Source organism: Mycobacterium sp. NGS35, assembly GCF_059812855.1.
The window spans coordinates 169,275-225,121 of the sequence record NZ_JCALDL010000004.1 but is presented as its reverse complement, the minus strand read 5'-3'; the positions used below and the strand labels follow the sequence as shown (position 1 = coordinate 225,121).

Annotated in this window: 54 protein-coding genes and 2 pseudogenes (2 of these 56 cut by a window edge); 43 read left to right on the top strand and 13 right to left on the bottom strand. The window is 66.7% G+C overall.

The genetic code is table 11. From position 1 onward, the window contains the following. On the bottom strand, positions 1-538 hold the beginning of the coding sequence (locus tag AC5Y4C_RS10200; RefSeq protein WP_499962659.1) for an SMP-30/gluconolactonase/LRE family protein. It extends 1,061 nt beyond the left edge of the window; only the first 538 of its 1,599 coding nucleotides appear in the window; the start codon lies at positions 536-538; its stop codon lies beyond the left edge, outside the window. Between the two features lie 141 nt (positions 539-679). Here AC5Y4C_RS10200 and AC5Y4C_RS10195 point away from each other — a divergent pair, with 141 nt between their 5' ends. The 16 genes and pseudogenes from AC5Y4C_RS10195 to AC5Y4C_RS10120 all read left to right on the top strand — a co-directional run bounded on the left by AC5Y4C_RS10195 (position 680) and on the right by AC5Y4C_RS10120 (position 18,581). Beyond that, positions 680-1,525, top strand: a complete 846-nt coding sequence (locus AC5Y4C_RS10195; RefSeq protein WP_499962656.1) for an SDR family NAD(P)-dependent oxidoreductase — start codon at positions 680-682, stop codon at positions 1,523-1,525. A gap of 12 nt (positions 1,526-1,537) precedes the next feature. Next, on the top strand, positions 1,538-2,953 hold the full coding sequence (locus AC5Y4C_RS10190) for an aromatic ring-hydroxylating oxygenase subunit alpha (RefSeq protein WP_499962654.1): 1,416 nt from the start codon (positions 1,538-1,540) through the stop codon (positions 2,951-2,953). Then, entirely contained in the window at positions 2,950-4,800 is a 1,851-nt protein-coding gene (locus tag AC5Y4C_RS10185) for a flavin-containing monooxygenase (RefSeq protein ID WP_499962652.1), read from the top strand. Before AC5Y4C_RS10190 ends, AC5Y4C_RS10185 begins: the two co-directional genes overlap by 4 nt. Continuing rightward, positions 4,801-5,727 carry an SDR family NAD(P)-dependent oxidoreductase gene (locus AC5Y4C_RS10180; protein ID WP_499962650.1) on the top strand — a complete coding sequence of 309 codons (927 nt, stop codon included), beginning with the start codon at positions 4,801-4,803 and terminating at the stop codon, positions 5,725-5,727. Next, complete coding sequence (locus AC5Y4C_RS10175) at positions 5,720-6,901, top strand: CaiB/BaiF CoA transferase family protein (protein WP_499962648.1); 1,182 nt, start codon at positions 5,720-5,722, stop codon at positions 6,899-6,901. The genes AC5Y4C_RS10180 and AC5Y4C_RS10175 overlap by 8 nt, the downstream gene beginning before the upstream one ends. Positions 6,902-6,921: 20 nt before the next feature. After that, positions 6,922-8,058, top strand: a complete 1,137-nt coding sequence (locus AC5Y4C_RS10170) for an acyl-CoA dehydrogenase family protein (RefSeq protein ID WP_499962735.1) — start codon at positions 6,922-6,924, stop codon at positions 8,056-8,058. Next, positions 8,055-8,972 carry an acyl-CoA dehydrogenase family protein gene (locus AC5Y4C_RS10165; RefSeq protein WP_499962646.1) on the top strand — a complete coding sequence of 306 codons (918 nt, stop codon included), beginning with the start codon at positions 8,055-8,057 and terminating at the stop codon, positions 8,970-8,972. Before AC5Y4C_RS10170 ends, AC5Y4C_RS10165 begins: the two co-directional genes overlap by 4 nt. Further along, the gene (locus AC5Y4C_RS10160; protein WP_499962644.1) at positions 8,969-10,147 is read left to right on the top strand and encodes an acyl-CoA dehydrogenase family protein; all 1,179 of its coding nucleotides are present in this window, start codon (positions 8,969-8,971) and stop codon (positions 10,145-10,147) included. Before AC5Y4C_RS10165 ends, AC5Y4C_RS10160 begins: the two co-directional genes overlap by 4 nt. Next, on the top strand, positions 10,147-11,217 hold the full coding sequence (locus AC5Y4C_RS10155) for an acyl-CoA dehydrogenase family protein (RefSeq protein ID WP_499962642.1): 1,071 nt from the start codon (positions 10,147-10,149) through the stop codon (positions 11,215-11,217). The genes AC5Y4C_RS10160 and AC5Y4C_RS10155 overlap by 1 nt, the downstream gene beginning before the upstream one ends. Before the next feature lie 15 nt (positions 11,218-11,232). Further along, positions 11,233-12,939, top strand: coding sequence for a thiamine pyrophosphate-binding protein (locus AC5Y4C_RS10150; RefSeq protein WP_499962639.1), 1,707 nt, complete (start codon positions 11,233-11,235; stop codon positions 12,937-12,939). 16 nt (positions 12,940-12,955) lie between these two features. Beyond that, a complete protein-coding gene (locus AC5Y4C_RS10145) occupies positions 12,956-14,392 on the top strand; it encodes an aldehyde dehydrogenase family protein (RefSeq protein WP_499909185.1) in 1,437 nt (478 codons plus the stop codon). 36 nt (positions 14,393-14,428) lie between these two features. Continuing rightward, the gene (locus tag AC5Y4C_RS10140) at positions 14,429-15,349 is read left to right on the top strand and encodes an LLM class F420-dependent oxidoreductase (protein WP_499962637.1); all 921 of its coding nucleotides are present in this window, start codon (positions 14,429-14,431) and stop codon (positions 15,347-15,349) included. Further along, positions 15,349-16,158: an SDR family NAD(P)-dependent oxidoreductase gene (locus AC5Y4C_RS10135; protein ID WP_499962635.1), complete on the top strand. Its 810-nt coding sequence runs from the start codon at positions 15,349-15,351 to the stop codon at positions 16,156-16,158. The genes AC5Y4C_RS10140 and AC5Y4C_RS10135 overlap by 1 nt, the downstream gene beginning before the upstream one ends. A 45-nt stretch (positions 16,159-16,203) precedes the next feature. Next, positions 16,204-16,620, top strand: coding sequence for a Zn-ribbon domain-containing OB-fold protein (locus AC5Y4C_RS10130; protein WP_499909179.1), 417 nt, complete (start codon positions 16,204-16,206; stop codon positions 16,618-16,620). A 12-nt stretch (positions 16,621-16,632) separates the two neighbouring features. Next, a complete protein-coding gene (locus tag AC5Y4C_RS10125; protein WP_499962633.1) occupies positions 16,633-17,775 on the top strand; it encodes a thiolase family protein in 1,143 nt (380 codons plus the stop codon). A 90-nt stretch (positions 17,776-17,865) separates the two neighbouring features. Beyond that, positions 17,866-18,581 (top strand): annotated as a pseudogene (locus tag AC5Y4C_RS10120) (dienelactone hydrolase family protein). On the opposite strand, the gene AC5Y4C_RS10115 reads toward AC5Y4C_RS10120, so the two are convergent. Genes AC5Y4C_RS10115 through AC5Y4C_RS10100 form a run of 4 tightly spaced genes read right to left on the bottom strand, consistent with a single transcriptional unit; the run spans position 18,569 to position 22,615 of the window. Next, positions 18,569-20,476, bottom strand: a complete 1,908-nt coding sequence (locus AC5Y4C_RS10115) for an acetoacetate--CoA ligase (protein ID WP_499962631.1) — start codon at positions 20,474-20,476, stop codon at positions 18,569-18,571. The pseudogene AC5Y4C_RS10120 and the gene AC5Y4C_RS10115 sit on opposite strands and share 13 nt — an antisense overlap. Then, positions 20,473-21,279 carry an HpcH/HpaI aldolase/citrate lyase family protein gene (locus AC5Y4C_RS10110; protein WP_499962630.1) on the bottom strand — a complete coding sequence of 269 codons (807 nt, stop codon included), beginning with the start codon at positions 21,277-21,279 and terminating at the stop codon, positions 20,473-20,475. The genes AC5Y4C_RS10115 and AC5Y4C_RS10110 overlap by 4 nt, the downstream gene beginning before the upstream one ends. Then, entirely contained in the window at positions 21,276-21,764 is a 489-nt protein-coding gene (locus AC5Y4C_RS10105; RefSeq protein WP_499962628.1) for a MaoC family dehydratase, read from the bottom strand. The genes AC5Y4C_RS10110 and AC5Y4C_RS10105 overlap by 4 nt, the downstream gene beginning before the upstream one ends. Positions 21,765-21,784: 20 nt before the next feature. After that, entirely contained in the window at positions 21,785-22,615 is an 831-nt protein-coding gene (locus AC5Y4C_RS10100) for an SDR family oxidoreductase (protein WP_499962626.1), read from the bottom strand. 120 nt (positions 22,616-22,735) lie between these two features. Here AC5Y4C_RS10100 and AC5Y4C_RS10095 point away from each other — a divergent pair, with 120 nt between their 5' ends. The 4 genes from AC5Y4C_RS10095 (at position 22,736) to AC5Y4C_RS10080 (ending at position 26,826) form a co-directional block, all read left to right on the top strand. Next, the gene (locus AC5Y4C_RS10095) at positions 22,736-24,313 is read left to right on the top strand and encodes a methylmalonyl-CoA mutase family protein (protein ID WP_499962624.1); all 1,578 of its coding nucleotides are present in this window, start codon (positions 22,736-22,738) and stop codon (positions 24,311-24,313) included. Continuing rightward, positions 24,313-24,714 carry a cobalamin B12-binding domain-containing protein gene (locus tag AC5Y4C_RS10090; RefSeq protein WP_499962622.1) on the top strand — a complete coding sequence of 134 codons (402 nt, stop codon included), beginning with the start codon at positions 24,313-24,315 and terminating at the stop codon, positions 24,712-24,714. The genes AC5Y4C_RS10095 and AC5Y4C_RS10090 overlap by 1 nt, the downstream gene beginning before the upstream one ends. 103 nt (positions 24,715-24,817) lie before the next feature. Continuing rightward, the gene (locus AC5Y4C_RS10085; protein WP_499962620.1) at positions 24,818-25,777 is read left to right on the top strand and encodes an LLM class F420-dependent oxidoreductase; all 960 of its coding nucleotides are present in this window, start codon (positions 24,818-24,820) and stop codon (positions 25,775-25,777) included. Beyond that, the gene (locus tag AC5Y4C_RS10080; RefSeq protein ID WP_499909159.1) at positions 25,774-26,826 is read left to right on the top strand and encodes a CaiB/BaiF CoA transferase family protein; all 1,053 of its coding nucleotides are present in this window, start codon (positions 25,774-25,776) and stop codon (positions 26,824-26,826) included. The genes AC5Y4C_RS10085 and AC5Y4C_RS10080 overlap by 4 nt, the downstream gene beginning before the upstream one ends. On the opposite strand, the gene AC5Y4C_RS10075 is transcribed toward AC5Y4C_RS10080, so the two are convergent. Next, positions 26,817-27,818 carry a 2Fe-2S iron-sulfur cluster-binding protein gene (locus tag AC5Y4C_RS10075; protein ID WP_499962618.1) on the bottom strand — a complete coding sequence of 334 codons (1,002 nt, stop codon included), beginning with the start codon at positions 27,816-27,818 and terminating at the stop codon, positions 26,817-26,819. The genes AC5Y4C_RS10080 and AC5Y4C_RS10075 overlap by 10 nt on opposite strands. A gap of 71 nt (positions 27,819-27,889) precedes the next feature. Here AC5Y4C_RS10075 and AC5Y4C_RS10070 point away from each other — a divergent pair, with 71 nt between their 5' ends. From AC5Y4C_RS10070 to AC5Y4C_RS10055, 4 genes are read left to right on the top strand one after another with little or no spacing between them, the layout of a single operon-like run. Further along, positions 27,890-29,266: a class I adenylate-forming enzyme family protein gene (locus AC5Y4C_RS10070; protein ID WP_499962616.1), complete on the top strand. Its 1,377-nt coding sequence runs from the start codon at positions 27,890-27,892 to the stop codon at positions 29,264-29,266. Continuing rightward, positions 29,244-30,059, top strand: a complete 816-nt coding sequence (locus AC5Y4C_RS10065) for an acyl-CoA dehydrogenase family protein (RefSeq protein WP_499962614.1) — start codon at positions 29,244-29,246, stop codon at positions 30,057-30,059. Before AC5Y4C_RS10070 ends, AC5Y4C_RS10065 begins: the two co-directional genes overlap by 23 nt. Beyond that, positions 30,046-31,134, top strand: a complete 1,089-nt coding sequence (locus tag AC5Y4C_RS10060) for an acyl-CoA dehydrogenase family protein (protein WP_499909151.1) — start codon at positions 30,046-30,048, stop codon at positions 31,132-31,134. The genes AC5Y4C_RS10065 and AC5Y4C_RS10060 overlap by 14 nt, the downstream gene beginning before the upstream one ends. 1 nt (position 31,135) lies before the next feature. After that, a complete protein-coding gene (locus tag AC5Y4C_RS10055) occupies positions 31,136-31,903 on the top strand; it encodes an enoyl-CoA hydratase/isomerase family protein (protein ID WP_499962612.1) in 768 nt (255 codons plus the stop codon). A gap of 93 nt (positions 31,904-31,996) precedes the next feature. Here AC5Y4C_RS10055 and AC5Y4C_RS10050 read toward each other — a convergent pair whose 3' ends face one another. Next, the gene (locus AC5Y4C_RS10050; RefSeq protein WP_499962610.1) at positions 31,997-32,740 is read right to left on the bottom strand and encodes an SDR family NAD(P)-dependent oxidoreductase; all 744 of its coding nucleotides are present in this window, start codon (positions 32,738-32,740) and stop codon (positions 31,997-31,999) included. Then, complete coding sequence (locus AC5Y4C_RS10045; protein WP_499962608.1) at positions 32,737-33,501, bottom strand: SDR family NAD(P)-dependent oxidoreductase; 765 nt, start codon at positions 33,499-33,501, stop codon at positions 32,737-32,739. Before AC5Y4C_RS10045 ends, AC5Y4C_RS10050 begins: the two co-directional genes overlap by 4 nt. Before the next feature lie 77 nt (positions 33,502-33,578). On the opposite strand from AC5Y4C_RS10045, the gene AC5Y4C_RS10040 reads away from it, so the two are divergent. From AC5Y4C_RS10040 to AC5Y4C_RS10025, 4 genes and pseudogenes are all read left to right on the top strand, one after another. After that, on the top strand, positions 33,579-34,718 hold the full coding sequence (locus AC5Y4C_RS10040) for a thiolase family protein (RefSeq protein ID WP_499962606.1): 1,140 nt from the start codon (positions 33,579-33,581) through the stop codon (positions 34,716-34,718). Positions 34,719-34,744: 26 nt separating this feature from the next. Further along, a pseudogene (meaB, locus tag AC5Y4C_RS10035) lies at positions 34,745-35,539 on the top strand (methylmalonyl Co-A mutase-associated GTPase MeaB); the annotation flags it as partial. Between the two features lie 93 nt (positions 35,540-35,632). Further along, positions 35,633-37,180, top strand: a complete 1,548-nt coding sequence (locus AC5Y4C_RS10030) for an acyl-CoA synthetase (RefSeq protein ID WP_499962733.1) — start codon at positions 35,633-35,635, stop codon at positions 37,178-37,180. Positions 37,181-37,280: 100 nt separating this feature from the next. Then, positions 37,281-37,649, top strand: coding sequence for a hypothetical protein (locus AC5Y4C_RS10025; protein ID WP_499909140.1), 369 nt, complete (start codon positions 37,281-37,283; stop codon positions 37,647-37,649). 6 nt (positions 37,650-37,655) lie between these two features. Here AC5Y4C_RS10025 and AC5Y4C_RS10020 read toward each other — a convergent pair whose 3' ends face one another. Together AC5Y4C_RS10020 and AC5Y4C_RS10015 are read right to left on the bottom strand one after the other, a co-directional pair. Next, positions 37,656-38,108, bottom strand: a complete 453-nt coding sequence (locus tag AC5Y4C_RS10020) for a universal stress protein (RefSeq protein WP_499909138.1) — start codon at positions 38,106-38,108, stop codon at positions 37,656-37,658. A 71-nt stretch (positions 38,109-38,179) separates the two neighbouring features. Then, positions 38,180-38,770: a TetR/AcrR family transcriptional regulator gene (locus tag AC5Y4C_RS10015; protein WP_499962604.1), complete on the bottom strand. Its 591-nt coding sequence runs from the start codon at positions 38,768-38,770 to the stop codon at positions 38,180-38,182. A gap of 96 nt (positions 38,771-38,866) precedes the next feature. On the opposite strand from AC5Y4C_RS10015, the gene AC5Y4C_RS10010 reads away from it, so the two are divergent. Genes AC5Y4C_RS10010 through AC5Y4C_RS09995 form a run of 4 tightly spaced genes read left to right on the top strand, consistent with a single transcriptional unit; the run spans position 38,867 to position 41,256 of the window. Then, positions 38,867-39,613 (top strand): hypothetical protein, encoded by a 747-nt coding sequence (locus tag AC5Y4C_RS10010; protein ID WP_499962602.1) that lies wholly within the window; start codon positions 38,867-38,869, stop codon positions 39,611-39,613. Continuing rightward, complete coding sequence (locus AC5Y4C_RS10005) at positions 39,610-40,362, top strand: hypothetical protein (RefSeq protein WP_499909132.1); 753 nt, start codon at positions 39,610-39,612, stop codon at positions 40,360-40,362. Before AC5Y4C_RS10010 ends, AC5Y4C_RS10005 begins: the two co-directional genes overlap by 4 nt. A gap of 14 nt (positions 40,363-40,376) precedes the next feature. Beyond that, positions 40,377-40,979 (top strand): cytochrome c oxidase subunit 3 family protein, encoded by a 603-nt coding sequence (locus AC5Y4C_RS10000; protein WP_499962600.1) that lies wholly within the window; start codon positions 40,377-40,379, stop codon positions 40,977-40,979. Positions 40,980-40,983: 4 nt separating this feature from the next. Beyond that, positions 40,984-41,256, top strand: coding sequence for a cytochrome C oxidase subunit IV family protein (locus AC5Y4C_RS09995; RefSeq protein WP_499909128.1), 273 nt, complete (start codon positions 40,984-40,986; stop codon positions 41,254-41,256). Positions 41,257-41,351: 95 nt separating this feature from the next. Here AC5Y4C_RS09995 and AC5Y4C_RS09990 read toward each other — a convergent pair whose 3' ends face one another. Both AC5Y4C_RS09990 and AC5Y4C_RS09985 read right to left on the bottom strand, forming a co-directional pair. Then, on the bottom strand, positions 41,352-42,968 hold the full coding sequence (locus tag AC5Y4C_RS09990) for an FAD-dependent oxidoreductase (protein WP_499962599.1): 1,617 nt from the start codon (positions 42,966-42,968) through the stop codon (positions 41,352-41,354). A 26-nt stretch (positions 42,969-42,994) separates the two neighbouring features. After that, positions 42,995-43,699: an IclR family transcriptional regulator gene (locus AC5Y4C_RS09985; RefSeq protein ID WP_499962597.1), complete on the bottom strand. Its 705-nt coding sequence runs from the start codon at positions 43,697-43,699 to the stop codon at positions 42,995-42,997. A 116-nt stretch (positions 43,700-43,815) separates the two neighbouring features. On the opposite strand from AC5Y4C_RS09985, the gene AC5Y4C_RS09980 reads away from it, so the two are divergent. Genes AC5Y4C_RS09980 through AC5Y4C_RS09930 form a run of 11 tightly spaced genes read left to right on the top strand, consistent with a single transcriptional unit; the run spans position 43,816 to position 55,316 of the window. Beyond that, on the top strand, positions 43,816-44,682 hold the full coding sequence (locus AC5Y4C_RS09980; protein WP_499948728.1) for an alpha/beta fold hydrolase: 867 nt from the start codon (positions 43,816-43,818) through the stop codon (positions 44,680-44,682). Next, positions 44,679-46,367 carry a bifunctional 3-(3-hydroxy-phenyl)propionate/3-hydroxycinnamic acid hydroxylase gene (locus tag AC5Y4C_RS09975; RefSeq protein ID WP_499962594.1) on the top strand — a complete coding sequence of 563 codons (1,689 nt, stop codon included), beginning with the start codon at positions 44,679-44,681 and terminating at the stop codon, positions 46,365-46,367. Before AC5Y4C_RS09980 ends, AC5Y4C_RS09975 begins: the two co-directional genes overlap by 4 nt. Beyond that, positions 46,315-47,244: a 3-carboxyethylcatechol 2,3-dioxygenase gene (locus AC5Y4C_RS09970; protein WP_499962592.1), complete on the top strand. Its 930-nt coding sequence runs from the start codon at positions 46,315-46,317 to the stop codon at positions 47,242-47,244. Before AC5Y4C_RS09975 ends, AC5Y4C_RS09970 begins: the two co-directional genes overlap by 53 nt. Then, positions 47,237-49,015, top strand: coding sequence for an FAD-binding protein (locus tag AC5Y4C_RS09965; protein ID WP_499962590.1), 1,779 nt, complete (start codon positions 47,237-47,239; stop codon positions 49,013-49,015). Before AC5Y4C_RS09970 ends, AC5Y4C_RS09965 begins: the two co-directional genes overlap by 8 nt. A gap of 3 nt (positions 49,016-49,018) precedes the next feature. Next, entirely contained in the window at positions 49,019-50,371 is a 1,353-nt protein-coding gene (locus AC5Y4C_RS09960) for an LLM class flavin-dependent oxidoreductase (RefSeq protein WP_499962588.1), read from the top strand. A 17-nt stretch (positions 50,372-50,388) separates the two neighbouring features. Next, positions 50,389-51,204: a coniferyl-alcohol dehydrogenase gene (locus AC5Y4C_RS09955; protein ID WP_499962586.1), complete on the top strand. Its 816-nt coding sequence runs from the start codon at positions 50,389-50,391 to the stop codon at positions 51,202-51,204. Continuing rightward, entirely contained in the window at positions 51,204-52,193 is a 990-nt protein-coding gene (locus AC5Y4C_RS09950) for a cyclase family protein (protein WP_499909112.1), read from the top strand. The genes AC5Y4C_RS09955 and AC5Y4C_RS09950 overlap by 1 nt, the downstream gene beginning before the upstream one ends. A gap of 6 nt (positions 52,194-52,199) precedes the next feature. Further along, on the top strand, positions 52,200-52,814 hold the full coding sequence (locus tag AC5Y4C_RS09945) for an NADPH-dependent FMN reductase (protein ID WP_499909110.1): 615 nt from the start codon (positions 52,200-52,202) through the stop codon (positions 52,812-52,814). Between the two features lie 3 nt (positions 52,815-52,817). Next, positions 52,818-53,684, top strand: coding sequence for an alpha/beta fold hydrolase (locus AC5Y4C_RS09940; RefSeq protein WP_499962584.1), 867 nt, complete (start codon positions 52,818-52,820; stop codon positions 53,682-53,684). Beyond that, entirely contained in the window at positions 53,677-54,492 is an 816-nt protein-coding gene (locus AC5Y4C_RS09935) for an SDR family NAD(P)-dependent oxidoreductase (RefSeq protein ID WP_499962582.1), read from the top strand. Before AC5Y4C_RS09940 ends, AC5Y4C_RS09935 begins: the two co-directional genes overlap by 8 nt. Continuing rightward, positions 54,492-55,316, top strand: a complete 825-nt coding sequence (locus tag AC5Y4C_RS09930; protein WP_499909103.1) for an SDR family oxidoreductase — start codon at positions 54,492-54,494, stop codon at positions 55,314-55,316. Before AC5Y4C_RS09935 ends, AC5Y4C_RS09930 begins: the two co-directional genes overlap by 1 nt. 16 nt (positions 55,317-55,332) lie before the next feature. On the opposite strand, the gene AC5Y4C_RS09925 is transcribed toward AC5Y4C_RS09930, so the two are convergent. Continuing rightward, positions 55,333-55,847 carry the 3' portion of an enoyl-CoA hydratase/isomerase family protein gene (locus AC5Y4C_RS09925; protein WP_499962581.1) on the bottom strand. Its footprint extends 457 nt past the window's final position, so the window shows 515 of its 972 coding nt (coding positions 458-972); its start codon lies off the right edge, out of view; it ends in the stop codon at positions 55,333-55,335.

Here is a 55,847-nt window from a genome sequence, read left to right as displayed (position 1 = left end):
TCTCATTCGCGCCCATCACGGGGAAGTACAGCAGGCCGTCGGGCCCCACCTCCATGGCGTTGAGCAGCGGCATGTTCTCGACCAGCACACGCGGCTGGCCGCCGTCCAGATCGAGCTCGAGCAGCCGCCCGCCCTCACGGCATTCTCCGATGAACAGCCGGTCCCGGTACACGGTGATGCCGTTGGCCGACGGCAAGTCGTCGCGGAGGACCTTGGCGCGGCCGCGCGTGTCCAGCATGCTCACCCGGCCGTCCATCACCTCGGTGGCGTACAGATTCCCGCGCGAATCGAACGCGACGTCGTCGGGGGCGATGATGTCGCCACCCGTCGCGGTCACCGTATCCAGCGCTCCGGTCTCGAGGTCCAGCGCGCTGATCTGGCTTCCCGTCACCTGGGCGACGTAGACCCGGCCGTCGCGGCCGGTGCGCAGGCCGTTGGCACCGAACAGCCGGCTCGGCCCGGTCACCCGCTCCAGTCGCCAGCCCGGCGCCACATCCGGCGTCACGGCGACGGGGTAGCGGTTGCCATTCAGCGACATGGCATCTGACGCTATCAATTGCTTCTAGTCCAGACAATAGGCGCAGTAAGCATGTCAGACGACCTTGACGCCATCGTTGCCGCTGCGGAATAGTGTTCTGCAATATGCAGAGCACGATATGTTGTCCGGACAAATTGGTCGATGGCTGAGCTGCTGAGCCTCGCCGGCCGCATCGTGGTGGTGGCCGGCGCCGGCGGCGGTGGCATCGGGACGACCATCACGCGGATGGCCGCCCAGGCAGGCGCGACCGTGATCGCGGTGAGTCGGTCGAAAGACAATCTCGACGAGCACGTCGTCCCGCTGGCGCGTCAAGGACTCGCGGTGCTCCCGGTGTGCGCCGACGTGTCGACCGACGACGGCATCAACGCAGTACTCGAGCATGCATGCCGGGCCGAGGGCATTCTTTACGGACTGGTGAATGTGGCCGGCGGCGCTGCGCCGCAGACATGGATGCCGTCGACCAGGGTCACTCGCGAGGACTGGCGGCAACTGTTCACCGCCAACCTCGAGACTGCGTTCTTCATGAGTCGAGCCGTGGCCGCCGAATTGCGGGCGAATCGGCTTGGCGGATCCATCGTGTCGCTCTCGTCGATCAGCGGCATGAACACCGCGCCGTTTCACATCGCGTACGGAACAGCCAAGGCGGCGGTCGCGGCGATGACGCGCACCATGGCGGTCGAACTCGCCCTGGACGGCATCCGGGTCAACGCCGTGGCGCCCGGGGTGACCGAGACGGCGGCGTCACGCACCTATGTCGACGACGATCCGGAACGGGACCGTCGCGCGATCGCGATGGGTCGGCGTGGCCGGCCGGAGGAGCAGGCCGGCGTCATCTTGTTCTTACTGTCGGATTTGTCGAGCTACATCACGGGGCAGACCTTTCTCGTCGACGGCGGTCTGAGCCTGCGCTGGAGCCACCTCGGCGCCGACAACACCTCGCTCTTCTTGAAGGACGAGTCGTTCCGCAGCGCAATCAGTCGACCCTGAAAGGAGGCTGTGATGGCAGAACCCAATGGTCAAGCGGCAGAAGAACTGTCAGAGCCGATGACCATCGGCGTGGAGGCTTACATCTCAGAGGACTATGCCCGGGCCGAACGTGACAAGCTCTGGCGCAAGGTCTGGCTGCAAGTCGGCCGTGTCGAAGAACTTCCCGACGTGGGCAGCTATCTGACCTACGACATCCTCGACGATTCGATCATCGTCGTGCGAGTCGGGCCCGACGAATTCGCGGCACACCACAACGTCTGCATGCACCGGGGCCGGCGGCTAATCGACACTCCTGACGGCGCCAAGAATGCGGTCGGCCGCACCCGCAAGTCCTTTGTCTGCGGGTTCCACGGCTGGACTTACGGGCTCGACGGTGCCTGCACGTACATCCGCGAGCGCGACGACTGGAAAGGCGCGCTCACACCGCAGAACACGCACCTTGCAACGGTCCGGGTAGACACGTGGGGCGGATGGCTGTGGATCAACATGGATCCCGAGTGCGAGCCGCTGATGGATTACCTGTTCCCGGCCGCGAAGATCCTCGACCCGTTCGGCTTGGAGAACATGCGCTACAAGTGGCGCAAGTGGTTGTACTTCGACTGCAACTGGAAGGTCGCACTGGAGGCCTTCAACGAGACCTACCACGTCTACACCACCCATCCGGAATTCAACAGGTTCGGCGAATTCAAGGGCTGGGCCAAAGCGCAAGGCAAGCACAGCAACATCGGCTACGACGCGCCTGAGGATCTCGAGGAGACCAAGTCCAAGATCCGGTTGGGCACCGGTAAGGATCCGCGGGTGTCGACCGCCGAAATGCAGGTCTACACAATGGAAGAGACCAACGCCACCACCACGCAGACGCTGGTGAACGCCGCGCTGCGGCTGGTCGACGAGCTTCCGGAGGGCACCCCGGCCGACAAGGTGCTGGCGCATTGGCTGGATTCTGCCCGCCGCGACGACGAGGCCCGGGGGGTGTTCTGGCCGACGATCCCGCCGGATGTGCTGGGCCAGAGCGGGACAGCCTGGCAGATCTTCCCGAACTTCCAGATCGGCCAGGGCCTGACCAGTGCGCTGTGCTACAGCGCCCGACCGCATCCCAGCTACGACCCCAACAAGTGCATCTTCGAAGTGTCGGTGTTCGAGCTGTACCCCAAAGGGCAAGAGCCGCAGACGGAATGGGAGTACACCCCGGTGGGCGATCCGCGCTGGCGCTCGGTGCTGCCGCAGGACTTCTCGAACATGGCTGCGGTGCAACAAGGGATGAAATCCCTTGGCTTCCCGGGCACCATGCCCAATCCGTATCGCGAACGCAGCACCGTGAATCTGCACTATCAGCTGTCCAAATACATGGGGACCGGCGCACCACGCGAACTCGCTCAGGAGCCGCTTGCGTGGAAAGCGGACGGCGAAGGAGAAGCTCACACATGACAATGTTCGACACCTGCGGGCCCACCGAGACGCCCGACGACATCGACATCGAGGCGCTGCGGCAGAAATACCTTTACGAGCGCGACAAGCGGTTACGGCCGGAAGGCAGCAAGCAATACCTGGAGCTGAAGGGCGAGTTCGCCGACTTCTACGAAGTCGACCCGTACACGCCGGTGACGCCCCGCGACCCGATCAACGCGGACATCGAGGTCGCGGTGCTCGGCGGCGGGATCGCCGGCTTGCTCGCGGGCGCTTACCTGAAGAAGGCCGGCGTGGACGATGTGCACATCATCGAGATGGGCGGCGACTTCGGCGGTGTCTGGTATTGGAACCGCTTCCCCGGTATCCAATGCGACAACGACGCGTATTGCTACATCCCGATGCTCGAGGAGCTCGGCTTCATGCCGTCGAAGAAGTTCGCGGACGGCGCAGAGATCTTCCAGCACTGCCGCAACATCGGCAAACACTTCGGACTGTACGACGGAGCGATCTTCTCGACGCAGGTCTGCCAGATGCGTTGGCATGACTCGGCGAACCGCTGGCGGCTGAGTACCAACCGCGGTGACGACATCCGGGCACGCTTTGTCGTCATGACGCAGGGATCGTTCAACCGTCCGAAGCTGCCCGGCGTTCCCGGCATCACGGATTTCGAGGGGCACCAGTTCCACTCGGCTCGTTGGGATTACGAATACACCGGCGGCGACGCCAACGGCGGACTGCACAAACTGAACGACAAGCGGGTCGCGCTGGTCGGCACCGGGGCCACCGGTGTGCAGCTGGTTCCGCATCTGGGCCGGGATGCTCAGCACCTCTACGTGTTTCAGCGCACGCCGTCATCGGTGGACGTGCGAGCCAACACGCCGACCGATCCGCAGTGGGCGGCCTCCCTGCAACCGGGCTGGCAGGAGGAACGCAAGCGCAACTTCCACCGCTGGTCCCCGTTGGGCGAGGGCGCGGTGTTCGACGAGCCGGATCTGGTCTGCGACTTCTGGACTGAGTTGGGGCGCAACCTGACCGCGCGCATCGCTGCTTTCGAGGACCCCACGTCGCTGACGGTCGAGCAGATCATGGCCATCCGGGAGGAAGAGGACTACAAGGTCATGGAGCGCCTGCGGCGCCACGTCGAGGACGTCGTCGACGACCCGGTGACCGCCGAGGCGCTCAAGCCGTACTACCGCTTCATGTGTAAGCGGCCGTGCAGCAGCGACGAGTATCTGGCCACCTTCAACCGACCGAACGTGACGCTGGTCGACGTCTCGGATTGCAAAGGGGTCGAACGGGTGACCCAGAAAGGGCTCGTGGCCAACGGGATCGAGTACGAGGTCGACTGCATCATCTGGGCCAGCGGCTTCGAGATCACCACCGAGATCAGCCGGCGCTACGCCATTGACGCGATCGAGGGCCGCAACGGCCTGTCATTGTTCGACCACTGGCGCGACGGCTACAAGTCGCTGCACGGGATGACGAGTGTGGGCTTCCCGAATCAGTTCTTCACCGGTTTCATCCAGGGTGGCGTGTCAGGCAACACCACCGCGATGTTCGAGCAGCAGGCCGAGCACATCGCCTACATCATCTCCGAAGCAATTGCCCGCGGCGTGACAACGGTCGAGCCCAGCCAGGAGGCTCAGGACGATTGGGTCACGACGATTCGTGAACTCACGGTGGACATGTCGGAGTTTGCGGTGTCCTGTACGCCCGGCTACTACAACAACGAAGGAGGCGGCGGCGGAGAAGGCATCCGGTCTGCCATCGGTGAGCCGTATTCGCCCGGCTTCTATGCTTTCGGCGACCTGCTGAAGGCCTGGCGCGACATGGGCGATCTCGACGGCCTGGTTCTCGGAAACTAGATGCCAGAACACAGATTCGACGATCGCGTCGCCGTCGTCACCGGCGCCGGCCGGGGGCTGGGCCGGGCGTACGCGCTGCTGCTGGCCGCGCGCGGCGCGAAGGTGGTGGTCAACGACCCCGGAGTCAGCTTGTCCGGCAACGGGATCGACGACGGACCCGCCGCCGGGGTGGTATCCGAAATCGAAGCGGCCGGCGGTCGAGCCGTTGCAAGCACCGATTCGGTCGCCTCACCGGAGGGCGGTAAGGCGATCATCCAGACCGCCCTCGACCACTTCGGCCGCATCGACGTCGTGATCCACAATGCGGGCATCGTCCGGCGCGCCTCGCTGTGCGAAATGACGTACGAAGATTTCGACGCGGTCGTCGACGTCCACCTCAAAGGCGCGTTTCATGTTGTGCGGCCGGCGTTTCCGGTGATGTGCGGGTCCGGTTACGGGCGCATCGTGCTCACGTCGTCGATCGGTGGCCTGTACGGGAACCACGCGGTGGCCAACTACGCCGTAGCCAAGGCCGGGCTGATCGGATTGTCGAACGTCGCGGCGCTGGAGGGAGCACCGCACGGCGTGACGTCGAATGTGATTGTTCCGGCAGCGGTGACGAGAATGGCCGAGGGCATCGACACGTCGGCCTATCCGCCGATGGGCCCGGACCTGGTGGCGCCGGTCGTGGGCTGGTTGGCACACGAAACATGCTCGCTCACCGGCGAAATGCTCGTCGCGCTCGCCGGCCGAGTGGCCCGAGCGATGATCGTCGAGACGCCGGGGGTATACCGGCCGTCGTGGACGGTGGAAGACGTCGCCGAATACATCGACGTCATCCGCGACGCAACCGACCCGGTGATTTTTCCCGTCGTGCCCGACGGCCATGGCGACCACGTCCGTTACAGCTTCGCGATGGCCGGCCGGCAGGAAGCCCACCATGGCTAGTCCCGGGTCGACGGGCCCGCTGGCCGGGGTGCGCGTCATCGACCTCACCGCGATGGTGATGGGCCCGTACTGCACGCAGATCATGGCCGACATGGGCGCCGACGTGATCAAAGTCGAACCGCCAGAAGGGGACAACACCCGCTACATCTCGGTGGGGCCCGCTCCGGCCATGAGCGGGGTGTTCGTCAACGTCAACCGCGGCAAGCGCAGCGTAGTGCTGGACCTGCGCACCGACGACGGAAAACGCGCGTTGCGCAAGCTGATCGAGACCGCCGACGTGTTCATCCACTCGATGCGCGCCAAGGCCATCGCCAAGCTCGGTTTCAGCTATCCAGACGTCGCCGCGATCAATCCGGCCGTCGTCTACACCAACTGCTATGGCTACGGCCGCCGCGGTCCGGACCGTGACCGTCCCGCCTACGACGACACCATCCAGGCCGAATGCGGGCTGCCGGCCGTACAACAGCAGCTGACCGGAGAAGCGAACTACGTCGGAACGATCATGGCGGACAAGGTTGCTGGGCTCACCGCGCTCTACGCGACGATGATGGCGCTTTTTCACCGCGAGCGCACCGGCGAGGGCCAGGAGGTCGAGGTCGCGATGTTCGAAACCATGGCCTCGTTCATCCTCGTCGAGCATGCCAACGGCGCGATGTTCGACCCGCCGCTGGGGCCTGCCGTCTATCCACGCACCGTGGCGCCCAACCGCAAGCCGTACCGCACCAGCGACGGCTACATCGCCGCGCTGATCTACAACGACAAGCACTGGAACGCGTTCGTGGACGCGGTGAAGCCGCCGTGGGCCGGCGACCTGTACGCCACGCTCGAGCGGCGCGCACGCCAGATCGACACGGTGTACGCGCTGGTGGCCGAGACCATGACGCAACGGACCACCGACGAATGGCTTGCGCTGTTCGCCGAACTGGAAATCCCGGCCGCGCCTATCCACACGCCGGACTCCTTGTTCGACCATCCGCACTTGAACGCGGTCGGCTTGTTCGAGACGGTGCAGACATCGCAGGGCCCCGTGCGGTTTCCCGGTGTGCCGACGTGGTTTTCCCGCACCCCGGGCCGGGTGGCCGGCCCCGCTCCCGAGTTGGGTGCCGACACCGCCGAGGTTCTCGACGAACTCGGTATCGGGGCCGACGCCGAACCTGTGTTGGGGTCAGGGTAGGAGCGGCCGTGGACTTCGAGATGGGACCGCAAGCCACACAACTTCGCGCGGAGCTGCGCGAGCTCGTCAAAACCCATGTGCCGTCGGATTTTCTGGGCGCATTCACCGACGATCCAGCAGATCTCGAAGTGGCGCAGCGGTTCTGCCGGCTGCTCGCCGAGCGGGGCTTGCTGTGCCTGTCTTGGCCGGAAGAGTTCGGCGGCGGCGGCGCGTCGGTGTGGGAGCAGACTGTGGTGCGCGAGGAGATGTGGGCGCATCACGAACCGCGCGGCGCCCAGTACATGGGTGTGAACTGGGTCGGCCCGGCGATCATGCGGCACGGCACACCCGAGCAGCAGGCCAAGCATCTGCCGCCGATCGCGCGCGGCGAAGTGATTTGGTGCCAAGGCTTTTCCGAACCGGAGGCCGGTTCCGACCTCGCGTCGCTGCGCACCGCGGCACGCCGCGACGGTGACGGCTGGCGGGTCAGCGGCCAGAAGATCTGGACGTCCTACGCCACGATGGCGCAGTGGTGCTTTCTGCTCGCCCGGACGTCCCGAGGTGAAAAGAAGCAGCAGGGCCTCACCATCTTCCTGGTGCCGATGGACGATCCCGCGATACAGGTCAGGCCCATCCGCACCATGCTCGGCCCGCACCATCTCAACGAGGTGTTCTTCGACGAGCTGCGGGTGACCGAGGCCGACGTTCTGGGCCAGGTGGGCGGCGGCTGGTCGATCGTGCATGACGTGCTGTCATTCGAGCGGGTCGGTATCGCCCGCTACGCCCGCTGCGAACGGCTGCTGCAGGCAGCGCCCGACGTGCTCGGCGACCGGTGGGAGACTCTGCCCGCTGAACTGCGGGGCCGTTGGGCACGCATGCTGATCCACTGCCGCCGGGCCCGATTGCTGGCCTACCGCGTGGTGTCGCTGCAGAGCGCCGGACAGGTTCAGCCCGTTGACACCGCGGGCTACCGGATCGCTGTCACACGATTGGACCAGGACAGCGCCGAGGTGCTCATGGAGATCATTGCGGCCGTGCCGCGTGACGACGCCGACGCGCGCTATTTCCGCAGCGAAGTCGAGGACCACTGGCGGTATTCGCAAGCCGCCACCGTGGCATCGGGCAGCATCGAGATGCAGCGAATCCTGTTGGCGCGCAGCCTGTTGGCGGCGTCATGATCCTCGATTTGGGCGACGACGCCAAAGAGTACGGCCGGCAAGCACGTCGAGCGTTCGATGCCGCAGGCGGTGACCAGTTGGTGCAACAGGCGGAGGCCAAGCCCGAGACGCGCGAGGCGCTGGTCGCTCCGGTGCTCGCCGAGCTGGGGGCGTGGGAACTCGACCCGCGCAGCGATTTCGACGCATGCGAAGCGGCCGCGGCGCTGTGCCGCAGCGCGGGCTACTGGGCGGTGCCGTATCCGGTCGCAGAACGACTGGCCAAACCGGCAGACCTCGACGTGGACGGGTTGATCGTGGTGGCCGACGACGATCCGGCTGGTGCCGTCGCCGGTCTTGGAAACCGTTGGGCTGTAACCACTTTGACAGGAAATCGCAGTCTGGTGAGTGGCGCACGGCGCAGCGGCCAAGCGTTCGTCGCACAGCTCGAGCTGACATCCATCGATGACGCCAGCCCCGGCGACGTCGTGCTCGCGCTGGTGCTGCCGTGCTGGACGTTGCTGGGAATGCTGGACCGGGCAATGGAACTGACTGTCGCACACGTCAAGATGCGCAAGCAGTTCGGCCAGCCGCTCTCGTCGTTTCAAGGGGTGCAATTCCAGCTGACCGACGCCGAAGTCGAACGCAGCGGGCTCGAGATGCTCGCCAAGTACACACTGTTCAGCACCGGCCGGGGCCATGTCGACGCGCTCGACGACGCGCTTGCGCTGCGCGTTGCCGCAATCGAGGCGGCAGACGTGGTGTTCCGGGTTTGCCACCAGCTGCACGGCGCAGTCGGATTCTGCGACGAGACCACGCTGTCGTGGCTGTCGCGGTACAGCCAGCCGCTGCGCCGACTTCCCTTCGGGCTCTCCGCAACTCGCGACCTGCTGACCGGGCGGCTGGGCCGGCACGGGCTGACGGGCCTGTTCTCGTGAACCCCGGCCTCGACGACTTCCGCGCCGGCGTTCGCGCCTGGTGCCGCGACCACATACCCGCGGACTGGCGGCGCTCCCAGACAGAAGTCAGCGACCACGAATTCGTCAGCTTCCAGAAGTGGTGGTTTCAAGAGCTGCGCAGCGCCGGTTTCGCGGTGCCGCACTGGCCCAGCGAATGGGGCGGCGGGATGCCGGTGGACCAGCAGATCGTCCTGTACCAGGAGCTGGCGGCCCATGACGCCCCGCGGCTGGTGCTCGCGTTCGTCGGCATCCACCACGCCGCAGCCACCCTGCTCGCAGCGGGCACCGACGAGCAGCGGCGCCGGCACCTGCCGGCGATCCTCGACGGCGAGATCTGGGTGCAGGGCTTTTCCGAGCCGGAAGCCGGTTCGGATCTGGCGAGCCTGCGCACGTCCGCGCGCAAGGACGGCGACACCTACGTCGTCAACGGACAGAAACTCTGGGCGAGCGGGGGGATGCACGCCGACTGGTGCCTGCTGCTGGCCCGCACCGACTCCAATGCGCCTAAACGGCATGGCATTTCGTACTTCCTGCTCGACATGTCCACATCCGGCATCGACGTGCGACCCATCCGGCAGGCCACCGGGGAAGCCCATTTCTGCGAGATTTTCCTCAACGACGTCGTGATCCCGGCGACCAACCTGGTGGGCGCCGAGAACGCCGGCTGGCAGGTGGCCCAGGCGACGCTGGGCGCCGAACGCGGGCTCACGATGCTCGAACTGGCCGAGCGTCTCGGCCACGCCGGGTTCCGGTGGCTGGTCGAGGCGTGCAAGAAGGCGGAACTTCTCGACGACGGGCGGGTCGCCGATCGCCTGGCGCACTTCGACACCGAGATCACCGGGCTGCGCGCGCTGTGCCGAGATCTCGTGGAGCGGACCGAGGCAGGTACTGCCGGGCCGGCCGACGCCTCGATGGTCAAGCTGTTCTACAGCGAACTGCTGCAAAGGCTCACCGATTTCGGAGCCGAGGTGGGCGGCCTGGCCGCCCATACGCAGCTGGCCAAACCTTTGTCGAGCGGCTGGGAGTCGGGCAACTGGGTGCTCGACTTCATCGGCTCGTGGGAGTGGACGATTCCCGGCGGGGCGAGCGAGATCCAGCGCACCATCATCGCAGAACGCGGGTTGGGTTTACCGCGGGAACCGGCGGCGATCTGATGCCCCGGGTCCACGACGATGTCCGCGACGAGCTTCGCTCGGTGGCCAGAGAGCTGCTGGCGAAGAACCGCGAACCGGATTCGGCGCTGCTGGCACAGGCCGGCTGGCTGGGGCTCGAGGCGCCCGACGACGCCGGGGGAGCGGGGGCCACCTTTTGCGAGGTGGCGGTCGTGGCCGAAGAACTCGGCCGAGCCGCGGCACGCAGTGGCTATCTCGGCGGTGCCGTGCTGACCGTTGCCACGCTGAAGTCGCTGCAGCCCAGCGGGTTTCGCGATGTTCTGCTCAAAGACGTGGTGTCGGGGGCAATCCGCAGTGCGGTCGTGCTCTCGAGCGATCACGAAAACCTCGTCGGTGAACCGCCGTTCGAGATCACTCGAACCGCAGACGGCCTGACACTTCACGGCCGGTCGCTGTTCGCGCCGGATGCCGCAGACGCCGAGCGGCTTCTGCTGCTCGCTCGCGACCCGGCTGGCGAGCCGGTGATCGTCGACATGCCTGGTGATGCACCCGGTCTCACGATCACCGCACAACCGGTCATCGACGAGACACGACGCCTCGCGACGGTCACCGCGGCGAACGTCGCGGTGGCCGAGTCGACGCTCGCGCGGTTCGACGGTGACGCAGCAGCGCGGGTGCGCAGCTTGCACGAGCGCGCCGCGGTCGCCGTCGCGTGCGACAGCCTCGGCCTCGCCGAAGCGATGCTGGCGGCCACAGTGAATTACGCGGGGGTCCGCCACCAATTCGGCCGCCCGATCGGTTCGTTCCAGGCGGTCAAACACGCGTGCGCGGACATGGCAGTCCACACCACCGTGGCTCGCCGGCTCGTAGAAGCGGCCGCAGGAGCGGTGGCCGAAGAAGCGCCCGACGCGGGCATCGCCGCCTCGATGGCCAAGGCCTACACGTGCGCCGCCGCCGTCGACATCGTCGGTAAGGCAATGCAACTGCACGGCGGTATCGGCTACACGTGGGAGAGCGGAATCCACACTTACCTCAAACGTGCCGTGCTGAACCGGTCATTGTTCGGCTCGCCCGCCGCCCACCGAAAACACCTCGCCCAGCGGTATCAATAACCAGGAGTATCGAAAATGGCTGTGCCGGTTTACCAGAGAATCCTCGACCTGTTCGAGGCCGAGGGGGTCAACACGCTGTTCGGCATCCCCGATCCCAACTTCGTGCACATGTTCTCCGAGGCGGAGGCGCGCGGCTGGAAAGTGGTTGCGCCACACCATGAAGAGAGCGCGGGCTTCATGGCCGAAGCCGTGTCGCGCATGACCGGTAAGCCGGGTCTGTGCATCGGCACGCTCGGCCCGGGTGTCGCGAACATCGCCGGCGCGATGATGTGCGCGAAGGTGGAGAACTCGCCGGTGATCTTCCTCGGCGGGCAGCGCGCCCGGATCACCGAACGGCGGGTGCGGCGCGGCCGCATCCAATTCGTCCGTCAGGAGGCGCTTTTCGCGCCGTCCGTCAAGTACAGTGCGTCGATCGAGTACGCCGACCAGACCGACGAAATCGTGCACGAGGCGATCCGCCGTGCCATGTCCGGCACACCGGGACCGGCCTATATCGAGTACCCCTCGCACGTGATCCTCGAAGAGCTCGACGTGGCAGACCCGTTGCCGCCCAGCGCGTATCGGCTGGTCGATCAGACGGCAGGCGCTCGTGAGGTCGCGCAGGCAGCGGAGCTGATCCGGCAGGCCAAGAGTCCGATCCTGCTCGTCGGACACGGCGTGCACACCTCGCGCACGGGCGCCGCCGTGAAGCGACTCGCCGATGTGATGGCATGCCCGGTCATCCAGACCTCCGGTGGCACGTCGTTCATTGCGGGCCTGGAGGACCGCACGTTTCCGTACGGATTTTCCTCGGCCGCGGTCGAGGCCGTGGTCGGCTCGGATTTGTGCGTCGCGCTCGGCACCGAACTGGGCGAGCCGGTGCACTACGGCAAGACCCGGCACTGGGCAGACAACGACGCGCACCGCAAGTGGATCTACGTCGAGCAGGACCCGACGGCGATCGGCGTGAACCGGCCCATCGACGTGCCGCTGGTCGGCGACCTTCGCGGGGTGGTGCCACAACTCGTCGACGCGCTCCAAGACACCCCGCGCCAGCCGTCGGCCGATCTGGACCGCTGGATCAAACAGGATGCCGACCAGCTGGCGGAACTCGCCGAGGGCGCGCCCAGCGGCCGGTCGCCCGTACATCCCGCGCGTTTCGTCGTCGAAGCCACCAAAGCGTTCCCCGCCGACGGCATCATGGTGCGCGACGGCGGCGCCACCGTGATCTTCCAGTGGACCTATTCGCAGGCCAAGCCCCACGACGTGATCTGGAACCAGAACTTCGGCCATCTGGGCACCGGGCTGCCGTATGCGGTCGGCGCATCGGTGGCCGACGGCGGCAACCGGCCGGTCATGCTGCTCACCAGCGACTCGTCGTTCCTGTTCCACATCGCCGAACTGGAGACCGCCGCCCGCCTCAAGCTGCCACTGGTGTGCGTGGTGGGCGTCGACAACCAGTGGGGTCTGGAGGTCGGTGTCTACAAACGCACGTTCGCCCAGCCGTCGCCGCAGCCCGGCGTGCACTGGAGCAAAAACGTGCGCTTCGACAAAATCGCCGAGGGCCTGGACTGCCACGGCGAATACGTCGACAAGGAAGAGGAAATCGGCCCGGCCATCAAGCGGGCGTACGCGAGCGGGCGGACCGCGGTGGTGCACGTGTGTATCGACCCGAAGGCCAATTCGGAGGAAATGCCTAACTACGGGGAGTTCCGGACGTGGTATGCAGAAGGCACGCAATAGGCGAAGGGCGACAACGATGCGCGAATATCTGAAGTTCTACATCGACGGCCAGTGGGTGGACCCGGCCGAACCGAAAACTCTGGACGTCGACAATCCGACCACCGAAGAGGTGTCCGGCCGGATCGCGGTGGGATCGGCCGCCGACGTGGACCGGGCCGTGAAGGCGGCCCGCAAGGCGTTCGCCACCTGGTCGCAGAGCAGCCGCGAAGAGCGGCTGGACTTGCTGCAAGCCATCCTCGCCGAGTACCAGAAGCGTTCGGGTGACCTCGCCGACGCGGTCAACGAGGAGATCGGCGCCCCGCCCTCATTGGCATCGGGTCCGCAGGTCGCGCTCGGCATGGGACATTTGATGACGGCCATCGACGTGCTCAAGAACTTCCAATTCGAAGAACAGCACGGCTCGACGCTGGTGGTCAAAGAACCCGTCGGTGTGTGCGGCCTGATCACCCCGTGGAACTGGCCGATCAACCAGATCGCCTGCAAGGTGTACCCGGCGCTGGCGACCGGTTGCACGATGGTGCTCAAGCCGTCCGAGGTTGCGCCGTATTCGGCGCAGATCTTCACTGAGATCATGGACGCCGCAGGCGTGCCCGCGGGTGTCTACAACATGGTGTTCGGCGAGGGACCGACTGTGGGAGCGGCGATTTCGAGTCATCCCGACGTCGACATGGTGTCGTTCACCGGGTCCACCCGCGCCGGCATCGACGTCGCGAAGAACGCTGCGCCGACGGTCAAGCGGGTAACCCAAGAGCTCGGCGGCAAGAGCCCCAACATCGTGCTCGACGACGAAAGCTTCGAGGAAAGCGTCCGCAAAGGCGTGACCGCGATGATGCCCAACTCCGGGCAGAGCTGTAATGCGCCGTCGCGAATGCTGGTGCCGAATGCCCGCATGGACGAAGCCATTTCGATCGCCAAGCAGGTCGCCGAACAAATCAAGGTGGGCGATCCCGGCGAGAAGACCGCGATCGGCCCGGTCGCGTCGAGGGCTCAGTTCGACAAGATCCAGCGCTTGATCGAGAAGGGCATCGAAGAAGGGGCCACGGTGGTCGCCGGGGGACCGGGCCGCCCGGATGGACTCGACAAGGGCTACTACGTCAAGCCGACGGTGTTCGCGAACGTGAGTAATGACATGACGATCGCCCGCGAGGAGATCTTCGGGCCGGTGCTGTGCATCATTGGCTACGACGACCTCGACCAGGCCGTGGAAATCGCCAACGACACGGATTATGGTCTGGCAGGGTATGTTTCGGGCGCCGACGTCGAGAAGGCCCGCGAGGTCGCGCGCAAGATTCGCGCCGGCAGCGTCGCGATCAACCACGCGTTCGACTTGAATTCCGCCTTCGGCGGCTACAAGCGCAGCGGGAACGGTCGCGAGTGGGGCGAGTTCGGCTTCCACGAATACCTCGAAATCAAGTCCACGATGGGTTACGCGCCGGAGAAGGCGGCCGGCTAGCGGGTCCGAGCACCAGTTCTGCCCAGGCACGGACAGATGCGCTTCGCGATCACGCACCCGATCATCAGCCACCCCTGCCGTCCGGAGTTGGTGTCCGGGCGCGGCGTCGGCGAACTTGCCGCCGCGGCCGAGGCCGCGGGTTTCCATGGTTACGGCTTCACCGATCATCCGGCGCCCACGCAGCGCTGGCTCGAGGCGGGCGGTCACGACGCACTTGACCCGTTCGTCGCGATGGGCTTCGCTGCCGCGCGCACCACGACCCTGCGGCTGATCCCCAACATCGTCGTGCTGCCGTACCGCAACCCGTTCCTGGTCGCCAAGGCTGGGGCCACGCTGGACCTGCTGTCTGAGGGGCGGTTCACGCTTGCGGTGGGTGCAGGCTACCTCAAACGCGAATTCGCAGCGCTGGGAGTGACTTTCGACGAACGCAACGAGCTGTTCGACGAGGCGCTCGAAGTGATCAGGGCAATCTGGACCGCGGACGACATCACCGTCGAGGGCAAGCATTTCACCGCACGCGGCATCACCGCACACCCGCGGCCGTGGACTACGCCGCATCCGCCGATCTGGATCGGCGGCAACACCGGCACCGCGCGCCAGCGAGTGGTCGACCACGGCGACGGCTGGTGCCCATTCGCCGCGCCGGCGGGGCTGGCCAGCACGGCCGGAACGTCGGCGATGGACACCATCGACCGGCTCGCGCAGGCCGTCGACGATCTGCGGCGCCGCTTCGACGCCGCCGGTAAGGACTGGTCGTCGATCGACATCAGCTTCACCAATTTCGCCGGGGGGAGCCCGGGGCAGGCAGGCTTCGACGCCGACGCCTACCTGTCCGGGCTCGAGAAGCTTGGGGCCATCGGCGTGACCTGGGTGCAGGTCGGGCTGCCCGGCGACGGGCTGACCCACGCGCTGGAGGCGATCGAAGTGTTCCGCGAGCGGGTGATCGAGAGAACCTGATGGCACTGAGCCGCGACGCGGTGTCGCTCGAGGGCCGAGTTGCGGTGGTCACGGGCGGCGGTGCGGGCATTGGCAGGGGCATTGCTGCGGGCTTCGCTGCGTTCGGTGCGCGCGTCGCGATCTGGGAGAAGGATCCGGACACGGCGGAGTCCGCGGCGGCCGAGACCGGTGGGCTGGCGTGCGTCACCGACGTCCGAGACGCCGGGCAGGTGGACGCGGCGCTGACCGCCACGCTCGAATCGCTCGGCGTACCAACGATTTTGGTGAACAACGCGGGAGGAGTGTTCTGGTCCGGCCTGCTGGACACGTCGCCCGGCGGCTGGGACGCGTTGATCCGGTCGAACCTCAGCCATGTGCTGCTGTGTACACAGCGCGTGGCGCGGGCCATGGTCGACGCGCGCCTGGGCGGAAGCGTCGTCAACGTCACCTCGATCGAGGGATTCCGTGCCGCGCCCGGTTACGCCGCGTATGCGGCCGCCAAGGCCGGCGTCGTCAACTTCACCAAGACGGCCGCGCTCGAACTCGCGCCGCACGGCATCCGGGTGAACGGGCTGGCTCCCGACGTCACCGTCACCGAGGGTATCGAGGCCATGGCCTCTCCGGGCTTTCGGGAGCGCACCAGCCTGATGGTCCCGATGGGCCGGCTTGGCCACGTCGACGAAGTGGCCGGCGCGGCAGTGTTTTTGGCATCGGAGCTGAGCTCGTATGTCACCGGTCAAACGGTTCATGTCGACGGCGGCACGGCTGCGGCCGGGGGCTGGTACCACCATCCCGACGACGGCCACTACGTGTTGGGCCGCGGCGAATGAGAACATGGTTTCCGCTTTTGGGTAATGCCATTGTACGATCACCGCATGCAGAAGGCGCTCGCTCCCGAGATCTCGACCTGGCCTGATGACAACCCGCAGCTCATCGGGAGCAAATGCGGCGCCTGCGCTGCCGCCACGTTCCCGCGCCAGGACCGTTGTCCGCGCTGCAGTGCCGCTGACATGTCGGAGTTGCTGCTTCCGCGCCGCGGCACGCTGATCGCGTGGACCACGCAGGGCTTTCCGCCCGGGCCGCCGTATGCGGGACCGACCGGGAAGGACTTCGTCCCGTTCGGGGTGGGGCTGGTGCAGCTCGACGACGTGATCCGGGTCGAGGGCCGGCTCACCGAGAACGACCCGGGCAAGCTGGAGTTCGGCATGGACGTCGAGCTGACCATGGTTCCGTTCACCACCGACGAAGAGGGCAACGAAGTGGTGACGTTCGCCTTCCGGCCGGTGAGTTAGAGGAGGTTTGCGATGAACGACGTGGCGATAATCGGCGTGGGCCTGCATCCATTCGGCCGTTTCGACAAGACCGCGATGCAGATGGGCGCCGAGGCGATCCAGGCCGCACTGGCCGACGCCGGGATGGACTGGAAAGACGTCCAGTTCGGCGTCGGCGGCAGCTATGAGGTGTCCAACCCGGACGCGGTGACTCGGCTCGTCGGCCTCACCGGCATCCCGTTCACCGACGTGTTCAACGCATGCGCCACCGCGGCCACCGCCACCCAGGTGTGCGCGGACACCATCCGGCTGGGCAAGTACGACATCGGCATCGCGATCGGCATGGACAAGCATCCCCGCGGGGCGTTCACCGACGACCCGGCCAAGTTGGCATTGCCGCAGTGGTACGCGCAGAACGGACAATTCGTCACCACCAAGTTCTTCGGCATGAAGGCCAACCGCTACATCCACGACCACGGCATCTCTCAGGCGACGCTGGCCAAAGTGGCCGCGAAGAACTTCCGCAACGGCGCGCTGAACCCGAATGCGTTCCGCCGCAAGCCAATTCCGGAGAAAGAGATCTTGAACTCCGCGGTGCTGAACTACCCGCTCACCCAGTACATGTTCTGCGCCCCCGACGAAGGCGCGGCCGCAGTGATCATGTGCCGCGCGGACATCGCTCACCGGTTCACGTCCAAGCCGGTGTACCTGCGGGCGGCGGAGATTCGCACGCGCCGCTACGGCGCCTACGAGGTGCACGCGACGTCGGCCCCGCTCGACGAGGACGCGTCGCCGACGGTGTACGCATCGAAGGCGGCGTTCGAGGCGGCCGGGGTGGCGCCCGAGGACGTCGACGTGATCCAGTTGCAGGACACCGACGCTGGCGCCGAGGTGATCCACATGGCCGAGGCGGGCTTCTGCGCCGACGGCGACCAAGAGAAGCTGCTGGCCGACGGCGCCACCGAGATCGGCGGCCCGATGCCGGTCAACACCGACGGCGGGCTGATCGCCAACGGCGAGCCGATCGGCGCGTCGGGTCTGCGTCAGGTGCACGAGCTGGTGCGCCAGCTGCGCGGCGAGGCCGGCGACCGGCAGGTGCCCGGCGAGCCGCGGGTCGGATTCGCCCAGGTTTACGGCGCCCCCGGAACTGCCGCGGCCACTATCCTGACGCTCTAGCCTCGTTCGGCGAGCGTGCGTGTCTGCTCAGCGACACGCCGCCCTAGACGTGCAAGCGTGCACGCTCGCGGGGGATCGAAGGAGCGTCGCATGCCTGACATCGAGTACGACTGTCCCGCCGGGCCCCTGCCTGGCTATCTCGCTGTGCCGTCATGGGCGAAGCCGTGGCCGGGCGTGGTCGTCGTGCACGACGCGTTGGGCTTGACGGCCGACATCCGTCGCATCACCGACCGCTTCGCGGCCAACGGCTACCTGGCCCTGGCACCGGCGCTGTACCGGCGCGGCGCGAAGCCCATGTGCGTGGTCCGCACGTTGAGGGCGATGCAGACCGGCAGCGGAACCGCCGTCGACGACTTGATTGCCGCGCGCGACCATCTGGTCGGCGACGATCGATGCACCGGCAAGGTAGGCGTCGTCGGCTTCTGCATGGGCGGTGGCTTCTGCCTGCTGCTGGCACCGCGAGGCGAATTCGACGCCGCGGCACCGAACTACGGCAACTGGCCGAAAGACGTTGATTCGCTGCGAAAGTCGTGTCCGACGGTGGCCAGCTACGGCGTCAAGGACCGCCTGCTGCCGGGCGCCCGGCCAAACTCGAGACGCTACTCGCCGACATCCCGCACGACGTCAAGGAATACCCCAATGTGGGGCACAGCTTCATGAACGACTGGGGCACTCCGTCGCTGCTTGAACCTGTCGAAAAGATTGCGGGCCTTGGCTATTCGGAGCCGGAAGCCGAAGACGCCTGGCGGCGCATTCTCGCGTTCTTCGGAACCCACCTCGGCGCTGGGCGCAGTCACCACACGTGACGTTTGCCCTGCTCGCGGTACCACTCCAGTAGATCGGGGTTGTCAATCGCCCGTGGGTCGACGGCGACGTCGGTGCGCCCGGCCAGAATGCCGGTGATCGGCACCTCGAGCTTCTTGCCGGTGCGCGTGTGCGGTATCGCCGGCGCCTCGATGATCTCGTCAGGCACATGCCGCGGCGACAGCTTCGCGCGAATCTCGTTGCGAATCTTGGCCTTCAGCTGATCATCCAGCTGCTTGCCCGGTGCCATTGCGACGAACAGCGGCATCCAGTACTTGCCGTCTGGACCGTCGATCCCGACGACGAAGGCCTCACTGACCTCGTCGATCCCCTCGACCACCTCGTAGATGTCGGCGGAGCCCATTCGGATGCCGTGCCGATTCAGGGTCGCGTCGCTGCGGCCGTGGATCACCAGCGAGCCCCGCTCCGTCAGCGTCACCCAGTCGCCGTGCCGCCACACGCTCGGCGCCGGGCCGTCCTCCCACTCGTGATCGAAGTAGGCGGCACGGTACTTCGACCCGTCCGCGTCGTTCCAGAATCCGATCGGCATCGACGGCATCGGTTGTGTGATCACCAGTTCGCCAACCTCGTTGACCAGGGGTTCGCGCCTGGGCGACCAACAGTCCAGTGCCACACCGAGATAGCGGGCGGGCAGCTCGCCGGCTCGAACCGGCACACCGGGCGTGCCGCCGGCGAACGCGGTACACACATCGGTTCCGCCGCTGATCGATGACACCATGACCTGGTCCCCGACGTGGTTGCCGATCCACTCGAAAAGGTCGGCGGCTAACGGCGATCCGGTGCTGCCGACCGTGCGCAGCCGGCTCAGATCATGCGACGAGCCAGGATCCAGCCCGGCCTTGCGCGAGGCCAGCACATGCCCGGGGCTGGTGCCGAAGTATGTGACCCGTTCGTCGGCCACCAGCTGCCACAGCCGGTCGGCGTCGGGGCACAGCGGGTGACCGCTGTAGCACACCACGGTCGACCCGCATAGCAGCCCCGACAGCCGGAAGTTCCACATCATCCAGCTCAATGCGGTCTGCCAGAAGAACACGTCACGCGGACGGAGATCGGCCTGCAGCCCAACAGCTTTCAGGTGCTCGAGCACGATCCCGCCGTGCCCGTGCACAATTCCCTTCGGCCGGCCGGTGGTGCCCGAGCTGAACAGCACCCACAGCGGATGGTCGAACGGAACCGCCGTCACATCAAGCGAAGACGGGGTGGCGACGAGCTCGCGGTATGCGTCGCTGCCGATGACCACCAACGCCGGGTTGTCGAGCAAGCCGAGCAACTCCGCAGTGTGCGCGGTCTTGTCGATCCACCGGCCGTTGAGCTGGTATCCGTCCGCGCTGAACAACACCTTCGGGCGCAGCTGCGAGAGCCGCGACGCCGCTCCCTCGGGGGCGTAGTCCTGCCCGCACGACGACCAGATGGCGCCCAGCGACGCCGTCGCCAAGAACGCGACCATCGCCTCGGCGACGTCGGGCAGATAGGCGGCGACGGTGTCGCCGCGGCCCACTCCGAGACGGCGCAGCTCGGCTGCCACCGCACCGACCTGCCCCGGCAGCTCAGACCAGCCGATCTCGGTGCGGGCGCCGGCCTCGTCAACGCCGACGATCGCCGGCCCGTCCTGGTGGGTGTACCGCAGAAGCTGCTCGACGTAGTTGAGCTCGACACCCGGAAACCATTGCGCCCCAGGCATCGACGTATCAGGCAGGATGCCGGCGTCGCCGTCGGCGGGCTCGGTTCCGCGGACGTCGAAGAACTCCCAGATCGCCCGCCAGAACCGCGCCAGGTGGTCGACCGACCACTGCCACAACTGCGCGTACTCGCCGGCCGGCGCGCCGTGGTGCTGCGCCGCGAAGTCCGCGAACTCGCGCCACCGCGGTCGTGTCATCGCTCGCTCAGCCTCACGATGTGCTGAGCGCGTCGCAGGATCGGCATGTCGACCATCTTGCCGTCCAACTGAAAGACGCCGCGGTTGTCGCGGGCCGCAGCCACCACGCGCCGCGCCCACTCGACCTGCTCCGGTTCCGGGGTGTAGGCGGCCCGGATCACCGGAACCTGGCTCGGATGGATCGCAACCTTCGCGTCGAACCCCACCGCGACCGCGTCGTCAGCCTCCGCCCTCAGCCCGTCGAGGTCCTTGATGTCCAGGTAGACCGAATCCAGCGCAAAACGCGAAAACGCTTTCGCCGCAAGCAGTGACGCCGACCGCACATGGCGGGCGACGTCGCGCAGTGTGCCGTCGGCGGTGCGGTTCGCGGTGCCGCCCAATGCGGCGAACAAGTCCTCCGAACCCCACATCACGCCGACCGCGTTGTCCATCTGGACGCTGTCGGCGACCCGGACCGCCCCCAGCGGTGTCTCCACCAACACGATCACCTCGCACGGTGCCAGCGCCGCAACCTGTTCGGGTGATTCGCATTTGGGCAGCATCACGGTGGTGTAGGAGGTGCGCGCCAGCGCCTCGAGGTCCGCGCAGTAATCGGACGTCCCAGCGGCATTGACCCGCACGACGGTCTTGGCGGGGTCACAGGGGTTGTCCACCAACGCTTTTCGTGCGGCGTCACGGTCCGAGGCGGCAACGCCGTCCTCCAAGTCGAGGATGACGACGTCTGCTGCTGCGGCCGCTTTGGCGAACCGCTCCGGGCGATCCGCCGGACAAAACAGCCATGCGGGTCCGAGCTGCAGCGTCATGCCGGTTGCGTCCTCACCATGGTCTTGCGGGTCGCGGTGGCGACGATGTCGCCGTGCTGATTGCGGCCGACGTGGCTGAAGGTCACGATGCCCTCGCCGGGACGGCTGCGCGACAACCGCTTGTCGGTCACCACCGATTCTGCATACAGCGTGTCGCCGTGAAACAGCGGCTTGGGGAAGGCGATCTCACTGAAGCCGAGGTTGCCGACGATCGTGCCCTGGGTCAGCTGGGTCACCGACAGCCCGACGAGCGTTGACAGCGTGAACATCGAGTTGACCAGCCGCTGGTGAAACGGGGGTTGAGCTTCCGACCAGGCGGCATCCAGATGCAGCGCTTGGGTGTTCATGGTCAACGTCGTGAACAGCACGTTGTCGGCCTCGGTGATGGTCCGGCCCGGCCGGTGCAGATACCGCACGCCGAGTTCGAATTCCTCGTACCACAGGCCGCGCTGTTCGACCGTGCGTTCCGTCGCGTCTTGCGTCATAGCCAGATTCTCTGTGACCGCTAGCCGATGAACAGATCCGGGATGGGCTGCAGTCCGCCGCCGTAGCGGGACAGGTCGTAGCCGCCCGCCGCCACCAGCACGTCTTCGTCGATGAAGCAGTTCGCCGTGGTCTCCCGCGCGGGCCGCGACACGATCTCGGCAGCGGCGTCGCCCATGATCTCCGGGCTGCGAGACGCCTCCAGCAACTTCTGCCCGTCCGGCAGATTCGCCACCGCCGAGGTGCCGATGTAGGTCTGCGGCCACAGGCAGTTGAAAGCGATGCCGGCGTCGGCGAATTCGGCCGCCCAACCCAGTGAGAGCAGCGTCATCCCGTACTTCGACAGCGTGTAAGCCGGGTGCGCGCCGAGCCAGCGCGGGTTCATGTTCAGCGGCGGCGAGATCGTCAGCACGTGCGGATTGACGGAGTCGCGCAAGTGGGGAACGCACGCCTGCGTCATCAAGAAGGTGCCCTTGATGTTGATGTCGGACATCAGGTCGAACTTCTTCACCGGCAGCGCTTCGGTGGGCTCGGTGGCGATCGCGCTGGCGTTGTTCACGCAGATGTCCACGCCGCCGAACGTCTCGACCGCGATGTCCACGGCGCGGCGCACGTCGTCGGCGTTGCGCACGTCGCCCACCACGGCCTTCGCCTTGCCGCCCGCGGCCTCGATCTCGGCCGCGGCAGTGTGCACGGTGCCCGGCAGCTTGGGGTGCGGCTGGTCGGTCTTGGCCAACAAGACGACGTTGGCTCCGTGGCGCGCGGCCGAGAGCCCGATGGCCAGGCCGATGCCGCGGCTGGCGCCGGAGATCACGAGGGTACGGTCGGCGAGCGCGTTCAACTGACCAGGCATCCGTCTCCTTCTGTCGCCGCGGGAATTCGCGCGCACAGCGGCACGCCACACGTCTCGGCCCGTGTCGTTATCACGCAATGGTATTGGCATTCTCATTTTTTGCAAGTACGGTATTCATTGATGGAAGAGCAGGTACAGACCTCTTCGGGGATTCCTCTTAAGCCGGTGTACGGGCCGGCTGACCGGATCACCGAGCCGCCAGACCCCGGGGAATTTCCGTTCACGCGGGGCAACTTCTCGTCCGGTTACCGAGGCCGCCTCTGGACGTTTCGCCAGTACTCCGGCTTCGGCACCGCCGAGGAGTCCAATCGCCGGTACCGCTATCTGCTGGACCAGGGCGGTACGGGTTTGTCGGTGGCGCTGGACTTGCCGACGCAGTGCGGCTTCGACTCCGACGACCCAGAGGTGGCCGAAGAGGTCGGGCGGGTGGGGGTCGCCGTCGACACGCTCGCCGACGCCGAGATCTTGTTCGACCAGATTCCGCTCGACAAGATCAGCACCAGCTTCACGATCAACGGCACCGCGGCGATCCTGCTCGCTTTCTACGTCGCCGCCGCCGAACGCAAAGGTGTGCCGCGCGCCAAGCTCACCGGCACCATCCAGAACGACATCTTGAAGGAATACGCGTCTCGCGGCACGTGGATCTGGCCGCCGCAGCCGTCGCTGCGGCTGATCGCCGACACGATCGAGTTCTGTGCTGCCGAGGTGCCCAAGTTCAACGCGATCTCGGTGGCCGGTGCACACTTCCGCGACGCCGGCGCCACCGCGGTGCAGGAAATGGCGTTCACGCTCGCCGACGGGGTGACGTACTGCGACACCGTGGTCGAGCGCGGCCGGATGACCATCGACGAGTTCGCGCCGCAAATCTCGTTCTTCTTCTACACCCACGGCGACTTTTTCGAGGAGATCGCCAAGTACCGGGCGGGCCGCCGCCGCTGGGCGACGATCGTGCGCGAACGCTACGGCGCAAAGACCGACAAGGCGTCGATGTTCCGGTTCGGCTGCGTGTCCGGCGGGGCGTCTTTGTATGCGCCACAAGCGCGCAACAACCTCGTGCGGGTGGCCTACGAGGCGATGGCGTCGGTGCTCGGCGGCGTGCAGTCGATGTTCACCGCCGCCTGGGACGAGCCGTTTGCGCTGCCCAGCGAGGAGTCCGCGACGCTGGCGCTGCGCACTCAGCAGATCCTTGCCTACGAGACCGGCGTGACTCGGGTCGCCGACCCGCTCGGCGGCTCGTACTTCGTCGAGGCGCTCACCGACGCCACCGAGGAACGCATCGTCGAGATCATGGCGGATCTGGAAAGCCATGGCGGCATGGTCAGGGCCATCGAAGACGGCTATCTGCAGGGGTTGATCGCCGACGAGGCGTACCGGCTGCACCAGGACATCGAGTCGGGAAAGCGCCCGGTGGTGGGCGTCAACAAATTCGTCTCCGACGAGCCGCCGCCGGACGTGACGATGTACGAACTCGACGCGGAAGGGCGCGACCTGCAACTGAAACGCCTCAGCAAGGTGAAGGCCGAACGGGACGGCGTAGCCGCGGCCGACGCACTCGCCGCGCTGTCACGCGCCGCGGAGGGCACCGACAACCTGATGCATTACCTGATCGACTGCGCCAATGCGTATTGCACTGTGGGCGAGATGGTTTCGGCGTTGAAGAAGGTTTGGGGCGAATTCCAGCAACCGGTGGTGTTCTGATGCCGGCTCGTGTGCTGGTGGCAAAGCCGGGTCTCGACGGACACGATCGCGGCGCGAAGATCGTCGCGCGTACGCTGCGCGACGCCGGCTTCGAGGTGATCTACACCGGCATTCGGCAGCGCATCGAGGACATCGTGTCGATCGCCTTGCAGGAAGACGTCGCACTGGTGGGCCTTTCCATCCTGTCCGGCGCGCACGTCGCCTTGACCAGGCGGACCATCGAGGCGTTGCGAGCCGCCGACGCCGCCGACATCCCGGTCGTGGTGGGCGGGACGATCCCGCAGGGCGATGTGGCGAAGCTTCTGGACGCCGGCGCTGCGGCGGTATTCCCGACGGGCACGCCGCTGGATGTGCTTGTACGCGAGGTGCGTTCACTGACCGGGCAGAAGGTGGCGGACTAGATGAGTTGGCGTTCGCCGAGCGTGAGCTCAGTGCGTATTTTCGGCCGATTTTTCGCAATGGGTTCACGTTCGGCGGGCAGCGCCGCGAGAAGTGAGGCGTGAAGTGAGACTGGGCGTGATGATCGGGGCCGAACGCGGCGACATGTCGCGCAAGGTCTCAAAACTCGTGTCAGACATCGAATGGGCGGAGTCGGCCGGATTGGACACCGCCTGGATGCCCCAGGTACCCAACGACTTCGACGCGTTGGCCATGGTGGCGCTGATGGCGGCACACACCTCACGCATCGAACTGGGCACCGCGGTGGTGCCGCTGCAAGCGCAGCACCCAATTGCCCTTGCGCGGCAAGCACTTTCGGTGCACGCGATCGCGGGGGGCCGCACGGTGCTCGGTGTCGGCCCCTCCCACCACTGGATCGTGCGCGACATGCTCGGTATTCCCTACGAGAAGCCGGCTGCCTACACGCGCGACTACCTCGAGGTGCTCAATGCAGCGCTGGCCGGCCCGGGCCCGGTGGACGTCGAGAACGACACGTTCACGGTGCACAACCCGACCGTGCTAGGCGCCGACCCGCCATTGCCGGTGCTGGTCGCGGCGCTGGGGCCGGTGATGCTGCAGATCGCGGGGGAACTCGCCGACGGGACCGTGTTGTGGATGGCCGACGAGAAGGCAATCGCTCACCACATCGCCCCCAAGATCACCAAGGCCGCGGCCGACGCGGGCCGCCCGGCACCGCGCATCGTCGCCGGCATCCCCGTGTGTTTGTGTGCGAACTCCGAGATCGACGCCGCTAAGGAGCGCGCGAATCGCATTCTGGCCGAGGCGGAGACGTCGCCCAACTACCAGAAGCTGCTGGAGCGTGGCGATGCCCGCGACGTCGGTGACCTGTGCGCGGCAGGGGACGAAGAGTCGATCCTGGCGCGATTCAAGAGGTTCGCCGATGCGGGCGTGACGGATCTTTCTGTGCGGCTCTTGCCCATCGGCGAGAACCGTGACGAGCTGATCGCGTCCAAGCAGCGCACGCGCGAGGTCATCGCCGAGCTCGCTACGCAAGTCCGTCAATGATCCCAGGTCCACTCGCGGGTATCCGCATCCTCGAGGTCGGCACCATGCTCGCCGGACCGTACGCGACGATGATGCTGGCCGACCTCGGAGCCGAGGTCATCAAGATCGAACCGCCCGGCGGCGAGATTTCGCGGCAGGTCGGCGACAGCTACTTCGCCAGCCTCAACCGCAACAAGCGCAGCGTCGTGCTGGAGCTCAATACCGAAGCGGGACAACGGCAGTTGGGCGAGCTCGTCAAAGACGCGCACGCGCTGCTGGTCAACCTCAAGCCGTCGGCGATACGACGGCTGGGCCTCACGTATGACGCGCTCAAGCGGCACAACGAGAAGATCGTCTGCGTCGCGCTCACCGGATTCGGCCTGGACGGCGGCGACGAACCCGCCTTCGACTACGTCGTCCAAGCCGCCACCGGAATCGCCGCTCTCACCGGCGATCCCGACGGGCCGCCGACACTGCCGGGGTATTCCTCGGCCGACAACTCGACCGGCTTGACCGCCGCACTGGGCCTGCTCGCGCAGATCGTCTCGGGCCGGGGCGGCCAGGTGGACGTGTGCCTCCAAGACGTGATGCTGTCGCAGCTGAACTACCGCGCGTCGGCGTACCTCAACGACGGCGTGCAGCCGCGCCGATATCCGTTCGGCGCACACTCGTATTACGTTCCGGCGCAACTGTTTCCTACTGCCGACGGCTATCTGGCGCTCTTCGTCACCCATGACGCGTTCTGGAAACTCTTCGCGACCGAAGCCGGCATCTCCGGGTTCGAGACGATGGCCGAGCGGGTGTCACGACGTGACGACGTGCTCGCCGTGGTCACGCAGGCCCTGGCCCACGACACCGCGAAGGGATGGGAGGCCCGGCTGCGTCCGCTCGGCATTCCCGCCGCAGCGGTGCGCACACTGCCGGAAGCGTTGGACGCCGACCCCGGAATCATCGTCACCGCAGGCGAATTCAAGCTCGTCGGGTGTCCGGTCCGCATAGTCGGCTACATGCCGCAATACCGTCCGCCGCCGAACCTCGGCGAGCACAACGACGTGCTGTCTCACTCGTAGACGACGGTCACCGACGCGCTGTCGGGAACACCCTGGCAGGTCAGGATGTAGCCGTCGGCGATCTCGTCCTCCTCCAGCACGTCGTTGTTGCGCATGGTCGCCTGTCCCTCGGTGAGCTTGGCAATGCAGGTGCCGCAATTTCCCGCTTCGCACGAGAACGGCGGCGCCAGCCCACCGCGGCGCGCGCTTTCCAGCAGCGTCTCGCCGGCGATCCGCGGCACAGTCACCTTTTTGCGGTCCAGGTGAATGGTCACGGTGCCGCCCGTCTTCGCCGATGACTCCGCGGGGGGAGGGGTGGCGACCTTCGGTTCGATTTCAAAGTCCTCGACGAACACCCGTCCCGGCCCGGACAGCGCCGACTTCACGACGTTCATGAAGCCCTCCGGGCCACACACGTAGCAGTCGGCGTCGACATCTGGGCCGACGAACATGCGCACCGTCGCCACGTCGAGCAAGCCGCGTTCGGCGTCGATGTGGCGCACCACCTCGAGGCGGTCGGGGTAGCGGTCCACCAGTTCGGCCATCACGCCGTCGAAGATCACCGACTGCCGGTCCCGGTCCGCGCACAGCAGCCGCACCTTGCGCTTCGTCGTGGCCAACGCGCTCTTCGTCAGCGACAAGATCGGCGTCACCCCGCTGCCCCCCGCGAACCCCAGCAGCGGCGCCGCGCTGGAGTCCAGGCAGAACGTGCCCGCGGGCCGGGTGAGCACGACCTCGTCGCCCTCGGCGAGGTTGTCGAGCATCCAGTTCGAGACCTTGCCGGTGGGCACCCGTTTGATCGTGGTGGCCAGGTCGGCGTCGGTCTCGGGTGCGCTCGACATCGAATACGAGCGGTACAGCTCTTCGCCGTCGACGGTGACGCGGAAGGTGCAGTACTGGCCGGCCCGATAGGTGAACGGCTCGTTGGGGACCAGCACGAAGGTGCTCGCGTCAGGCGTTTCCTTGATGATCCGTGCCACGGTGGCTCGGTGGAACACGTGGGTGATCGCCATGCCACCTCCCTTTGGTATTAAGATTCTATCAATAAGAGAATCAGGTTCTCAATCACGCTAGGATCCTCTTGATGCCCTCACGCAGCCTCGCCGCGCTCGCGTTCGGGGAGCGGCAGTACAGCCGCGCCGAGCTCGACGCGTGTGCCGACGGGCTGGCCGGCGCGCTGCGTCACCGCGGTGTGCGCAGCGGCCAGCGGGTTGCGCTCATGTCGTCGAACCGGCCCGAGTTCGTCGCGGCGGTGCTGGCCATCTGGCGGCTGGGCGCCGCGGTGGTGCTGCTCAGTCCGGCGTGGAAGGCCGGCGACGTCGAGCACGCTCTGGCGGTCACCGAGCCCGGCTACGCTGTCGGCGACCACCCTGTGCTGGCCGGCCTTATGCCGATGCTGCATCTCGACGAGCCCAGGAGCGCGCAGGGGGGCCCATTCCCAGCGCCGAGCCCGGACGCCGACGCGCTGCTGGTGTTCAGTTCGGGAACCACCGGCATGCCCAAAGCCGTTCGGCACACCCATCGATCGTTCAACGCTGCGGTCCGGCACTGGCGCGACGCGCTGCAGATGACGTCCGACGATCGGATGCAGGTGGTCACGCCGGCATCGCACATCCTCGGCCTGCTGAACATCATGACGGCTCTTGACACCGGTGCGTGGGTTCGGCTGCATCAGCGCTTCGACATCGACCTGATGCTGCGTCACATCGAGGCGGACCGCATCTCCATCGAAATGGCCGTCGCGCCAATTGCATTGGCGCTCGCCGCTCACCCAGGGCTGGAACACGTCGATCTGTCGTCGCTGCGCTACATCATGTGGTGTGCCACCCCGGTGACGCCGAGTGTCGCCGAGACCGTCACCCGCCGGACACGCGCGCGGTGGCTGACTGCTTACGGCACAACCGAATTGCCGGTGATCGCCTGTAACCCGCTCGACGATGTCCGGCTCGACACCGTGGGCCGTCCGGTTCCGGGTGTGGACGTCCGTATCGGTGAACACGGTGAGATCCAAGCTCGCTCGGAATCGCTGATGGCCGGGTACCTTCCCGACGAAGCCACCGCCGGCGCGTTCCGCGACGGATGGTACTGCACCGGCGACGTGGGATTTCTCGACGACGACGGCTACCTGCGGATCACCGACCGCTCCAAGGAGATGATCAAAGTCCGCGGATTCCAGGTCGCTCCGGCGGAGATCGAGAAGGTCCTGCATGGCCACCCCGCCGTCCACGACTGCGCAGTGTTCGGCGTGCCCGATCCGGTGAACGGTGAAGCCATCGTGGCAGCGGTCGCCGCTCACAGCCCGGTCACCGCCGAGGAGCTCACCGCAGTCGTGGGTGAGCGGCTGGCGTCCTACAAGCAGCCCGCCGCCGTGGTGTTCGTACCGGAGATTCCGCGACTACCCTCTGGCAAGGTGCTGCGCCGAGTTCTGAAGGAGAGCTATGGATGTCCGTCTGAACAGTGAACAGCGCCAATTGCGCGACGCTGCAGCCAAATTGGCCGATGATCTGGGGCCCGGTTCGGTCGCCGAGCTGGCCGACGAGGGCCGGGTCGCGCGTCTGGAAAAGGTAGTAGACGCCACCGGGTGGCGCTCGCTGCGCTCCGACGGCGCATCCGGTGTCGAAGTGGCCATCGTGGCCGAGGAGTTCGGACGCGGCCTGGTCGATGTCCCGTTCGTCGGGCCGGTGCTGGCGGACGAGCTGCGCCGGATGGGAGTGACCGTAGACGGCGGTGACGACGAACAGCCTGTCGCCTCAGCCGATCTCACCCAGGCGATGGCCGGGACCCCGGGACCGCAGGCGATCGGACGCCTTCCCGGGGAAGAGCGCGAACGCTTCACGGCACTGGCGATTGCCGCCACCACGGCCGACATCCTCGGCACGGCTAGGGGTGCGCACGCGCTGGCCACCGACTACGCGAAAGTGCGTGAGCAGTACGGCAAGCCGATCGGCTCGTATCAGGCCATCGCGCACATGCTCGCCGAAGGGCTTGCGCTGATCGAAGGCTCGATCAGCGTGCTGCGCCACGCGGCCTGGGCCGTCGACGAACTCGAGCCCGCCGAAGCGGTGCGGGCCGCGTCGATCGCAAAGGTGTACTGCGCGCGGGCCGCGCGGACGGTGTGTGAGACCGCGATTCAAGTGCACGGGGGCATCGGAAACACCTGGGAATGCCTGGCGCATGTCTACTTGCGCCGCGCCCTGACGTCGACAGAACTGTTCCCAGTGAGACTGAAGGAGATCGATCTTGGACTTTCGTGATTCGCCGGAGGAGGCCGCGTTCCGCGAGCGCCTCAGGGCATGGCTGAGCGATAAGGCCGGAGCGTTTGCGGCATCAGGTGACGACTACTGGGCGCGCCAAGGTGAGTGGCATCAGGCGCTGTACTCGGCGGGCTTCTTCGGATTGTCGTGGCCGAAGAAGTTCGGTGGACACGAACTGCCACCGGTCTACGACGTCATCGTCGACGAAGAGTTGGCGCGCGCGGGCGCGCCGCCGCGGCCCAGCCTCGGGTACCTCGTCGTCGGCCTCGGCGAACATGGCAGTGAAGAACTTCAGCAGCGGTTCCTGCCCGGCATGATCAACGGCACCGAGCGCTGGTGCCAAGGCTTTTCGGAGCCCGGGGCCGGCTCGGACCTCGCCTCGCTGCGCACCAAGGCGACTCGCGATGGCGACAACTACGTCATCGACGGCCACAAGATCTGGACCAGCTACTCCGATGTCGCCGACTGGTGCCTGCTTCTTGCGCGCACGGATCCCGACGCACCGCGGCACAAGGGGATTTCGGCGTTCATCATCTCCATGCACCAACCCGGCATCACGCAGCGGCCGCTGAAGATGATCAACGGCGTCACCACGGAATTCGGTCAGGTCGAGTTCGCCGGCGCGGTCGTTCCCGCCGACCAGATGGTCGGTGCACCGGGGCACGGCTGGGCGCTGGCGATGACAGTAGTCAGCCACGAGCGTGAGCCGTCGACGCTCGGCTACTCGGCGCGCTACGGCAAGCTGGTTCGGCAGATGGCCAAGCGGATCGACGGTGAGATACCCGACGAATTGGTTTGGGCCGCAGTGGAATCGGAGATGCTGCGGCTGCATGTGCGCCGCCGGCTGTCGGAGCAGCTCGACGGGCTCACTCATGGTCCCAGCGGCTCGCTGGACAAACTGCTGATGACCTGGACCGAGCAGTCGGTCGGCCATGCCGCGCTCGCGGTGGGCGGGACCGAAGACCCCGAACTGCTGTCGGCCTATCTCTACAGCCGGGCCCAAAGCGTGATGGGCGGCACGTCGCAGATCCAGAAGAACATCATCGCCTCGCGCATCCTCGGGTTAGGAGTCTGACGTGTACGACATGCCACCGGAAATCGAGGTCGAAGCCGACGGTGCGCTGCGCATCATCCGGCTCAACCGGCCCGACGCGCTGAACGCGGTCAACGACGCGTTGCACGTCGGATTGGCTGAACTCTGGCCGCGGCTCAACGAAGACCGCGACGCGCGGGCTGCGGTGATCACCGGTAACGGCCGGGCGTTCTCCGCGGGCGGCGACTTCGCCTACCTCGACGAGATTCGGCAGGATCCCGACCTCCGCGCCAAGACGATCCTGCACGGGCGCGAAATCGTACTGGGCATGGTGCGCACCAGGATTCCTGTGGTGGCCGCCGTGAACGGCCCAGCCGTGGGGCTGGGCTGCAGCCTGGTTGCGCTGTCCGACATCGTCTACATGGCCGAGACCGCGTACCTCGCGGACCCGCATGTGCAGGTGGGTTTGGTCGCCGCCGACGGGGGGCCGCTGACCTGGCCGCTGCAGATCAGCGTGCTGCAGGCCAAGGAGTATGCGTTGACCGGAGCCCGGATCTCGGCGCAGCGCGCCGTGGAGATCGGCTTGGCGAACCATGTTGTCGCTGATCCGCTTTCAGAAGCGGTCGCGTGCGCCAAGAAGATCATGGAGTTGCCGCGGCAAGCCGTCGAGAGCACCAAGCGCATGCTCAACATGCACGTGGAGCGAGCGGTGCTGAACACCCTCGACTACGCCAACGCCGCGGAAGACCAGTCCTTTCAGACCGAGGACTTCCGCCGGATCGTCGAGCGCCTCAACGCCCCGAAGAGCTGACCCGCCCTTCGGTGAGCGTGCACCCTTGTACACAGGTCACCGGCGTGTTGCCGTACCGACACGCACGGTCGCGACAAGGTGAGCGAGGAGCTATCAGCTCGGCGGCACGAGGGATTCCGAGCGCTGGACGGTGCCGGTGATACCGCCGGCGTCCTGGCGGGCCAGCAGCACGGCGGCCTTGGCCATCGCCTCCGGCGGCTCCACCATCTCCGGCGGGATGTCGTGGTCGCCAGCCGCCGCCCATCCTTCGGTGAGCACCACGCGTGACGGGCTCAGGCAGTTGACGGCGATGTTGTCCGGCTTGAGGTCCGCGGCCAGCCCGAGGTACAGCCGCTCGACGCCAGCCTTCGACACCCAGTACGCGTTGGCGCCGGGCATCGTCACACCCGTCGTCGTAATCGCCACCAGCGAGCCGCCGCCGCGCGCCCGAACGTGCGGGATCACCGCGCGCGTCACCAAGAACGTTCCGGTCAGGTTCACATCAAGGCACAACCGCCAGCGCTTGAGCGACGTCGACTCGATCGGGCCGAGCCACAGCACACCAGCGTTGGCTATCAGCACATCGATCCCGCCGAGCACCGAAACCACCTCGGCCACAGCGGAATTCACCGACTGCTCGTCGGTGACATCACACCGCACGGCATGCGCGCGACCACCCGCCGAAACGATTCGGGTAGCCACCGAATGAATCGTGCCGGGAATCCGCCCTTCGGACTCAGAGCGAGCGGCCACCGCAACAGCAGCGCCCTGCGCCGCCAACGCGCACGCCACCGTCGCACCGATGCCGCGGCTGGCCCCCGCGACGAACGCGACCTTGCCGGCCAGCGAACCGGTCACTTCGGGGCGAATCGCAGCGCCCCGTCCAGGCGAATGACTTCGCCGTTGAGGTAGTCGTTTTCGACGATGCTCGCCACCATCGCCGCGTACTCGGACGGCTGACCCATCCGCTTCGGGAACGGGATCTGCGGGCCCCAGTGCGCTTCGAGCTGCTCGGCCGGAACCGGGTACGCGGGCGTCAGGAACATCCCGGGCGCAATGGTGACCACTCGAATGCCGAGCGGAGAGAGATCACGTGCGGCGACCAACGTCATGCTGATCACGCCGCCCTTCGCCGCCGCGTAGGGGATCTGGCCGATCTGGCCCTCGTAACCGGCGATCGACGCGGTGTTGACGATGACCCCGCGCGCGCCGCTGTCGAGCGGCTCCTGGCGGGCGATCGCTGCCGCCGAGAGCCGCATGACGTTGAAGACGGCGGTCAGGTAGTACTCGATCGTCGTCTTGAAGCCGTCGAGGTCCAGGGGTGACCCGTCCTTGCCGACGAGACGCCCGCCGCTGGCCGGCCCACCGTGGCAGTCGACCGAGATGCGGAGGGGTCCGAGAGATTCCGCCTCTGCCAGCGCGGCGTTCACGTCCTCGGGGCTGGTCGCATCGGTGCGGACGTAGCGGATTCCCAGCTCGCTTTCCAGCGCCTTGCCCTTGTCATCGGCGACATCGGCGACCACGACCTTGGCGCCGGCTCCGTGCAGTCGGCGGACCGTGGCTTCACCGAACCCGCCGGTGCCGCCGACGACGATCGCGGAGCTTCCGCTGATCTGCATGTGATTCCCCTTCTTGCAACTGGCACTCTCAGCTTGAGAGAATAACATTCTCACCCGAAGCACATTGGAGACCAGTCATGCCTGAAGCCGTCATCGTGTCCGCGCTGCGCACCCCCATCGGCACCGCGATGAAGGGCACGCTGCGCGACACCGACGCGTACGACCTGGCGAATCACGTCGTAGGCGCAATCGCCGGCGAGCTCGACGGCCACCCCGTCGACGACGTCGTTCTGGGCGAGGGACTCTACGGCGGCGGGGTGATCGCCCGCCACGCCGCGCTGACCGCAGGGCTCACCAATGTGCCGGGCCTCGCCCAGAACCGTCACTGCGCGGCGGGTCAGGCCGCCGTCCAGAGCGCCGCGGCCAGCATCAAAGCCGGCATGGACGAACTCGTCATCGCCGGCGGGGTCAACTCCGCGTCGACGTCCCCGCGCTTCACCAGGGCTATCGGCGGCGAGCCTGCTGCCTGGTTCCCGCCCACCCATCCCGACCGGCCCGACGCTCCGAACATGGACATGTCGATCACCGTCGGGTGGAACGCCGCGGTCAAGGCCGGCGTGAGTCGCGAGGAGATGGATGCGTGGGCGCTGGGTTCGCACCGCAAGGCGGTGCAGGCGATCGACGAGGGCCGCTTCAAGCAAGAGGTCGTCCCCATCGAGACCCCGCACGGCTTGTTCGCCGTCGACGAGCATCCCCGCCGCGACACCACGATGGAGAAACTGGCCGCGCTCAAGCCGCTTCACCCGGAGATCGAGGGGTTCTCGATCACCGCCGGCAACGCGTGCGGCGCCAACGATGGCGCAGCGGTGCTCGCGATCGCCAGCGATGCCCTCGGGCTTCCTGCACTGGCAACTGTGCGGGCGTGGGCGTCGGTGGGCGTCGATCCGGCCATCACCGGGCTGGCGCCGGTGGAGGCGATTCCCAAAGCCCTTGAGCGCGCTGGCCTTTCGCTTGACGCCGTCGACCTGTTCGAAATCAACGAAGCATTCGCGTCGATGTGCGTGGCCACCGCCAAGCTGCTCGAGATCGATCCGGACAAAGTCAATCCCAACGGCAGCGGCTGCTCGCTGGGCCATCCGGTCGCCGCGACGGGCGGGCGGATGCTGGTCACGCTGGTGCATGAACTGCGTCGCCGGGGCGGCGGCATCGGCGTGGCGGCAATGTGCGCCGGCGGCGGTATGGGTTCGGCGACGGTGATCGAAGTTCCCGCGCCGTAAACGCATTCGGCCGTAAGTTCTTCTCGATGCGGGATATTCAGGAGCTCATTGCGGCCGCCCGAGGTGGCTCCACTCGGGCCGCCGGCCGGCTGCTCACCCTCGTCGAGAGCGCGCGCCGCGACGAGGTGCTGGCCGCGCTGGGCAGCTCGACGGCGCGCGTCATCGGGATCACCGGACCGCCGGGGGCGGGGAAATCGACGACGATCGCGGCGCTGGTCGGCGCCTACCGGCAGCAGGGACTTCGCGTCGCGGTGCTCGCGGTCGACCCGTCGTCGCCGTACAGCGGCGGAGCGCTGCTGGGCGACCGGATCCGGATGGCCGCCCACATCAACGATCCCGGCGTCCTGATCCGCTCGGTGGCCAGCCGCGGCCACCTCGGCGGACTCGCGGCGGCGGTGCCGGCCGCGATTCGGGTGCTCGCCGAATTGGGTTACGACGTGGTGTTGCTCGAGACCGTGGGTGTCGGCCAGTCGGAGATCGAGATCGCCGCGGTCGCCGATCCGACCGTTGTCATCCTGAATCCCGGCGCTGGCGACGCCGTCCAAGCCGCCAAAGCGGGACTGCTCGAAGTCGCCGACATCGTCGTGGTCAACAAGGCCGACCGGGAAGGCGCAAAGCAGACGGTTCGCGACCTGCGGGCCGAGACCGATGCCCCCATCGTGTTGCTGGTCGCGGCACAAGGTGAGGGCGTGCCTGAACTGGTCGAGACCATTGACGCCCACTTCCGCAACGACACCCCGGCCCGCAGGGCCGCGCGGGCACGCGCGCAGATCCTGTCGCTGGCGCAGACGATGTTGCGCGCGCACCACAACCTCGATCGCCTTGCCGCGGCCGTCGCCGACGGACGCCAGGACGCCTACACCGCCGCGGGCAAGCTGCTCAGCGGTTCTGACACGGCGGCCGCCCCGGCCGAGATGACGCCTGGTTTCCATGCCGCCCGCACCCCGGACCGCCCCGCGGTGGTAATGGGGACCCGCGGCGACGTGGTGACCTACCGCGAACTCGAGGAGCGCTCCACCCGGCTGGCGCGAGCGCTGCGATCGCGTGGGCTGCGCGTTGGCGACCACATTGCGCTCCTGGTGGAGAACAGGCCGGAATTCCTCGAAATCGCTTGGGCCGCACAGCGATCCGGGCTGTACTACACCGCAGTCAACTGGCATCTGCGCGCCGGTGAAGTGCAGTACGTGCTCGACGACTGCGGCGCCAAGGCACTGGTGGCCAGTGACACGATGGCGCACGTGGCCGCCGATTTGGACCTCTCGCGGATACCGGTGCGTATCGCGGTCGGAGCGGGGCTCGGCGGATTCGAACGCTACGCCGACGTGGTTGCCGCGGAGCCCGCGACGCCCCTCGACGACGAGTGCGAGGGCCGCGAAATGCTCTACTCGTCGGGCACTACCGGCCGACCGAAGGGTGTGCGTAAGCCACTGGCCGCCACCCCGCTGGGCGATCCGAGTTGCGCACCGGTGCAGATCGCGCGGGGGCTGCTCGGCACCAACGGCGACGCAGGTGCCGACTCGGTGTACCTGTGCCCGGCTCCGCTGTATCACTCTGCGCCCCTTGTGTTTTCGATGTCCTGGCAGCGGCTGGGCGCCACGGTGGTACTGATGGAACGGTTCGATCCACGGGAGTGCCTCGAGCTGGTCGAGCGCTACCGCGTCACCCATGCACAGTTCGTCCCGACGATGTTCATCCGCATGCTGCGGCTGCCCGAAGCCGAGCGCCGCCGCTACGACTTGTCGAGTCTGCGCCGCGTCACCCACGCCGCGGCACCGTGCCCGGTTGCGGTCAAACGGCAGATGATCGACTGGTGGGGTCCGATCATCGACGAGTATTACTCGGGCACCGAGGACATCGGCTCCACGTTCATCTCCGCCGAAGAGTGGCTGGCCCATCCCGGCTCGGTGGGCCGACCGTTCGAGGAATGCCACATCGTCGGCCCTGACGGCAAGGAGCTGCCCGCCGGAGAGGTCGGCGTCGTGTACTTCGGCGGCGGCCGCGCGTTCGAGTACCACAACGACCCGGACAAGACTGCGTCGGTGACCAATGCGCAGGGCTGGCGAACCCTCGGCGACATCGGCTACCTCGATGCGGACGGATACCTCTACCTCACTGATCGTCAGGCCCACATGGTCATCTCGGGAGGCGTGAACATCTACCCGCAGGAGGCCGAGAATGTGCTGGCCGCTCATCCCGCCGTCGCCGACGTCGCGGTGTTCGGCGTGCCGGACGAAGAGATGGGGGAGGCGGTCAAGGCCGTGGTGCAGCCGACCGACCCGGCGGCCGCCGGCGACGACCTCGAAACCGAATTGATCGCCTACTGCCGGTCCGAGTTGGCGACATACAAGTGTCCGCGCAGCGTCGACTTCGTCGACGAACTGCCGCGCGACCCCAGCGGCAAGCTGTACAAGCGGCTTCTGCGCGAGCGGTATTGGCAGGGGCACGAGTCCCGGGTCATCTGAGGCATTCGCTGACTTTCCCGTCGAATTGCGATTCGGCGATGTAACCGGGGTAACCAAGAAGAGGCGCCTACGAAAACCGCCCCTCAGGAAGGGACGATCGATGCTGACCGTCGTACTCGCAGTGGCTGTCGTCGGCATCGCCCTGCTGGCCGCGGCGGTGCTGACCGAGAACACAATCATTGCGCTGGCCGCCATTGCGCTGGCCGCGGTGGGCCTGGTCCTGCTGGCGCGCGACTGGCTGGCCGAACGTCGCCGCCCCGAGCAGCCTCCTATCGAGGCGCAGCGCGCCGAGGACGTCGCCGAACATCCGCACGTAGCACACGAAGCCGCGCTGGAACCCGACGAGTTCGAGCCCGACGTGCCCTACGACGAAACCTTCGATGACCAAGACATCGAGGAAGCCGCAGAGGACGGCGCCGCCGACGAGCGCGAGGTCAAAGCCGCCGGCAATGACACCGCACCGCAGTAAGCGCGCTCAGCCGGAGGTGTGGACGATCAGCACGTCGATCTGGGCGCGGCTCGCGATGCTTCCCGGAATCGAGAACACCCGCCCGAGGATCGCCGACCGCGCGTTGAGGCCCACGTTGCCGACCACCAGCAAATCGGCTTTGACCTGTTCAGCGAGGTCGACGAGCGCGTCGACCGGCGCATCTTCGATCGGCCGCTCCTCGATGTTCTTGGCCCCGGCGGCGGCTGCCCTGCTGTGCGCCTCGCGCAAGATCGCGAAAATTGGTGCCCTGCCGTGCATCTTGTAGCCCTCGTCTTTGAGGATGTCGGCGGCCCGCAAGTCTTCTCGCTGAGGAAAGTAGCCGGTCGCGATGTAGAGCGTCGCGTCGCTCTCAGCGGCGATCTCGCCCGCCCGGTCGACCGCACGCAGTGACGACTCCGAGCCGTCAGTTCCCACCACCACGGTTCGATAGGTGTTCATCGGGCCTCCCAGGGTCTCGGCATTGGCCAGACCCTAACGTGCAAACGCACGTCCGCGGCCCGATTCGGCGGCTATCCGGGCAGGTCGATCAGCCGCCGCATGTAGTGCAGCAGGTGCCGGCGCAACTCGTCGTCGCCGATGTCTTCGACCAAGGGATGCATCACCGCAACACTGATCGCGCCTGACAGCATCGCTGCCTCGATCCTGGCTTCGGCGCCCGTATCCTCGCCCAGCAGCGCCGCGTAAAGCCGGCCGATGAACTGCTGGAACGGCTGGTGCTCGGCAAGTAGCCGCACCACCACGGGATCGAACTGCAACGTGCTCACCATCCCGCGCCGTTCGATGGCCAGGTCGACCACCCGGGTGAGCAGCATCTCGCGCGCCCGCGGTTTGCACTCCTCGGCCTCGGCGGCCTCCAGCGCGGCCGCCAGCCGGCCGAGTTCACGTTCTGTCAGCGCGATGACGATCTCGTCTTTGGTCTTGAACTGGTGGTACACGGCGGCTTTGGTGACTCCGACCGCGTCGGCGATCATCTGCAACGACGTTCCGCTGACGCCGTGCATGGCGATCAACTCGAGCGCCGCATCCAAGATGCGGATCTGCGCGGCGCTGCGCCGCATATCGGCCAGTCCCGACGTGATCGACGGCGCCGACGAGGCCATGCCCTGAGGGTAGCCGATCGGCTATTGACCGTGCCCGAACCGGCGGATAGCCTCGCGCCTAGCCAATCGGCTAGTTACCGCGATCCGGGAGTTCACATGACCAGCGTCGCCGACAACGAGGCGGAGGCCGTGGTGTCCGCCCGCGTCAACGGACAGTCGCTCATCCTCTGGATCACACCGGTTGCGGCCGCCGTATTGCTCGTCGCGTTCGTGTCATTTCCCGGGTTCTTCCCGCCGATGTCGCCGCGGCTGACGCCGCAGCAGGTGGCGTCGTTCTATGCCGAGAACACGACGATGATCCGATTCAGCATGGTGACCTACAACCTCTTCGGCATCATGCTGGTTCCGTTCTTCGCGCTGATCGTCGCGCAGATGAAGCGCATGGGCACGCCCACCCAGGTGCTTGCGTACAGCTACCTGACCGCGCTGGTGAGTGGCGCCACGCTGTTCGCTCTTGCCGATCTCTTCTGGCTCATCGCGGCGTTTCGCCCCGAGCGCAATCCCGAATTGACCATGCTGCTCAACGATTTGGCGTGGATCACGTTCGTCGCGCCGGTCGGCATGCTGGTGGTGCAGAACCTCTGCCTTGCGCTGGCGGTGTATCTCGACCGCAGCGCCGAGCCGATCTTTCCGCGCTGGGTGGCGCCGTTCAGCGTGCTCACCGCGCTCGCGATGACACCCGCCGCGTGCGCAGCCGTCGTCAAGACCGGACCGTTGGCGTGGGACGGCGCCGTGTCTTTCTGGCTGCGGATCGGCGCCTTCGCCGTCTTCGTCGTGGTCATGTTCTTCGTCGTCCGCGCAGCGATCAACCGCCAAGCCGCGGAGGAACGGGCGCACTCATGAGCCTGGCTCCCGCAGAACCGGTTGTCGCCCAAGGGGATCAGAGCGGCCCGGGATCAAAGCGCGATCTCTGGATTTGCTGGTGGGTGGTGCCGATCTTCTACATGGTGTTCGGCGTGATCTTCGTTCCGCTGGCGCGGGTGATGCCACCGCCGAGACCCGACCGCACCACCGAGGAGATCGTGGCGTTCTTTCACGCGCACGCGCTGACCATCCAGATCGGTTTCGGGATGTTGATGGTCGTGATCGGGTTCGCCGGTGTGGCCAACGGCATCGTCGCGTATCAGATGCGCCGGATGTCGGTGAGCCCGGCGTTCGCCTACGCCTATATCGGTGCGCTGAACGTGGGCGCGCTGCCGGGTTGTCTGTTCGCGGCGTTTTGCTTTCTGGCTGCGGCGTTTCGGCCGGACCGCGACCCGCAGCTTCAGGCTCTGCTCTATGACACCGCGCTGCTGTCGTTCGTCGGCTCGCTGGGGTGCTTCTCCGCCGCGTACCTGGTGTTCGCATTGGCGATCCTGTTGGACCGCAACGGCATCTTCCCGAAATGGCTCGCGTACGTGACGGTCTGGCAGATCGTCACCGAAGTGCTTGCCGCACCGGTGTTCGTCTTCAGGTCGGGACCGCTGTCCTGGAACGGGTCGATCAGCTTCTGGATGGGCACGGCGATCTTCGCGTTCTGGCAGACCTGCATCATCGTCACGCTGCGCAGGGCAGTCGCGCGCCAGCCGGCTGGTGAAGTGCTTGCAGATTAAGGACTTTGAGTTTCATGACGAACACCGACAACGCCGTGGCCGCCCGGGACGAGGCCGTACCAGGTCCTGCCCCACACCTGCCCGGCGAAAGCAGCATGTGGGTCTTCGTCATCGGCGACCTGGTCATCTTCTCCGGGTACTTCCTCATCTTCATGGTCCACCGCACCCAGGAGCGGGCGCTGTTTCTGGAATCGCAACAGCATCTGGACCTGACCATCGGTCTGGTCAACACGCTGTTGTTGATCACCAGCTCATGGTTCGTCGCGCTCGGTGTGCAGTCCACCCGAGACGGCAACCGTCCGCGCGCGGTGCGGTTGACCGTGTTGGGCGGCGTCTGCGGGCTGGTTTTCGCGGCCGTCAAGGCCTACGAGTGGACTTCGAAAGTGGTTGCGGGGCTGACATTTCCGAGCAACGACTTCTTCATGTTCTACTACATGCTGACCGGTGTGCACCTGGGCCATGTGCTGCTCGGTCTGGTGATTCTGGGCATCGTGGTGCGCGAGCTCCGAAGGCCGCACGCCCGCCACGTCGTCGTCGCGGAAACCGGGGCCACCTACTGGCACATGGTCGACTTGCTGTGGGTCGTCATCTTCGCGCTGCTGTACGTGATGAGGTGAACCGATGAACACCGCCACCGCCCGGACCACCTATGTATGGCTGGCGCTTTCGGCCATCACGGTGCTGTCGTGGTTCTTCGCGCCGGGACGAGTACACGGCAGCGTACACGCGAGCGCGTCGATCACCATTGGCGTCCTGGCGATGGCCTTGGTCAAGGTGCGATTGATCATTCAGCACTTCATGGAGGTGCGCACCGCCCCACGGTGGCTACGGCTGTTCACCGACGTCTGGCTCGTCGTGCTCTTCGGCGCGATCCTGGGGATCTACCTGTACTGAGCCGCCATGTGCGCCGAACGTGAGGGCACTGCGAAAAATGGGCCGAAATGTCACACTGAGCTCACGCTCGGCGAGGGGGATCGCTCGGAGGTCCGTTACACCTTCAACGATCGGCCGGTGGCCGCGGTATAGCCGCTGCGGTAGCCGAAAACCATTGCGGGGCCCAGCGTTCCACCTGCGCCGCCGTAGGCCTTGCCGGTCACACCGGCCATCGCATTGCCGGCTGCATACAGCCCGGGGATGACGGCCCCGCTGACGTGCAAGACGCGGCCGTCGCGGTCGGTGCGCGGCCCGCCTTTGGTCCCCATCGCGCCGATCTTCACCGGCACCGCGTAGTAGGGCGGCGTGTCGATCGGCCCGAGTGTCCTGCCGGCCCGGGTGGCGGCCTTGTCGTCGCCCCAGTAGCCGTCGTAGGCGCTCGCGCCGCGAACGAATTGCGGGTCTCGCTCCTGTGCGACGTTCTTGTTCCAGTCCTCGAGCGTGCGCGCCAGCCCGTCAGGGTCGATTCCGGTCTTGGCGCCGAGCTCGGCGATGTCGGACGACGGCGAAAACCATTCCGGCGCAGCCTCTCCCGGCGTGACGCCGAGGAATCCGTAACGCTTCAGATGGAGCGCGTCGAACACGATCCACGCCGGGTCGTTGACGTATCCGTCCTTGGGATCGAGGTACTGGAACGCGCCTGCCATCGAGTTGTACTCGCCGGCCTCGTTGAGGAAGCGTCTGCCCGCGCGGTTGACGATAATGCTGCGGGGTCGTGTGCGTTCCAGTCGCACGCTTCGGCTGCGTTGCTTGCCCCCGATGGTGTCGCCGGGAATCTGCACGATCGGCACCCACCACGCCTCACCCATGTTGGCCAGGTCGGCGCCGTGGGCCATGGCCATTCGCAGCCCGTCGCCCGTGTTGTTCGGTGGCGACACCGCGCCGTGCATCGGGCCGCGCAGGTAGGCCTCGACCAGCCGGTCGTCCCATTCGAAGCCGCCGGTGGCCAGAACCACGCCGCGACGGGCGCGGACCCGGACCTCGCTGCCGCGCAGGCTGATTCGGGCACCGGTGATGGCGTTACCGTCCGAAACCAGTTCCACCGCACGGGCATTCGTGCGTGGTGTGACGTCCCGGTCGAGCACTGCCTCGAGCAGCCCGGCGATCAATGCCGTGCCGGCGACGCATAGATCGCCGGCCGCGTCATCCACCGACGCGTGAATCCTCGCGCGTGTCTCGGCGTCGATCCCGACGTTGCTGAAGTCGGCCGGGAACGACGTGATGCGGTCGCTCCATTCGCCGAGCTGCGATAAGTCGTACGGCTTTGCGTTCAGCGACCGGCCGCCTCCTGGCCGCCCACCCGGCAGCTCCGGCTTGTAGTCGGGAAAGCCATCGGCGATGTCGAACCGCAGCTCGCTGTACGCCTCGACGAAATCGAGCATCGGTGCGCCGGTCCGCACAAATGTCTCGACGAGATCGTCGTCCATATAGCCGAGAGACTGCGCGCGCAGATATCTCATCGCGTCGTCGACCGTCAGTTCACCGTCGGGCGCGCGGCGATGCGCCGGTATCCAGACGATGCCGCCGGACACCGCGGTGGTTCCGCCCACCGTCGGGGCCTTCTCGTACACCTCGACCGAGGCGCCGTTGACCGCGGCGGTCAGGGCAGCCGTGAGGCCGGCGCCTCCACTGCCGAGCACCACGACGTCGACCACGTGGTCCCACGTGCTCATCGGAGTCTCCTCTCGCGGGCCGGTCCTCAGCTGAGGATCGCCGACAGTTCCTGCGCTGCCTTTACGACTGCGTCGCGGCCGGCCATGACGACGTCTTCCCGGTGGGAGATCAGGTTGATGCACGTGGGCGGCGACGGCGGCCGGCGGCGCACCGGAACCGCGAGCCCGTAGGTGTTGGGCTCGATCTCACCGTGGGTCACCACCCACCCTTCGTTGCGGGTCTGCGCCACCAGCTCGCGCTCACCGGGCCGCGGCGGCATGCTGGCCAGCAACGCGATACCGGCGGCGCCGCGGTCCAGCGGGTATCGGCTGCCCTCGTGGAACGACAGCTGATACATCACGTGTGTCGGGACGATGACCGCGATAGCGACCTGCTGGTCACCCTCGGCGACCAGCAGCGACACCGTCGCGCCGAGATTGTCCGCCAGCGCGCGCAGCGTCGGCAGGCTGAGCTGACGCACGTTGTTGTCGAACGCGGCGCCCAGCACCGCGAGCGCCGCCGCCGGCCGGTACCTGCCGTCTTCCCCCTTGGTGACGTAGCGGAATTGCGTCAGCGTGCCGAGCAGGCGATAGGCGATGGTGCGGTGCACGCCGACGTAGTCGGCGACCTGCTGGACCGTGACTCCCGACGGGGCGGTGACGACTGCCTGCAGGGCGCTGAGCCCGCGGGCCAGGGTCTGCGATCCAGCGGTCATTCGCTCGTCGCCCGGCTGCTTGACAGACCTGGTCATGAGGATGATGCTCTATGCATAGTGCACATCAATGTGCGATTTTAGCACATTCGGTTCGCGCATCGCGAGAACAAGATTTCCGCGGCGATGGGCGCGGGGCGACGGCGAGGTGGCAAGTGGCGGATTACGAGAGCATCTGGAGCGATCTCCAGGGCGTCCCGTTCTCACAGGGCTACCTCGACGCGCGCGGCGTACGCACGCGCTACCTGCACGCCGGTGACCGGGCCAAGCCGGCGCTAGTGCTGCTGCACGGTTCCGGCGGCCACGCCGAGGCCTACGTCCGCAACTTGGAGGCGCACGCGGAGCACTTTTCGACGTGGGCGATCGACATGCTCGGCCACGGCTATACCGACAAGCCCGGCCACCCATTGGAGGTGCGCCACTATGTCGACCACCTGGTCGCGGTGCTCGACACGATCGGTGCCGACCGTGCGCATGTGTCCGGGGAGTCGCTGGGCGGCTGGGTGGCCGCCCGCATCGCCATCGACCATCCCGAGCGTGTGCACCGATTGGTCCTCAACACCGCAGGCGGCTCGCAAGCCGATCCCGCAGTGATGCACCGGATCATCACGCTGTCGATGGCGGCGGCCGAGAACCCGAGCTGGGAGACGGTGCAGGCGCGGATCAAATGGCTGATGGCCGACAAGTCGAAGGATTACGACGACCTCGTCGCGAGCCGGCAGCGGGTGTACCGCCAGCCCGGGTTCGTCGCCGCGATGCGCGACATCATGGCGTTGCAGGATCCGCGAATCCGCGCGCGTAACATCCTCGGTCCCGACGAGTACGGGTCTATCACCGCGCCGACGCTTGTGCTGTGGACCAGTGACGACCCCACCGCCGACGTGACAGAGGGGCGCCGGATCGCGTCGATGATTCCCGGGGCGCGCTTCGAGGTCATGTCGGGCTGCGGCCACTGGCCGCAGTACGAGGACGCCAAGACGTTCAACAGGCTGCACATCGAGTTCTTGCTGGGGCGGCAATGAATCCGGATGTCGTGATCGTCGGCGCCGGCCCGGTCGGCCTGACGTTGGCGAACATCCTTGGGCTGCAAGGGGTTCGGACCCTCGTGGTGGAGGAGCGCGACACGCTCATCGACTATCCGCGCGGCGTCGGCCTCGACGACGAAGCACTGCGCACGTTCCAGTCGATCGGCCTGGTGGATGAGATTCTTCCGCACACCGTGCCCAACCAGATCCTTCGGTTCTTCGACGCCAAACGTCGGCTGCTCGCCGAGATGGCGCCACCCGACGCGCGGTTCGGCTGGCCCAAGCGCAACGGCTTCGTGCAACCGATGGTCGATGCCGAACTGCTCGCCGGATTGGACAGATTCGACCACGTGCAGCTGAAGTGGGGGCACCGCATGGAGGGCTGCGAACAGTCGCCTGACGGTGTCACGGTCCGCCTCGTGTCGAGCGCCGGATCGTCGAACGTCGACGCGCAGTACGTGATCGGCTGCGACGGCGGTCGCAGCGCCACCCGCCGGCTGATGGGTGTCTCTTTCGACGGCACCACGTCGTCGACGCGCTGGCTGGTGGTCGACATCGCCAACGACCCGCTCGGCCATCCCAACAGCGAGGTCGGCGCCGACCCCGAGCGACCCTACGCGTCGATTTCGATTGCCCACGGCATCCGGCGCTTCGAGTTCATGATCCACGCCGACGAATCCGACGACGTCGCCGAGGACCCCGCGTTCATCAGACGCATGCTGGCCCGGCTGGTACCGCACCCCGAACGGGTCGACGTGATCCGCCACCGGGTCTACACCCACCACTCGCGCATCGCCGGCGCGTTCCGCAGCGGACGACTCCTGCTGGCCGGTGACGCCGCCCATCTGATGCCGGTCTGGCAAGGACAGGGCTACAACAGCGGCATCCGCGACGCGGCGAATCTGGGCTGGAAACTCGCCGCGGTGGTCAATGGCCAAGCCGGGGACGCGCTGCTGGACACCTACGACGTCGAGCGCCGCAAGCACGCCAGGGCCATGATCGACTTGTCGACGATGGTGGGCCGGGTGATCTCGCCGACCAACCGCCGCGTTGCGCGCGTGCGCGACAACGTGATTCGAGCCGCCTCGGTGGTGCCCACGCTGAAGCGCTACGTCCTCGAGATGCGGTTCAAGCCGATGCCGCGCTACGAGCAGGGGGCGGTGTACCACGAGGAGCCGCGCTCAGCGGCTTCCCCGGTGGGCACCCTGTTCGTGCAGCCGCGGGTGGACACCAGAGACCGCCGGGATGTGCTGCTCGACGACGTGCTGGGGCCCCGATTCTCGGTGCTGTGCTGGAACAACGATCCCCGCGCGCTGCTCGGAGCCGACGCGTTCGAGCGCTGGAAAACGCTGGGCACCAGGTTCGTCGAAGGACGTCCGCTCACCCAGCTGCACTGGCCGGGGCACGATCACCCCGACGTCGTGGTCGTCGGAGACCGTACGGGCGCGCTGAAGGCGTGGTTCGACGCGCACATCGAATCCGTGCTGTTTTTGCGCCCGGACCGCTGCATCGCCGGAGCGTGCATTGCGCAGCGAGCACCCGAGATCAGCACCGCCCTGTTCGACGTCCTCGGTCTGACGCAGAGAGGAGGCAAAGGATTCCATGAAGGCGACTCTGGCGCTGTGCTGTATGTCGCACAGCCCGCTGCTGAACCTTCCCGGACCGTCGCAGGATCTCCTTGACGACGTCAACACCGCACTGTCGGCTGCGCGAGAGTTCGTGCGGCAGTTCGATCCAGAGCTCGTCGTGATCTTCTCGCCGGACCACTACAACGGCTTCTTCTACAAGCTGATGCCACCGTTCTGCATAGGAACCGCGGCCACCGGCGTCGGCGACTTCGGCACCCAGGCCGGTCCGCTCGACGTACCCGACGACATCGCGACGGACTGCGCCCAAGCCGTGCTCGACGCGGGCTTGGACGTCGCGATCTCGGCGAGCATGGACGTGGACCACGGCACCGTGCAGCCGCTGCAGATCTTGTTCGGCGATGCCACGGGCCGTCCGGTGGTGCCGATCTTCATCAACTCAGTCGCCACGCCGCTCGGGCCGGTCAAGCGCGCCCGCGCGCTGGGTACCGCCGTCGGCCGGTTCGCCGCCACACTGGGCAAGCGTGTGCTGATCGTGGGATCCGGTGGGCTGTCGCATGATCCGCCGGTCCCGACGCTCGCAACGGCGCCCGCCCCTGCGTTGGAGCGCATCCTGCACGGACGGCCGATGACGACCGAACAACGCCAGGCGCGGCAGACCGCGGTGATCGGCCTTTCCCAAGAGTTCGCTGCGGGCCGCGGCCCGATGCACCCGCTGAATCCCCAATGGGATCAACGCCTCCTGGACATCTTCGACCGCGGTGACCTGATCGAGCTCGACAGCTGGTCGAACGACTGGATCGCGCGCGAGGCCGGCAACTCCGCCCACGAGATCCGCACATGGCTGGCGGCTTTCGCGGCACTCGCCAGCCAGGGGCCGTACCAGACGCAGGTCCGCTACTACCGTGCGGCACCCGACCTGATCGCGGGCTTCGCGGTGCGGACGGGAGTCGGCAGGGCTGCCGATGAGTGAGGACTTCGACCGCGTCGTCGACGTCCTCGTCGTCGGCTCCGGCGGCGGCGGAATGACCGCGGCGCTGGCCGCCGACGCCTTCGGGCTCGACACGCTGGTGGTCGAAAAAGCGCACTGCTTCGGGGGATCCACCGCCCTGTCGGGTGGCGGCATCTGGGTTCCGGGCGCTCCGGCACAGCGCCGAGAAGGCTATCGACCCTCACCGGACGAAGTCTTCGACTACCTGCGCCAGATCACCGGCGGCCTCGTCAGCGATGCCCGCCTGCGCCAGTACGTCGACGCCGCGCCAGAGATGATGGAATTCTTGGAGAAGCTCAGCCAGTGGTTCGAGTTCGTCTGGAAGCCCGGCTACGCCGACTACTATCCCGAACTTCCCGGCGGCTCCGAACGGGGCAGCACCATCAATGTGCCGGCGATCGATCTGCGCAAGCTCGGTGACGACGAACAGAACCTGCTGCAGCCACTGGCGTTGGCGCCCAGAGGCATCTGGCTGGGACCCAAGGATCTGCGGCTGTTCTACCAGGTGCGCCAGTCGTGGCGCGGCAAAGCCGTTCTGGTCAAGCTGATCTGGCGCATGTTTCGGGCGCGCGTGTTCGGGGAGCGGATGGCCGCGATCGGCCAGTCGTTGGCGGCCCGGATGCGTCTGGCGATGAAGGACCGCGGCATTCCGCTGTGGCTGGGTGCGCCGATGACGGAGCTCATCACCGATCCTGACGGTGCGGTGGTGGGCGCGGTCGTTGAGTACAACGGCCGGGCATTGCGGATCGGCGCCCGCGGCGGGGTGATCCTTGCCACCGGTGGTTTCGACCACGACATGGCCTGGCGCAGGCAGCACCTGCCGGTGCTGGACCGCGTGCGCGAGGTCAGCGGCGACGAGGTGGACTGGAGCTTCGGCAACCCGCTGGCGCTGGGCGACGGCATCCGCGCCGGTGAAAAGGTCGGCGGCGCAACGGATCTGCTCGACGAGGCGTGGTGGTTTCCGGCGATCTGCTGGCCCGATGGCCGGCTGCAGTTCATGCTCAACGAGCGGATGATGCCGTCGCAGTTCGTGGTCAACGGCGACGGTGAGCGGTTCGTCAACGAGGCCGCGCCGTACATGGATTTCGCGCACGCGATGATCGAGGGCGAGAAGTCGGGCGTCAGGCACATCCCGTGCTGGCTGATCACCGACATCAGGTCGTTTCGCCGCTATGTGGTGGCCGGGCACCTGCCGATACCGAAGGTGCCGTTCGCGCCGGTACCCACCGGCCGCAACGTGCCTCGGGCATGGCTGGACTCGGGCGTGGTGAAGGAAGCCGACAGCTTCGAGGAGCTGGCCGCCAAGATCGGAGTGCCGCCCGATAACCTGCGCCGGACGGCCGAGCGATTCAACGAGCTGGCGCGCAACGGCCACGACGACGACTTCAACCGCGGCGACAGCGCCTACGACAACTACTACGGCGATCCGACACTGCCGAATCCGAATCTGTATCCGCTGGGCGAGCCGCCGTACTACGCGTTCCAGATCATCCTCGGCGACCTCGGCACGTCGGGCGGGCTGCGCACCGACGAATTCGCCCGGGTGCTGCGCGACGACGGCACCGCGATTCCCGGACTGTATGCGACCGGGAACACCTCGGCTGCCGTCATGGGACGCAGCTATGCCGGCGCCGGTGCCACCATCGGTCCGGCCATGACATTCGGCTACGTGGCAGCCAAGCACATCGCGGCTCACCTACCGGCTCACCAAAACACCAGTGCGACTAGTGAATCGACGCTCAACCGGAGGTAGCACATGAAGATATCGCTTTTCTACGAGTTTCCCTTGCCGCGGCCGTGGGCGCCGGACGACGAGCACAAGCTGTTTCAAGACGGGCTCGACGAAGTGGAGCTGGCCGACAAGGCCGGCTTCTCCACGGTGTGGCTGACCGAGCACCACTTTCTCGAGGAGTATTGCCATTCGACGGCGCCGGAGATCTTCCTGGCCGCCGCCAGTCAGCGCACCAAGAACATCCGCCTGGGCTTCGGCATCATGCATCTTCCCCCGGCGGTCAACCACCCGGCGAGGGTGGCAGAGCGCATCGCCACACTCGATCTGCTGTCCAACGGCCGCGTCGAATTCGGCACCGGTGAGTCGTCGTCCGTCGGCGAGCTCGGTGGTTTCGGGATCGACCCGGCAGACAAGCGTGCCATGTGGGAGGAAGCCCTCGAGGTTGCGATTCGCTGCATGATCGAAGAGCCGTTCAGCGGGTTCAAAGGCCAGCACGTCGAAATGCCGCCCCGCAACGTGATCCCCAAGCCGTTGCAGAAGCCTCACCCGCCGGTGTGGGTGGCGTGCACCCGGCCGGCGTCGGTGCAGATGGCCGCCCAAAAGGGCTTGGGCGCACTGAGTTTCGCCTACACCGGCCCCGGCCCTCTCGCCGAACGCGTCAACGGCTACTACAAGGAGCTCGAGGAGAACGGCGTTCCTGTCACGCCGCAGGTCAACCCGAACATCCTCGCCATCGGCGGCGACCTGTCGATGATGGTTGCGCCGACCGACGAGCAGGCCGTGCAACGCCTAGGCAAAGGCGGCGGATTCTTCGCGTTCGGAATCATGCACTACTACATGACCGGAATGCACACGCCCGGTCGGACCGGCGTCTGGAAGCGGTACCTCGAGGAGATCGAGAAGGATCCGACGGTCGCGTACGGCCCGGGCCGCGGGGCAATCGGAAGTCCCGCGACGGTGCGTGAGTTCCTGCGCGGCTACGAGGAGAGCGGGGTCGACGAACTCATCTTGCTGCTGACACCGCGCACGCACGAGGCGACGATGGAATCGATCGAGCTGATGGGCAAGGAGGTGTTGCCGGAGTTCATCGAGCGCGACGAGAAGGCCAGGGCCGAGAAGGTCAAGCGACTGGAACCGATCATCGAGAGGCTCGAAGCGCGCCGGCCTGCCGCCACCGCTCCGGAGTTCGACGAGAGTTATGCATTCGGAGGACTGCCCACCGGCCGCAACAGCTATACCGCCAACGAGGTGTCGTTGGCGATGGACGAGATGACCGCCGGCATCGAGGAGGCCGCCAAGAAGCTCAAGTCAGGGGAGGGCTGGACCAGCAGAAACCCGGATGCCGATACCCGGACCCGCAAAGGACAACAGGTCTAGTGCAAAACTCGTGATCGATGGAAGAAATCGAGCAGCTGTGGCGCTACGACGGCAAGCGGGTCGTCGTCAGCGGCTGTGCTTCTGGGATCGGTGAGCACGTCGCGCGGCAGCTGTCACAGCTCGGGGCGGAGGTCGTCGGCCTCGACCGGCATCGGCCGGCCCTGCAGCTCAAGGAGTTCCACGAAGTCGACCTCGCCGAACCGGTGTCGATCGACCGTGCAGCGTCGGCGGTCGGCGCCCACGTCGACTCGCTGTTCAACGTCGCCGGCGTGTCGTCGGGCATCGGCAACCCGCTGCTGGTCACCACGATCAACTTCCTCGGGACTCGCCATCTCACCGAGGCGCTGTTGCCCGCGATGCGCGCCGGCTCGTCGGTCGTGTGCGTCTCGTCGCTGGCCGCGGCTGACTATCTGGACCACCGACAGGCCACCGCCGGGCTGGTGCGGACGAGATCGTTCGAGGACGGGCTGGACTGGTGCCGGCGCCACCCGGAGGAACTGGCCGACGGGGGATACCGGTTGTCGAAGGAAGCGATCATCTTGTACTGCATGACCAACGCCGCCCCGCTGGGCGCCCGGGGCATTCGCATCAACTGCACCGCGCCCGGGGTGACGGAGACGCCGATCCTGGACCAGTTGCGCGCGTCGTACGGGCAGGCGTACCTCGACACCATCGCCAAGCCGTTGGGCCGGGTGTCGGGGCCGTCCGAACAGGCGGCGGTGCTGGTGTTCCTGAACAGCGCTGCCGCCAGCTACATCACCGGTCAGGTGCTGTGGGTTGACGGCGGCAACGTCGCCAGCCGCATCGCCGCCACCTTGGCAGGACGCGAATAGTGGCCACTCTCAACGACTTCCGCCGCATCGCCGACGACGTGCGCAACTGGGGCCGCTGGGGTGACGACGACGAGCTGGGCACGCTGAACTTCATCACCGCCGAGAAGGTGCAGCAGGCCGCCAGTCTGGTCAAACACGGCAAGGTGTTCCCGCTCGGCGTCGACTTCGGCTCGTCGGGTCCGCAGGGCGCATTCCACTACCGGCCCAACCCGCTGCACGTGATGACCGTCGACGGCGGGGACGCCCGCACACTGGTGGAGTACGGGCCCAAATGGTTGCGAAACCCGACGGCCGTGCAGTTGAGCGGCTACGCCGAGAGCGGGCCGATGCGATTCAACGACGACATGATCATCATGCCGTTGCAAGCGGCCACCCAGTGGGACGCGCTGTCCCATGTGTATTACGACGACCAGCTCTACAACGGTTTCCCGGCCAGTTCAGTGACCAGCCTGGGAGCGTTTCACTGCGGCATCGACAAGGTCGACGTCAAGGGCATCACGTCGCGCGGCGTCCTGCTGGACATCGTGCGGCTGCGCGGTGTCGCGACGTTCTGTGAACTGGGCGATCCGATCACACCGGAAGAGCTCGACCAAGCGGCTCGCACTCAGGGCGTCACCGTGCAACGCGGCGACATCGTGCTGGTCCGAACCGGTTGGTGGGCAAGGTTTCTCGAAACCGGCGACGGATCGGAGCCGGGAGCCGGTCTGGATTGGCGCTGCGCGTCGTGGATGCACGACCACGACGTCGCGGCGGTGGCCGCCGACAACCTGATGGTCGAGGATCCCGTGTCCGGTGTCGACGGCGCGATCCTGCCCATGCACATGCTGTGCCTTCGCGACATGGGTCTGATGCTCGGCGAGTACTGGAACCTCACCGCGCTGGCCGAGGACTGCGCTGCCGACGGCGTTTACGAATTCCAGCTCGTCGCACCGCCGTTGCGTGTTACCGGAGGCGTCGGGTCTCCACTCAATCCGATTGCGATCAAGTAGGTGGACATGACGGCAAGCTCAACAACCGCCAGCGGAACCTTCGACGACGACCGGCGTAGGCCCCTCATCGTGGGGCTCGGTGGCACCCTGCGGGCGAACTCGTCGACCGAGCGGGCATTGCGGTACTGCCTGGAGGCGGTGGAGCGGCAAGGCGGCCGCACGAGGCTGTTCTGTGGGCGCGACATCGATTTGCCGATGTACGCGCCGCACGAACTGTCCCGCACACCGAAGGCCGCAGAGCTGGTCAACGCGCTGCGTGACGCGGACGCGGTAGTGGTGGCCTCGCCCGGCTACCACGGCAGCGTGTCGGGGTTGATCAAGAACGCGTTGGACTACATCGAAGATCTGCGGGAAGACGAGCGGGTGTACCTGGACAACACGCCGTGGGGATGCATCACATGCGCCTATGGCTGGCAGGCCGCCGTCGGCACGCTCACCCACCTGCGCAGCATCGGGCACGCGTTGCGCGCGTGGCCTACCCCGCTGGGCGTCGCGATCAACTCAGCGGACAAGATTTTCGACGAGAACGGCGAGTTGATCGACGAGACCATCAAGAGCCAGCTCGAATTGATGGCCACCCAGGTGCTGACCTTCGCTCAGTCCGCCGGCGGGGCGAGCTGAGCAGTGCCGGCGCAGCGCAAAACCGTCGACGTCGGTGGGCTTGCCACCAGTTATCTCGAAGCCGGACAGGGCGATCCGGTGGTGCTGCTGCACGGCGGCGAATTCGGGGCGAGCGCCGAACTGGGCTGGGAGCGCAACATAGGCGCCTTGGCCGAGCGTTACCGCGTGCTGGCCCCGGACATGCTGGGTTTCGGGCAGTCGGCGAAGGTAGTCGACTTCACCGACGGGCGCGGCATGCGGATCAGGCACATCGCCCGGTTCTGCGCCGAAGTGGGCGCCGCGTCAGCACATTTCGTCGGGAACTCGATGGGCGCCATCAACCTGCTCGTCGACGCGACGTCCGACGCACCGGTGCTGCCGGCCCGCAGCATCGTCGCGATCTGCGGCGGCGGGGACATCGAGCGCAACTCCTACGTCGATGCGCTGTACGAGTACGACGCGACATTGGAGGGCATGCGCCGCATCGTCGAGGCACTGTTCTTCGACCCGTCGTTCCCCGCTGACGACGACTACGTGCGGCGGCGCTACGAGTCGAGCATCGCGCCCGGTGCATGGGAAGCGCTGGCGGCGGCCAGATTTCGGCGTCCCGGGCTCGAGCCGCCGCCGTCGCCGTCGAGTGCCCGTGCCTACGAGCGCATCGCGGTGCCCACGCTCGTCGTCGAAGGCGGATGCGACAAGCTGCTTGCCCCGGGCTGGGCGGCGAAAATCGCCGATCAGATTCCGCACGGCCGATCCGCGGTGATCGAGGCCGCCGGTCACTGCCCGCAGATCGAGCAACCCGAAGTGGTCAACTCGCTTCTTCTGCAGTTCTTCCGCGAGGCAAGCAAGTTCGGTGTACCGGCCGACGCGAAGGGACAGCGCGATGAGTAGCGACCTGGCGGGGAAGGTGGCCATCGTCACCGGCGGTGCCTCAGGACTCGGGTATGCCACCGTGGAGAAATTCATCACGGAGGGGGCACGAGTGGTGATCGCCGACCTCGACGAAGACAACGGTGCGGCGTTGGCAGACAAATGTGGCGACCAAGCCGTGTTCCGGCGCGTCGACGTGTCCGACGGCGAGCAGGTGAGCGCATTGGTGACGACCGCCGTTGACACGTTCGGCGGTCTGGACATCATGGTGAACAACGCCGGAATCCCGAGCCGGATGCACAAGAGCCTGCTGCACGACGATTTCGGGGACTTCCAGCGAGTGATGGCCGTCAACCTGCTGGGTGTCATGATCGGAACCCGCGAAGCCGGCAAGCACATGTCGCAGCACGGCGGCGGGTCGATCGTCAACGTGTCATCGATCGGCGGCATCCAGGCCGGGGGTGGGGTGATGACGTACCGAGCGTCGAAGGCTGCGGTGTTGTACTTCACCAAGTGCGCGGCGATCGAACTGGCCCCGTACGGAATTCGCGTCAATTGCCTTGCGCCGGGCAGCATTCCGACACCCATTCTCGCGGCGTCGGCCAAGCAGTTCAGCGAAGAGGCACGCGAGGCGTTCGTCAAGGCGTCGCGACAGAGGATGCGGGACAACCGGCCGCTGCAGCGCGAAGGCACACCGGAGGACGTGGCCGAGGCGGCACTCTATTTCGCCAGTGACCGCTCGGCCTACGTCACCGGCACCGTGTTACCGGTCGACGGCGGCACCGTCGCAGGCACGCCGATTCGGCGCCGGCTGAAAGGAGATGGGTGATGACATCGTCCGTCGTTGTCGTCATCGGCGTGGGCGGCATGGGCGACGCGATCGCCCGGCGGCAGGGGACCGGCCGCACCGTGCTGCTCGCCGACTTCGACACCACTGCGCTGGACGCTGTGGCGTCGAGCCTTGAGGGTGACGGGTACGACGTCGTGGCCCAGCGGGTCGACGTCGGTGACGCGGACTCGGTCGCCGCGCTCGTGAACACCGCAGCGTCCAAGGGAGCGGTGAGTCAGGTCGTCCACACCGCGGGTCTGTCTCCGGTGCAGGCGAGCGTGGAAGCCATTCTGCGCGTGGACCTCTACGGTGTCGCGGCGGTATTGGCGGCTTTCGGCGACGTGATCGCACCGCAGGGGACCGGGGTGGTGATCGCCAGCATGGCGGGCCACATGCTGGGAGAACTTCCGCCGGACCAGCAGAAGGAGCTGGCCACCGCACCCCCGGACCGGCTGCTGACGCTTCCCTACCTGCAATCCGACCACATCTCGCAGCCAGGACACGCCTATGCGCTCGCCAAGTACGCAAACCGCCTGCGTGTCATGGCCGAAAGCGTTCGATGGGGCAAGCGCGGCGCCCGGGTGAACTCCGTCAGTCCCGGGGTGATTTCCACGCCGATGGGACGCGCCGAACTCGAAGGAGAAAGCGGCCAAGTCATGCGCGCGATGGTCGACGCGTCCGGAACGGCGAGGGTCGGTACGCCGTTCGACATCGCGAACGCGGTGGCGTTTCTCCTCGGCCCGGAATCGTCGTTCGTCACGGGGACCGACCTCCTCGTCGACGGCGGGGTCGTCGCGGCGATGAGGTCCGGCGCCCTCGGGTGATTCGTTGTCAAGCGGGTTATGGTTTCTTGCGCCCGGATCGGCTGAGCCGCCACTCCGGCGGGAAGTTGAGGTCGTTGTCCTTGACCACGTTGTTGAGGCCCTTGCCGAATGTCCCTTCGGTGAGGTCGACTTCGTCGTCCTGATCATTGGCGATCAACGGCAGCATTCCCTCGATCATGCCGGTCAGCAGACTGCCGAAGTATTCGCCCTTGTACTGCTTGTACAGCTCCAGAAACGTCTTCTGCACCGCAACCGTGTCCGTCGGGCGCGAACGGGAGCACGCCATCGCGTACTTGAGTGTCTCGTCCTCGAGCTTCTCGCGCGGCACCACGCTGTTGACGAAGCCGCAGTCGTACATCTCCTTGGCGCTGAAAGGCCTTCCGGTGAACAACATTTCGGAGAACTTGCGCAATCCCATGGTCTCGGCCCACCACCACAGCCGAGGTCCCCAGCCGACGTAGCGGAATGCGGGGTGACCGAACAGGGCGTCGTCGGAGGAGACCACCAGGTCCGCGTCGGCGGCCTGATAGA

Excerpts from the sequence above, each read along its gene's own strand:
- AC5Y4C_RS10010 (WP_499962602.1), top strand. The coding sequence starts at position 38,867 with ATGACCAGCGTCGCCGACAACGAGGCGGAGGCCGTGGTGTCCGCCCGC.
- AC5Y4C_RS09975 (WP_499962594.1), top strand. The coding sequence starts at position 44,679 with ATGAATCCGGATGTCGTGATCGTCGGCGCCGGCCCGGTCGGCCTGACG.
- AC5Y4C_RS10150 (WP_499962639.1), top strand. The coding sequence starts at position 11,233 with ATGGCTGTGCCGGTTTACCAGAGAATCCTCGACCTGTTCGAGGCCGAG.
- AC5Y4C_RS09990 (WP_499962599.1), bottom strand. The coding sequence starts at position 42,968 with ATGAGCACGTGGGACCACGTGGTCGACGTCGTGGTGCTCGGCAGTGGA.
- AC5Y4C_RS10040 (WP_499962606.1), top strand. The coding sequence starts at position 33,579 with ATGCCTGAAGCCGTCATCGTGTCCGCGCTGCGCACCCCCATCGGCACC.
- AC5Y4C_RS10030 (WP_499962733.1), top strand. The coding sequence starts at position 35,633 with ATGACGCCTGGTTTCCATGCCGCCCGCACCCCGGACCGCCCCGCGGTG.
- AC5Y4C_RS10045 (WP_499962608.1), bottom strand. The coding sequence starts at position 33,501 with ATGCAGATCAGCGGAAGCTCCGCGATCGTCGTCGGCGGCACCGGCGGG.
- AC5Y4C_RS10070 (WP_499962616.1), top strand. The coding sequence starts at position 27,890 with ATGCCCTCACGCAGCCTCGCCGCGCTCGCGTTCGGGGAGCGGCAGTAC.
- AC5Y4C_RS10175 (WP_499962648.1), top strand. The coding sequence starts at position 5,720 with ATGGCTAGTCCCGGGTCGACGGGCCCGCTGGCCGGGGTGCGCGTCATC.
- AC5Y4C_RS10170 (WP_499962735.1), top strand. The coding sequence starts at position 6,922 with ATGGGACCGCAAGCCACACAACTTCGCGCGGAGCTGCGCGAGCTCGTC.
- AC5Y4C_RS09955 (WP_499962586.1), top strand. The coding sequence starts at position 50,389 with ATGGAAGAAATCGAGCAGCTGTGGCGCTACGACGGCAAGCGGGTCGTC.
- AC5Y4C_RS09970 (WP_499962592.1), top strand. The coding sequence starts at position 46,315 with ATGTCGCACAGCCCGCTGCTGAACCTTCCCGGACCGTCGCAGGATCTC.
- AC5Y4C_RS09965 (WP_499962590.1), top strand. The coding sequence starts at position 47,237 with ATGAGTGAGGACTTCGACCGCGTCGTCGACGTCCTCGTCGTCGGCTCC.
- AC5Y4C_RS10185 (WP_499962652.1), top strand. The coding sequence starts at position 2,950 with ATGACAATGTTCGACACCTGCGGGCCCACCGAGACGCCCGACGACATC.
- AC5Y4C_RS09995 (WP_499909128.1), top strand. The coding sequence starts at position 40,984 with ATGAACACCGCCACCGCCCGGACCACCTATGTATGGCTGGCGCTTTCG.
- AC5Y4C_RS10135 (WP_499962635.1), top strand. The coding sequence starts at position 15,349 with ATGGCACTGAGCCGCGACGCGGTGTCGCTCGAGGGCCGAGTTGCGGTG.
- AC5Y4C_RS10190 (WP_499962654.1), top strand. The coding sequence starts at position 1,538 with ATGGCAGAACCCAATGGTCAAGCGGCAGAAGAACTGTCAGAGCCGATG.
- AC5Y4C_RS10100 (WP_499962626.1), bottom strand. The coding sequence starts at position 22,615 with ATGCCTGGTCAGTTGAACGCGCTCGCCGACCGTACCCTCGTGATCTCC.
- AC5Y4C_RS10075 (WP_499962618.1), bottom strand. The coding sequence starts at position 27,818 with ATGGCGATCACCCACGTGTTCCACCGAGCCACCGTGGCACGGATCATC.
- AC5Y4C_RS10095 (WP_499962624.1), top strand. The coding sequence starts at position 22,736 with ATGGAAGAGCAGGTACAGACCTCTTCGGGGATTCCTCTTAAGCCGGTG.
- AC5Y4C_RS10015 (WP_499962604.1), bottom strand. The coding sequence starts at position 38,770 with ATGGCCTCGTCGGCGCCGTCGATCACGTCGGGACTGGCCGATATGCGG.
- AC5Y4C_RS10090 (WP_499962622.1), top strand. The coding sequence starts at position 24,313 with ATGCCGGCTCGTGTGCTGGTGGCAAAGCCGGGTCTCGACGGACACGAT.
- AC5Y4C_RS09935 (WP_499962582.1), top strand. The coding sequence starts at position 53,677 with ATGAGTAGCGACCTGGCGGGGAAGGTGGCCATCGTCACCGGCGGTGCC.
- AC5Y4C_RS10105 (WP_499962628.1), bottom strand. The coding sequence starts at position 21,764 with ATGACGCAAGACGCGACGGAACGCACGGTCGAACAGCGCGGCCTGTGG.
- AC5Y4C_RS09960 (WP_499962588.1), top strand. The coding sequence starts at position 49,019 with ATGAAGATATCGCTTTTCTACGAGTTTCCCTTGCCGCGGCCGTGGGCG.
- AC5Y4C_RS10005 (WP_499909132.1), top strand. The coding sequence starts at position 39,610 with ATGAGCCTGGCTCCCGCAGAACCGGTTGTCGCCCAAGGGGATCAGAGC.
- AC5Y4C_RS10080 (WP_499909159.1), top strand. The coding sequence starts at position 25,774 with ATGATCCCAGGTCCACTCGCGGGTATCCGCATCCTCGAGGTCGGCACC.
- AC5Y4C_RS10140 (WP_499962637.1), top strand. The coding sequence starts at position 14,429 with ATGCGCTTCGCGATCACGCACCCGATCATCAGCCACCCCTGCCGTCCG.
- AC5Y4C_RS10155 (WP_499962642.1), top strand. The coding sequence starts at position 10,147 with ATGCCCCGGGTCCACGACGATGTCCGCGACGAGCTTCGCTCGGTGGCC.
- AC5Y4C_RS10065 (WP_499962614.1), top strand. The coding sequence starts at position 29,244 with ATGGATGTCCGTCTGAACAGTGAACAGCGCCAATTGCGCGACGCTGCA.
- AC5Y4C_RS09985 (WP_499962597.1), bottom strand. The coding sequence starts at position 43,699 with ATGACCAGGTCTGTCAAGCAGCCGGGCGACGAGCGAATGACCGCTGGA.
- AC5Y4C_RS10125 (WP_499962633.1), top strand. The coding sequence starts at position 16,633 with ATGAACGACGTGGCGATAATCGGCGTGGGCCTGCATCCATTCGGCCGT.
- AC5Y4C_RS10110 (WP_499962630.1), bottom strand. The coding sequence starts at position 21,279 with ATGACGCTGCAGCTCGGACCCGCATGGCTGTTTTGTCCGGCGGATCGC.
- AC5Y4C_RS10165 (WP_499962646.1), top strand. The coding sequence starts at position 8,055 with ATGATCCTCGATTTGGGCGACGACGCCAAAGAGTACGGCCGGCAAGCA.
- AC5Y4C_RS10000 (WP_499962600.1), top strand. The coding sequence starts at position 40,377 with ATGACGAACACCGACAACGCCGTGGCCGCCCGGGACGAGGCCGTACCA.
- AC5Y4C_RS10180 (WP_499962650.1), top strand. The coding sequence starts at position 4,801 with ATGCCAGAACACAGATTCGACGATCGCGTCGCCGTCGTCACCGGCGCC.
- AC5Y4C_RS10130 (WP_499909179.1), top strand. The coding sequence starts at position 16,204 with ATGCAGAAGGCGCTCGCTCCCGAGATCTCGACCTGGCCTGATGACAAC.
- AC5Y4C_RS09930 (WP_499909103.1), top strand. The coding sequence starts at position 54,492 with ATGACATCGTCCGTCGTTGTCGTCATCGGCGTGGGCGGCATGGGCGAC.
- AC5Y4C_RS10115 (WP_499962631.1), bottom strand. The coding sequence starts at position 20,476 with ATGACACGACCGCGGTGGCGCGAGTTCGCGGACTTCGCGGCGCAGCAC.
- AC5Y4C_RS10025 (WP_499909140.1), top strand. The coding sequence starts at position 37,281 with ATGCTGACCGTCGTACTCGCAGTGGCTGTCGTCGGCATCGCCCTGCTG.
- AC5Y4C_RS10020 (WP_499909138.1), bottom strand. The coding sequence starts at position 38,108 with ATGAACACCTATCGAACCGTGGTGGTGGGAACTGACGGCTCGGAGTCG.
- AC5Y4C_RS09945 (WP_499909110.1), top strand. The coding sequence starts at position 52,200 with ATGACGGCAAGCTCAACAACCGCCAGCGGAACCTTCGACGACGACCGG.
- AC5Y4C_RS10145 (WP_499909185.1), top strand. The coding sequence starts at position 12,956 with ATGCGCGAATATCTGAAGTTCTACATCGACGGCCAGTGGGTGGACCCG.
- AC5Y4C_RS10195 (WP_499962656.1), top strand. The coding sequence starts at position 680 with ATGGCTGAGCTGCTGAGCCTCGCCGGCCGCATCGTGGTGGTGGCCGGC.